At 62.1% G+C, this 55,480-nt stretch carries 55 protein-coding genes, 2 tRNA genes and 2 pseudogenes (2 of these 59 running past the window's edge); 25 read left to right on the top strand and 34 right to left on the bottom strand.

What is annotated here, in order from left to right; all coding sequences use genetic code 11:
- Window positions 1-310, top strand: the 3' end of a protein-coding gene (locus NVV77_RS21445) for a putative sulfate exporter family transporter (protein WP_295416729.1). It extends 695 nt beyond the left edge of the window; 310 of the gene's 1,005 nt are visible here — the last part of the coding sequence; the start codon falls outside the window, past its left edge; the stop codon is at window positions 308-310.
- 84 nt (window positions 311-394) lie between these two features.
- Here NVV77_RS21445 and NVV77_RS21440 read toward each other — a convergent pair.
- Window positions 395-469, bottom strand: a tRNA-Thr gene (locus NVV77_RS21440).
- 410 nt (window positions 470-879) lie between these two features.
- On the opposite strand from NVV77_RS21440, the gene murA reads away from it, so the two are divergent.
- Window positions 880-2,172 carry a UDP-N-acetylglucosamine 1-carboxyvinyltransferase gene (gene murA / locus NVV77_RS21435; RefSeq protein WP_295416726.1) on the top strand — a complete coding sequence of 431 codons (1,293 nt, stop codon included), beginning with the start codon at window positions 880-882 and terminating at the stop codon, window positions 2,170-2,172.
- 128 nt (window positions 2,173-2,300) lie between these two features.
- Here the strand turns inward: murA and NVV77_RS21430 are convergent, their stop codons facing one another.
- Genes NVV77_RS21430 through NVV77_RS21415 form a run of 4 tightly spaced genes read right to left on the bottom strand, consistent with a single transcriptional unit; the run spans window position 2,301 to window position 5,945 of the window.
- Window positions 2,301-3,437, bottom strand: coding sequence for an ABC transporter permease (locus NVV77_RS21430; RefSeq protein WP_295416724.1), 1,137 nt, complete (start codon window positions 3,435-3,437; stop codon window positions 2,301-2,303).
- The gene (locus NVV77_RS21425; RefSeq protein WP_295416721.1) at window positions 3,434-4,372 is read right to left on the bottom strand and encodes an ABC transporter ATP-binding protein; all 939 of its coding nucleotides are present in this window, start codon (window positions 4,370-4,372) and stop codon (window positions 3,434-3,436) included. Before NVV77_RS21425 ends, NVV77_RS21430 begins: the two co-directional genes overlap by 4 nt.
- Entirely contained in the window at window positions 4,369-5,304 is a 936-nt protein-coding gene (locus NVV77_RS21420) for an HlyD family efflux transporter periplasmic adaptor subunit (RefSeq protein ID WP_295416719.1), read from the bottom strand. The genes NVV77_RS21425 and NVV77_RS21420 overlap by 4 nt, the downstream gene beginning before the upstream one ends.
- Window positions 5,301-5,945 (bottom strand): TetR/AcrR family transcriptional regulator, encoded by a 645-nt coding sequence (locus NVV77_RS21415; RefSeq protein WP_295416717.1) that lies wholly within the window; start codon window positions 5,943-5,945, stop codon window positions 5,301-5,303. The genes NVV77_RS21420 and NVV77_RS21415 overlap by 4 nt, the downstream gene beginning before the upstream one ends.
- Before the next feature lie 299 nt (window positions 5,946-6,244).
- Between NVV77_RS21415 and NVV77_RS21410 the strand changes: the two genes are divergently transcribed.
- The 12 genes and pseudogenes from NVV77_RS21410 (at window position 6,245) to NVV77_RS21355 (ending at window position 15,405) form a co-directional block, all read left to right on the top strand.
- Entirely contained in the window at window positions 6,245-6,679 is a 435-nt protein-coding gene (locus NVV77_RS21410; RefSeq protein WP_295416715.1) for a DUF2948 family protein, read from the top strand.
- A gap of 232 nt (window positions 6,680-6,911) precedes the next feature.
- Window positions 6,912-8,204 (top strand): histidinol dehydrogenase, encoded by a 1,293-nt coding sequence (gene hisD / locus NVV77_RS21405; RefSeq protein ID WP_295416712.1) that lies wholly within the window; start codon window positions 6,912-6,914, stop codon window positions 8,202-8,204.
- 8 nt (window positions 8,205-8,212) lie between these two features.
- Window positions 8,213-8,686: pseudogene (locus NVV77_RS21400) on the top strand (UPF0262 family protein); the annotation flags it as partial.
- 6 nt (window positions 8,687-8,692) lie between these two features.
- On the top strand, window positions 8,693-9,172 hold the full coding sequence (locus tag NVV77_RS21395; RefSeq protein WP_295416913.1) for a hypothetical protein: 480 nt from the start codon (window positions 8,693-8,695) through the stop codon (window positions 9,170-9,172).
- Between the two features lie 75 nt (window positions 9,173-9,247).
- Entirely contained in the window at window positions 9,248-9,466 is a 219-nt protein-coding gene (gene infA, locus NVV77_RS21390) for a translation initiation factor IF-1 (protein WP_035082742.1), read from the top strand.
- 6 nt (window positions 9,467-9,472) lie between these two features.
- On the top strand, window positions 9,473-10,111 hold the full coding sequence (locus NVV77_RS21385; protein ID WP_056314141.1) for a Maf-like protein: 639 nt from the start codon (window positions 9,473-9,475) through the stop codon (window positions 10,109-10,111).
- Entirely contained in the window at window positions 10,111-10,278 is a 168-nt protein-coding gene (gene yacG / locus NVV77_RS21380; RefSeq protein WP_295416700.1) for a DNA gyrase inhibitor YacG, read from the top strand. Before NVV77_RS21385 ends, yacG begins: the two co-directional genes overlap by 1 nt.
- Before the next feature lie 136 nt (window positions 10,279-10,414).
- Window positions 10,415-10,490 (top strand) — tRNA-Phe (locus NVV77_RS21375).
- A 101-nt stretch (window positions 10,491-10,591) separates the two neighbouring features.
- Window positions 10,592-10,873 carry a YtcA family lipoprotein gene (locus NVV77_RS21370; protein ID WP_295416698.1) on the top strand — a complete coding sequence of 94 codons (282 nt, stop codon included), beginning with the start codon at window positions 10,592-10,594 and terminating at the stop codon, window positions 10,871-10,873.
- Window positions 10,873-11,916 carry a multidrug transporter subunit MdtN gene (gene mdtN / locus NVV77_RS21365; RefSeq protein ID WP_295416695.1) on the top strand — a complete coding sequence of 348 codons (1,044 nt, stop codon included), beginning with the start codon at window positions 10,873-10,875 and terminating at the stop codon, window positions 11,914-11,916. The genes NVV77_RS21370 and mdtN overlap by 1 nt, the downstream gene beginning before the upstream one ends.
- Window positions 11,897-13,885 (top strand): FUSC family protein, encoded by a 1,989-nt coding sequence (locus NVV77_RS21360; protein ID WP_295416693.1) that lies wholly within the window; start codon window positions 11,897-11,899, stop codon window positions 13,883-13,885. The genes mdtN and NVV77_RS21360 overlap by 20 nt, the downstream gene beginning before the upstream one ends.
- Window positions 13,885-15,405, top strand: a complete 1,521-nt coding sequence (locus NVV77_RS21355) for a TolC family protein (RefSeq protein ID WP_295416691.1) — start codon at window positions 13,885-13,887, stop codon at window positions 15,403-15,405. The genes NVV77_RS21360 and NVV77_RS21355 overlap by 1 nt, the downstream gene beginning before the upstream one ends.
- 34 nt (window positions 15,406-15,439) lie before the next feature.
- On the opposite strand, the gene sthA is transcribed toward NVV77_RS21355, so the two are convergent.
- Entirely contained in the window at window positions 15,440-16,909 is a 1,470-nt protein-coding gene (sthA, locus tag NVV77_RS21350; RefSeq protein ID WP_295416689.1) for a Si-specific NAD(P)(+) transhydrogenase, read from the bottom strand.
- A gap of 152 nt (window positions 16,910-17,061) precedes the next feature.
- Entirely contained in the window at window positions 17,062-17,889 is an 828-nt protein-coding gene (locus NVV77_RS21345) for a prephenate dehydratase (RefSeq protein WP_295416687.1), read from the bottom strand.
- A 257-nt stretch (window positions 17,890-18,146) separates the two neighbouring features.
- Here NVV77_RS21345 and NVV77_RS21340 point away from each other — a divergent pair, with 257 nt between their 5' ends.
- From NVV77_RS21340 to NVV77_RS21330, 3 genes are all read left to right on the top strand, one after another.
- Window positions 18,147-18,887 (top strand): cytochrome c family protein, encoded by a 741-nt coding sequence (locus NVV77_RS21340; RefSeq protein ID WP_295416684.1) that lies wholly within the window; start codon window positions 18,147-18,149, stop codon window positions 18,885-18,887.
- 75 nt (window positions 18,888-18,962) lie between these two features.
- Entirely contained in the window at window positions 18,963-19,901 is a 939-nt protein-coding gene (locus NVV77_RS21335; RefSeq protein WP_295416681.1) for a glyoxylate/hydroxypyruvate reductase A, read from the top strand.
- 73 nt (window positions 19,902-19,974) lie between these two features.
- Window positions 19,975-20,646, top strand: a complete 672-nt coding sequence (locus NVV77_RS21330; RefSeq protein ID WP_295416678.1) for a YqaA family protein — start codon at window positions 19,975-19,977, stop codon at window positions 20,644-20,646.
- Here NVV77_RS21330 and NVV77_RS21325 read toward each other — a convergent pair.
- Together NVV77_RS21325 and NVV77_RS21320 are read right to left on the bottom strand one after the other, a co-directional pair.
- Window positions 20,643-21,569, bottom strand: a complete 927-nt coding sequence (locus tag NVV77_RS21325; protein WP_295416675.1) for a bifunctional helix-turn-helix transcriptional regulator/GNAT family N-acetyltransferase — start codon at window positions 21,567-21,569, stop codon at window positions 20,643-20,645. The two genes, NVV77_RS21330 and NVV77_RS21325, sit on opposite strands and share 4 nt — an antisense overlap.
- 62 nt (window positions 21,570-21,631) lie before the next feature.
- Entirely contained in the window at window positions 21,632-22,981 is a 1,350-nt protein-coding gene (locus tag NVV77_RS21320) for a M17 family metallopeptidase (protein ID WP_295416673.1), read from the bottom strand.
- Between the two features lie 149 nt (window positions 22,982-23,130).
- Here NVV77_RS21320 and NVV77_RS21315 point away from each other — a divergent pair, with 149 nt between their 5' ends.
- The gene (locus NVV77_RS21315) at window positions 23,131-23,901 is read left to right on the top strand and encodes a tetratricopeptide repeat protein (protein ID WP_295416670.1); all 771 of its coding nucleotides are present in this window, start codon (window positions 23,131-23,133) and stop codon (window positions 23,899-23,901) included.
- A 1-nt stretch (window position 23,902) separates the two neighbouring features.
- Here NVV77_RS21315 and NVV77_RS21310 read toward each other — a convergent pair whose 3' ends face one another.
- The 10 genes from NVV77_RS21310 to NVV77_RS21265 all read right to left on the bottom strand — a co-directional run bounded on the left by NVV77_RS21310 (window position 23,903) and on the right by NVV77_RS21265 (window position 32,598).
- Window positions 23,903-24,079, bottom strand: coding sequence for a hypothetical protein (locus NVV77_RS21310; RefSeq protein WP_295416668.1), 177 nt, complete (start codon window positions 24,077-24,079; stop codon window positions 23,903-23,905).
- A 66-nt stretch (window positions 24,080-24,145) separates the two neighbouring features.
- Window positions 24,146-25,141, bottom strand: coding sequence for a type II secretion system F family protein (locus NVV77_RS21305; RefSeq protein WP_295416666.1), 996 nt, complete (start codon window positions 25,139-25,141; stop codon window positions 24,146-24,148).
- Window positions 25,142-25,159: 18 nt separating this feature from the next.
- Window positions 25,160-26,137, bottom strand: coding sequence for a type II secretion system F family protein (locus NVV77_RS21300; protein WP_295416662.1), 978 nt, complete (start codon window positions 26,135-26,137; stop codon window positions 25,160-25,162).
- A gap of 2 nt (window positions 26,138-26,139) precedes the next feature.
- A complete protein-coding gene (locus NVV77_RS21295) occupies window positions 26,140-27,639 on the bottom strand; it encodes a CpaF family protein (protein WP_295416660.1) in 1,500 nt (499 codons plus the stop codon).
- A gap of 41 nt (window positions 27,640-27,680) precedes the next feature.
- Window positions 27,681-28,958 carry an AAA family ATPase gene (locus tag NVV77_RS21290; RefSeq protein WP_295416657.1) on the bottom strand — a complete coding sequence of 426 codons (1,278 nt, stop codon included), beginning with the start codon at window positions 28,956-28,958 and terminating at the stop codon, window positions 27,681-27,683.
- Between the two features lie 27 nt (window positions 28,959-28,985).
- On the bottom strand, window positions 28,986-30,398 hold the full coding sequence (locus tag NVV77_RS21285; protein ID WP_295416655.1) for a type II and III secretion system protein family protein: 1,413 nt from the start codon (window positions 30,396-30,398) through the stop codon (window positions 28,986-28,988).
- A 13-nt stretch (window positions 30,399-30,411) separates the two neighbouring features.
- Window positions 30,412-31,350, bottom strand: a complete 939-nt coding sequence (cpaB, locus tag NVV77_RS21280; RefSeq protein ID WP_295416652.1) for a Flp pilus assembly protein CpaB — start codon at window positions 31,348-31,350, stop codon at window positions 30,412-30,414.
- 197 nt (window positions 31,351-31,547) lie between these two features.
- Window positions 31,548-32,051: a prepilin peptidase gene (locus NVV77_RS21275; protein WP_295416649.1), complete on the bottom strand. Its 504-nt coding sequence runs from the start codon at window positions 32,049-32,051 to the stop codon at window positions 31,548-31,550.
- A gap of 4 nt (window positions 32,052-32,055) precedes the next feature.
- Window positions 32,056-32,268 (bottom strand): Flp family type IVb pilin, encoded by a 213-nt coding sequence (locus tag NVV77_RS21270; RefSeq protein WP_295416910.1) that lies wholly within the window; start codon window positions 32,266-32,268, stop codon window positions 32,056-32,058.
- A 120-nt stretch (window positions 32,269-32,388) separates the two neighbouring features.
- A complete protein-coding gene (locus NVV77_RS21265) occupies window positions 32,389-32,598 on the bottom strand; it encodes a Flp family type IVb pilin (RefSeq protein WP_295416647.1) in 210 nt (69 codons plus the stop codon).
- Window positions 32,599-32,942: 344 nt separating this feature from the next.
- Between NVV77_RS21265 and NVV77_RS21260 the strand changes: the two genes are divergently transcribed.
- The 4 genes from NVV77_RS21260 (at window position 32,943) to NVV77_RS21245 (ending at window position 35,312) form a co-directional block, all read left to right on the top strand.
- Window positions 32,943-33,386, top strand: a complete 444-nt coding sequence (locus tag NVV77_RS21260) for a pilus assembly protein N-terminal domain-containing protein (protein WP_295416646.1) — start codon at window positions 32,943-32,945, stop codon at window positions 33,384-33,386.
- 174 nt (window positions 33,387-33,560) lie between these two features.
- Window positions 33,561-34,037: a TadE/TadG family type IV pilus assembly protein gene (locus NVV77_RS21255; RefSeq protein WP_295416643.1), complete on the top strand. Its 477-nt coding sequence runs from the start codon at window positions 33,561-33,563 to the stop codon at window positions 34,035-34,037.
- A gap of 44 nt (window positions 34,038-34,081) precedes the next feature.
- Complete coding sequence (locus NVV77_RS21250) at window positions 34,082-34,615, top strand: TadE/TadG family type IV pilus assembly protein (protein ID WP_295416640.1); 534 nt, start codon at window positions 34,082-34,084, stop codon at window positions 34,613-34,615.
- A 76-nt stretch (window positions 34,616-34,691) separates the two neighbouring features.
- Entirely contained in the window at window positions 34,692-35,312 is a 621-nt protein-coding gene (locus NVV77_RS21245) for an HAD family phosphatase (protein ID WP_295416638.1), read from the top strand.
- Between the two features lie 51 nt (window positions 35,313-35,363).
- Here NVV77_RS21245 and NVV77_RS21240 read toward each other — a convergent pair whose 3' ends face one another.
- From NVV77_RS21240 to NVV77_RS21175, 14 genes and pseudogenes are all read right to left on the bottom strand, one after another.
- Window positions 35,364-35,759: a VOC family protein gene (locus NVV77_RS21240; RefSeq protein WP_295416635.1), complete on the bottom strand. Its 396-nt coding sequence runs from the start codon at window positions 35,757-35,759 to the stop codon at window positions 35,364-35,366.
- Between the two features lie 67 nt (window positions 35,760-35,826).
- Window positions 35,827-36,459, bottom strand: a complete 633-nt coding sequence (gene upp, locus NVV77_RS21235) for a uracil phosphoribosyltransferase (RefSeq protein WP_295416907.1) — start codon at window positions 36,457-36,459, stop codon at window positions 35,827-35,829.
- An 83-nt stretch (window positions 36,460-36,542) separates the two neighbouring features.
- The gene (locus NVV77_RS21230; protein WP_295416632.1) at window positions 36,543-37,760 is read right to left on the bottom strand and encodes a phosphopentomutase; all 1,218 of its coding nucleotides are present in this window, start codon (window positions 37,758-37,760) and stop codon (window positions 36,543-36,545) included.
- A 4-nt stretch (window positions 37,761-37,764) separates the two neighbouring features.
- Complete coding sequence (gene deoA, locus NVV77_RS21225) at window positions 37,765-39,087, bottom strand: thymidine phosphorylase (RefSeq protein ID WP_295416629.1); 1,323 nt, start codon at window positions 39,085-39,087, stop codon at window positions 37,765-37,767.
- Between the two features lie 152 nt (window positions 39,088-39,239).
- Entirely contained in the window at window positions 39,240-41,606 is a 2,367-nt protein-coding gene (locus NVV77_RS21220; protein ID WP_295416626.1) for an aldehyde dehydrogenase family protein, read from the bottom strand.
- A 110-nt stretch (window positions 41,607-41,716) separates the two neighbouring features.
- Window positions 41,717-42,709 (bottom strand): deoxyribose-phosphate aldolase, encoded by a 993-nt coding sequence (gene deoC, locus NVV77_RS21215; RefSeq protein WP_295416624.1) that lies wholly within the window; start codon window positions 42,707-42,709, stop codon window positions 41,717-41,719.
- Window positions 42,706-43,500 carry a purine-nucleoside phosphorylase gene (locus NVV77_RS21210; protein WP_295416622.1) on the bottom strand — a complete coding sequence of 265 codons (795 nt, stop codon included), beginning with the start codon at window positions 43,498-43,500 and terminating at the stop codon, window positions 42,706-42,708. Before NVV77_RS21210 ends, deoC begins: the two co-directional genes overlap by 4 nt.
- Window positions 43,497-43,901, bottom strand: coding sequence for a cytidine deaminase (locus NVV77_RS21205; protein WP_295416904.1), 405 nt, complete (start codon window positions 43,899-43,901; stop codon window positions 43,497-43,499). Before NVV77_RS21205 ends, NVV77_RS21210 begins: the two co-directional genes overlap by 4 nt.
- A gap of 158 nt (window positions 43,902-44,059) precedes the next feature.
- Complete coding sequence (locus NVV77_RS21200; protein ID WP_295416619.1) at window positions 44,060-45,034, bottom strand: ABC transporter permease; 975 nt, start codon at window positions 45,032-45,034, stop codon at window positions 44,060-44,062.
- Window positions 45,034-46,122: an ABC transporter permease gene (locus NVV77_RS21195; protein WP_295416617.1), complete on the bottom strand. Its 1,089-nt coding sequence runs from the start codon at window positions 46,120-46,122 to the stop codon at window positions 45,034-45,036. The genes NVV77_RS21200 and NVV77_RS21195 overlap by 1 nt, the downstream gene beginning before the upstream one ends.
- Window positions 46,122-47,706 (bottom strand): annotated as a pseudogene (locus NVV77_RS21190) (ABC transporter ATP-binding protein). The gene NVV77_RS21195 and the pseudogene NVV77_RS21190 overlap by 1 nt, the downstream one beginning before the upstream one ends.
- Before the next feature lie 28 nt (window positions 47,707-47,734).
- Window positions 47,735-48,679, bottom strand: a complete 945-nt coding sequence (locus NVV77_RS21185; RefSeq protein ID WP_295416903.1) for a BMP family ABC transporter substrate-binding protein — start codon at window positions 48,677-48,679, stop codon at window positions 47,735-47,737.
- A 219-nt stretch (window positions 48,680-48,898) separates the two neighbouring features.
- Window positions 48,899-49,021: a hypothetical protein gene (locus NVV77_RS21180; protein ID WP_295416614.1), complete on the bottom strand. Its 123-nt coding sequence runs from the start codon at window positions 49,019-49,021 to the stop codon at window positions 48,899-48,901.
- A 103-nt stretch (window positions 49,022-49,124) separates the two neighbouring features.
- Window positions 49,125-49,580, bottom strand: a complete 456-nt coding sequence (locus NVV77_RS21175; RefSeq protein ID WP_295416611.1) for an SRPBCC domain-containing protein — start codon at window positions 49,578-49,580, stop codon at window positions 49,125-49,127.
- Window positions 49,581-49,848: 268 nt separating this feature from the next.
- Between NVV77_RS21175 and NVV77_RS21170 the strand changes: the two genes are divergently transcribed.
- The 3 genes from NVV77_RS21170 to NVV77_RS21160 all read left to right on the top strand — a co-directional run bounded on the left by NVV77_RS21170 (window position 49,849) and on the right by NVV77_RS21160 (window position 53,631).
- Window positions 49,849-51,066, top strand: coding sequence for a cell surface protein (locus NVV77_RS21170; RefSeq protein WP_295416608.1), 1,218 nt, complete (start codon window positions 49,849-49,851; stop codon window positions 51,064-51,066).
- Window positions 51,067-51,140: 74 nt separating this feature from the next.
- A complete protein-coding gene (locus NVV77_RS21165) occupies window positions 51,141-52,079 on the top strand; it encodes a DUF6384 family protein (protein ID WP_295416606.1) in 939 nt (312 codons plus the stop codon).
- A 4-nt stretch (window positions 52,080-52,083) separates the two neighbouring features.
- Window positions 52,084-53,631, top strand: coding sequence for a hypothetical protein (locus NVV77_RS21160; RefSeq protein WP_295416604.1), 1,548 nt, complete (start codon window positions 52,084-52,086; stop codon window positions 53,629-53,631).
- Between the two features lie 189 nt (window positions 53,632-53,820).
- On the opposite strand, the gene NVV77_RS21155 is transcribed toward NVV77_RS21160, so the two are convergent.
- Window positions 53,821-55,480, bottom strand: the final stretch of a protein-coding gene (locus tag NVV77_RS21155) for a peptidoglycan-binding protein (protein ID WP_295416601.1). Its footprint extends 1,859 nt past the window's final position; only the last 1,660 of its 3,519 coding nucleotides appear in the window; the start codon falls outside the window, past its right edge — the gene reads right to left on this strand; it ends in the stop codon at window positions 53,821-53,823.

Below are 55,480 nucleotides of genomic sequence, written 5' to 3'. Positions count from 1 at the left end.
ACTCGCCCTCGGCCTCATGCAAAAAAACCGGTCGCACAGCACGCTGCCGCTCGCGACACTCCTGCCCTGGTTCATCCTGGGCTTCCTCGCCATGATGGGCGCGAGATCGACCGGCGTCCTCCCCGACGCCATCCTGCCCACGCTACACCGCGCCTCGGCCACGCTGACCCTGATCTCGATGGCCGCTCTCGGCCTCTCGGTCGACCTACGCTCGGTCATCGCCTCAGGCGGCCGCGTGCTGGCCGCAGGGGCTCTTTCGATCGTAGCCCTCATCCTCCTCGCCACCGTAACCGCCCTGATCCTCGCCTAGGCGGGCGCTTCCAGCACAAGCCGGGACGACAGCAAGACGGAACAAGGCCGCAAGGCTGGACTTCGATGATTTTTCTGGGAGAACTGGTGCTGCCGGACAGGATTGAACTGTCGGCCTCTCCCTTACCAAGGGAGTGCTCTACCACTGAGCTACGGCAGCATCGTAAAGGGCGCCGGCAGGTTTCTGCGGCGACGGGCGCTCTACTGCCATAGGGATTCTCTCGACGCAAGCGCAAAAACCGCCTATCAACTCCTCCTGTGAATCACCGATAGCCAGGAAGGCGATGAGTAAGTCGAACGAAGCTACTGCCCGCGAGCAAAGATTAGCCGCAAAGCTTCGCGAGAACCTCAAACGTCGAAAGGATCAGGCCAGGGCTCGCGCTGCCCGGGATGATGCTCCGGCACCCGAAACGATCGCGGTCAAGAAACCGTAAATCATTTTCGGGCGTATTCAGGAACGTCACATATTCGCATGAGCGCGGCTGGTCTGGCTTACGTGGCAACGAAGACCTCGCCTACCTCCTCCACAGGTAGAAGGCCCAGATAGGGCCGGTTCAGAGGAACCATTTCATGGATCGTATTCGTTTGGTCGGCGGCAATCCGCTCAACGGGGATATCGTCATTTCGGGCGCCAAGAATGCCGCCCTGCCCCTGATGATCGCATCGCTGCTCACCGATGAGCCACTGGTGCTCACCAATGTTCCCCGTCTTGCCGACGTCAAGCAGCTCGAACGCATTCTCGAGAATCACGGCGTCGATATCGCCGTGCACGGTCGCCGTCGCGGCGAATCGGATGGTGTTGGCCAGCGCATGACCTTTCATGCCGCCGACATCGTCGACACCACCGCGCCCTATGACCTTGTCTCAAAGATGCGTGCCAGTTTCTGGGTCATCGGGCCGCTGCTGGCCCGTTGCCATGAGGCTCGCGTGTCCCTGCCCGGCGGTTGCGCCATCGGCACGCGCCCGGTCGATCTCTTTCTCTTTGGCCTCAAAGAACTCGGCGCCGAGATCGATATCGACGAGGGCTATGTGGTGGCCCGCGCGCCCAAGGGCGGTCTCATTGGCAATCGCATCGTGTTCCCAAAAGTTTCGGTGGGCGCGACGCACACGTTGCTGATGGCGGCGACCCTCGCCAAGGGCACGACCGTCATCGAGAATGCGGCGCAGGAACCGGAAATCACCAATGTCGCCGAATGCCTTGTCGCCATGGGCGCCAAGATTTCGGGCATTGGCACGCGCACGCTGACCATTGAAGGCGTCGAAAAGCTGCATGGCGCGAGCGTGGAAGTCATCCCCGACCGTATCGAGACCGGCACCTTTGCCATGGCTGCGGCCATGACCGGTGGCGATGTGCTGCTGCGCGGCGCGCGCGCCGAGCATCTGCAATCGGCACTCGATATTTTGGCCCGCACTGGCGTTGATCTGACCACGGAGGCCGATGGCATCCGCGTCAAGCGCAATGGCAATGGCATTCAGCCGGTCGATATCGAGACCCATCCTTTCCCGGGCTTCCCGACCGACTTGCAGGCCCAGTTCATGGCGCTGATGACCATGAGCCAGGGCACGAGCCATGTGCGCGAGACCATCTTTGAGAACCGCTACATGCATGTGGCCGAACTCGCCCGTTTCGGCGCCGACATCGCCGTCGACGGACAGGTAGCAACCATCCAGGGCAAGTCGCAGCTCAAGGGCGCGCAGGTGATGGCGACCGATCTTCGTGCGTCGGTGTCGCTGGTGATCGCCGGCCTCGCCGCCAAGGGCGAGACAATCGTCAACCGCATCTATCACCTCGACCGCGGCTTTGAGCGTCTCGAAGACAAGCTGTCGCGCTGCGGCGCAGAGATTGAACGGCTGGCTGGCTAGTGCGCGGCCCGAAGGGCAAAATCGCTCCGGTGGAGCGTTTCTAGCGCGCTAGGCCATGAGAGCTACGCTCGAATGGCGGGCGATCGTAAAAGCAAAAAGGCCCGGTGCTTGCGCCGGGCCTTTTTGTTTCAGTCGAGTGTCTGCCTGTAGCGCAGCATGGCGATCACCGTGATCACCAGCACGATCACACCGAGCGCGGTCAGCTCCGAAGTGACATCGAATGTGCCCGCGCCCTTCAGCATCACCTTGCGAATAAGCCGGATGAAATGCGTAGCCGGTACGCCGGTGCCGATGGCCTGAGCCCAGCCGGGCATGCCGGCAAAGGGGAACATGAAGCCCGAGAGCAGGATCGAGGGCAGGATGGTGAAAAAGCTCAACTGCATAGCCTGCATCTGGTTTTTCGCCACGGTGGAAATGAGAAATCCCAGCGCCAGATTGCCCAGGACAAACAGATTGAAGCCGAAGAAGAAGGCCGTGAACGTGCCGGTGAACGGGACCTGGAACACGGCAAAGGCGGCGACGAGGAAGACCGCAGTCTGCACATAGCCGACGAAAACATAGGGCAGGATTTTGCCCAGCATGACTTCCAGAGGTGTCACCGGGGTGGAGATCAGCATTTCCATCGTGCCGCGCTCGCGCTCCTTCACGATGGCGACGGCCGTGATCATCACCATGGTCATCGAGAGGATGATGGCAAGCAGACCCGGCACGATATTGGTCGAGGTCTTGCCCTCGGGATTGTATTGCCGGTGGACGATCACCTCGAAGGGCAGCAGCGCCCCGGCTGCGGGCGACAGTGGCCCCGTGAGCGTCTGAGCGATGGCGCCATTGACGATGCCGCTCATGGCTGCCGCAGCGCCGCTGACGGCCGAAGGGTCGGAAGCATCGGCGGCGATCAGAAGATTTGGCCGGAGACCGCGCACGACGTCGCGCTCGAAATCGGCTGGGATGACGACAACGAAATTCGCCTCGCCCCGGCGCAGCGCTTCCTCGCCGGCATCGGGGCCGCGGACCTGGCCGATGAAATCGAAATATCCAGACGTATCCATGCCCGCCAGCAGCGCACGGGTCAGCGGGCCGTCATCATTGACCTCGACCAGCGTCGGCAGGTGTCGCGGGTCGGCATTGATGGCGAAGCCGAAGAGCATGAGCTGGATGATGGGCAGGCCGATCATCATACCGAAGGTGACGCGGTCGCGCCGCATCTGGATGAACTCTTTCCAGAGCACGGCGACGAAGCGGCTCAATGAGAAGCGCAGGTTCATGCCGCGTCCCGCGAGAAATTATCCCGCGCCCCCGCCATGAGATAGATGAAGGCCTCTTCAAGCCCCGCCGGCACCTCGCTCCAGCGCTGTCTTTTGTCACTTTGGAATTTTTCCACCGTGACCGCCAAAGCCGCAGCGTCCGTGCCCGAGACATGGAGGGCCGAACCGAAGCGCGCCACCTGGTCGACGCCCGGCTGGTCCTTGAGCCGCTCTTCGAGCGCCACCAGTTCCGGCCCCTCGGCCCGCCAGGTGGTCAGTCCCACCATGGTCGGAATCTCAGTCGCTCGCCCGTCGATCAGCTTTTTGCCATAGGCGATATAGGTGATGAAATCGCACTGAATGGCTTCGTCCATATAGTGCGTCGACACCAGCACGGTGACGCCGGCCTTGGACAGCCGCCGGATCTCATCCCAGAAATCGCGCCGCGCCTTGGGATCGACGCCGGCCGTGGGCTCGTCGAGCAGCAGCAGTTTGGGATCGTGGATGAGACAGGCCGCCAGCGCCAGCCGTTGCTTCCAGCCACCCGAGAGCGTCCCGGCCAATTGCCCTGCCCTGTCGGCGAGCCCCAGATCAGCCAATGCGCCATCGACGCGGCTCTTCCGGTTCTTCACCCCATACATTCGCGCCACGAAATCAAGATTCTCGCGGATGGTGAGATCCTCATAGAGGCTGAACTTCTGGGTCATATAGCCCACCTCAGCCTTGATCTTCCCCGCCTCGCGCCGCACGTCGAAGCCGAGACACTGCCCCTCCCCCTCATCGGGCAGCAGCAGGCCGCAAAGCATGCGAATGGTTGTGGTCTTGCCCGAGCCATTGGGGCCCAGAAACCCATAGATGGCGCCCTTGGGCACGGCGATGTCGAAGTGATCGACCACGGTCTTGTCGCCAAAACGCTTGGTCAGCCCGCGCACATCGATGACGCGTTCCTCGCTCATGGCCGCACGGTGACCGGCTGGCCCGGCTGCAGCTTTGCCGCATCATCGAGCCGCGCTTCGACGAGATAAACAAGCCGGCTGCGCTCCTCGGTCGAATAGATCACCGGCGGCGTCGTCTGCGCCTCGCTCGCGATATGCACGACAGTCGCCGCCATATCGGCGCAGCCATCGCAGGTGACGGTCACCGCCTGCCCGACGGAAAGGCTCGACCGCGCCGTCTCCGGCACGAAGAACCGCGCCTCGAGCGCCTTGTCCGGCAGGATGGAGGCAATCGGCGTCCCCACGGCCGCCACTTCGCCCACCGCATAATAGAGTTTTTCAATGACACCCGCGGCCGGCGCATGCACTTGCCGTTCGGAGAGATTTATCCGCGCCCCTTGAGCATCGGCCTCTGCCGCGGCGAGATTGGCCTCCGCCGCCACCTGCTGGCCCGAGCGCGCCGGCAGTTCCGCCACCGCCAATTGCGCCTTCAATTGGCTCACCTGCGCCTCGGCCGAAGCCACCGCATTGCTGTCCACCTCGACCTTGGCCGCCGAAACCGTGCCCGCCTTTTCAAGCTGCTCGCTGCGCGTGAGATTGGTCCGCGCCAGCCCCAGATCCGCCTCGGCTTTGCTCAGCGAAGCGCGGATGACATCGAGTTCTTCGCTGCGGCTGCCGGTTTCAAGATTTTCGAGCGTCGCCCGCGCCGCCGCCACGCGCGCCTCGGCCGCCGACAGCAGCGCTTGTTGCTGGCTCTGGTCGAGCACCAGCAGGAGGTCGCCTTCGGTCACCGCCTGGCCTTCGGCCACCGCAATTTCCGTGATCCGCCCCGCGCTCACCGGCGCGACATAGACATAGTCGGCCTCAATATAGCCGGTGAAACCAGCGGGCCCGGCATCGTGCGCGAAGAAGGCGAGAACGGCCGCCAACAGACCGCCGAAAAAGTCGCTCATGGCGTCTCCTCTCCGCCCGCAGGCGAAATGCCGTGAAACAGAATATCGAGGTGATTTTCCACCAGCCGGTCGAGCGCCAGCCCCTCTTCAGGCCGCATGCCGAAAACTTCGCTCAGCGCCACATGGGCCACGATGGGCCCGACAATCGAGCGCACGGTCATTTCCGGATCGACCTTTCGCAACTGCCCCGAAGCGACGCCGCGCGCCACCAGCGCCGTCAGTGCCGGAATCACCTTGCCCAACACTTCGCGGCGATAGAGTTCGGCAATGGCGGGAAAATTCATGATCTCGCGCAGGATCAGCCGCGGTACCGCAAGATTATTGGGATCAGACAGCAGGTTTTGCAGCGTATGCACCAGCATGGCGATGGGCAGGCGCGGATCGCCTTCAAACTGGGCCATATCAGGCACCGCCCGTTCGGCAATCGGGGCCACCGCGCGCCGGACAATGCCCTCCATCAGCGCCTCCTTGGAGGGAAAGTAGAGATAGACCGTGCCCTTGGAGACGCCCGCGCGCCGCGCCACCTCGTCCACCTTGGTCGCGGCAAAGCCTTTCTCGGAGAACACAGCCAAAGCCGCATCCAGCATTTCATCCGGCCGCGCCTCGGCCCGCCGGCGGAATTTCTTGTCGGTGTTGTTCATGAGGATGAGTATAACTGACTGACTGGTCAGTTATCAAGTGACATTCGCTGACACTGCTTGAGCGCCGTCGAGGGGCATCAACCCGCCTCCCCTTTCCATCGTCACCACCGGGCTTGTCCCGGTGGTCCACGCGGAGGCGAGATGGATTGCCGGGACAAGCCCGGCAATGACGACGGATGGGAGAAGGCTGCGCCAAGACAGGTGGCGATGACGCTCCCCAATTGCCCCCGTCCCCTCAAGCTTGTAGATCAGCCCCTGCATGACCAAGTGTGGCAGAACCAATTTCGCGAGCTGACCCTATGACCGATCTCAAGCTACTGGCGCTTGATACTGAAGATCTCGCCGTGCTTTCCGCCCATGTGCAGGATGCCGTCGTGCGCACCGTCGACATGGGCTATGCCCGCGGCGACCGGCGCTTTGCCCTGTTGATGAACCGCTACGACTGGACCGAAGACAAGCCACGCAGCAAGGGCCTCCGCAAGCGCTCCGGGCTGCATTTCGACCGCGTCGAAAATGTCGCCTATGCCGGCTTCGATCCGGCCTCGCCCGAAGGCGTGCTCAACCTCCTGGCGCTGACCTTTACGCCGTCCCCCGATGGCGTTTCCGGCGTGGTGGAAATCACCTTTGCCGGCGGCGGCACGGTGCGGTTGACTGTGGAGGTGCTTGAGGCACGGCTGGCTGATCTTGGCGCCGCCTGGGCCGCGGCGGCAAAGCCGGCACATAAGCTCGATTGATTTCTAGAAAAGGCCCCCTCACCCGCCGGCTACGCCGTCGACCTCTCCCCCAAAGGGAGAGGTGAAGAAGGGCTCCCCGTCGCGGAGCGACACCTCTCCCTTGGGGGAGAGGTCGGCCCGCAGGGCCGGGTGAGGGGGCCTTCCAACACGCCCTGCCCCATTCCCCCTTGCGATCAAACTCCCCATCGGGATAGATCGCATCACTCCACTTCGCCGCTATCCCGGACCGCCAATGCCTCTACGCCTCGACAGCGCCGCTGATGATTTCGAGTCCCGCTTTGTCGAGCTGCTTGCCAGCAAGCGCGAAGCCTCCCAGGAAGTGGGCGATATCGTCGCCGGGATCATCGCCGATGTGCGCGCCCGTGGCGACGAAGCCGTGGCCGAGCTGACCAACAAGTTCGACAAGGCCGGCGTCACCCCGCAAACCCTGCGCTTTTCGGCCGAAGAAATCGCCGAAGCCGCTGCCCGCGTCACCCCAGATGTCCGCGAGGCGCTGCAGACCGCGCATGATCGCATCAAGTCGCATCACGAGCGGCAGATGCCCAAGGATGACATCTATACTGATGCCCTCGGCGTCACGCTCGGCTCGCGCTGGACCGCCATCGATGCCGTCGGCATTTATGTCCCCGGCGGCCTCGCCTCCTACCCCTCTTCGGTGCTGATGAATGCCGTGCCGGCCAAAGTCGCCGGCGTCTCGCGCATCGCCATGGTCGTGCCCACGCCCAATGGGCAACTGGCCTCGGCCATTCTCTGCGCCGCTCAAATTGCGGGCGTGACGGAAATCTACCGGGTCGGCGGCGCCCAGGCCGTAGCCGCCCTCGCCTATGGCACCAGTGCCATTGCTCGCGTCGACAAGATCATGGGCCCCGGCAACGCCTTCGTCGCGGCAGCCAAGCGGCAGGTGTTCGGACAGGTCGGCATCGACCTCATCGCCGGCCCATCGGAAGTGCTCGTCATTGCCGACCACTCGGCCAATCCCGCCTGGGTCGCCGCCGATCTCATCGCCCAGGCCGAACATGGCGGCGGCGCCCAGTCGATCCTCGTCACCACCGATGAAAAATTGGCCGATGCCGTAGAGGCCGAAGTCGACCGGCAGTTGAGCCTCCTCCCCAAGGAATCCATCGCTCGGGAAGGCTGGGACGAATTCGGCGCTGTCATCACCGTCGATTCGCTCGAAACCGCGACCAACCTCGCCAATCGTATCGCCTCCGAGCATGTGGAGCTGGCGATCGACGACCCGCAATCGCTTGTCCCGGCCATTCGCCACGCTGGCGCGATCTTTCTGGGCCACCACACGCCCGAAGCCATCGGCGACTATGTCGGCGGCTCCAACCACGTCTTGCCCACGGCCCGCTCGGCGCGCTTTGCTTCGGGCCTCGGCGTGCTCGATTTCGTCAAGCGCACTTCAATCTTGGGCTGCACGCCCTCATCGCTCTCGGCCCTCGCCGAAGCGGCGGTCACCATCGCCGAAGTCGAAGCGCTCGATGGCCACGGGCGCTCCATTTCGATTCGGCTCAACCGTTGAGCATTTCGATGGGCACAAGCGAGGCGGCATCCAGCACCAATCGTCTGGTCACCGTCACGCTCGACCCCAATACGATCACCTCGATCAATCCCGACGAGGTGCACGAATGGCGCATCGCCATTTATGACCTCCTCGAATCCAACAGCTTTCGTCCCGCCCGCGTTGCCGCCGAAGGCCCCTATGCGCTCCACGTCTCAATCATCGGCAATTCCATCGTGCTCGACGTGCGCCACCCCGAAACCTTCCAGCCGATCGCTGCGCATTACATTTCGCTGACCCCGTTTCGCCGACTGATCCGCGACTATTTTCGTATTCGCGATGCTTATTACGAGGCGATCCGCTCCGCCCAACCGTTCCAGATCGAAACCGTCGACATGGCGCGACGCGGCATGCACAACGAGGCGGCCGAGCTTTTGCGCACGCGGCTCAACAACAAGATCATCATCGATCTCAACACGGCGCGGCGCCTTTTCACCTTGATTTGCGCCGTGCAGCCCTATGCAAGCCGCATCGATGAAGCGACGAGCGAACTGCCCTCGGTGCTATTCGTCTGCTCGATGAATTCGGTGCGTTCGCCGATTGCCGCAGCCCTCGCCCGCCAATCCTTCCCCGGCCGCATCATCGCGCGCTCGGTTGGCGTCAATGGCGGCAAGGCCGATCAGTTCGTGCATGAGGTCATGGAAGAAATCGGCATTGATATGTCGATCCATACGCCCCATATTCTCGATGAGCTCGTTGCCAACCGCTTCGATCTCGTCATCACCCTGTCCGATGACGCCCCCGATGCAGTGGCCCGCAAGGGTCTCGAGGCCGGCGAAATCGAACAATGGACGGTGCCGGACCCTTCGCTCGTCGAAGGCAGCCGCGAGGTAGTTCTGTCGGCCTATCGCGAACTTCGCGACGGTCTCAGACGCCGCGTTCGCACTCGTTTGGAACCATTGGTTTCCGGTAGTTCACAAAGCCACTGATTTGCAGTAGGTTCCGCCCAAATTTGCGGCCGCCGCCGAGCAGTTTCGCTCGCGGGGGTCTTCCCAGGAGAAAGTATGGCCAAAGAAGAAGTGCTCGAATTCCCGGGCGTGGTCACCGAATTGCTTCCCAACGCGACCTTCCGGGTCAAGCTGGAAAACGAACACGAGATCATCGCTCACACCGCCGGCCGCATGCGCAAGAACCGTATCCGCGTTCTCGCCGGCGACAAGGTGCTGTGTGAAATGACTCCGTACGACCTGACCAAGGGTCGCATCACCTATCGTTTCAAGTAAAGCGTCATGGCCAGCCGTCCGGAACTGATCCTGGCCTCCGCCTCGCCGCGCCGGCTTGCACTGCTCAACCAGATCGGCATCGAGCCGGAGCATCTGGTTCCGGCCCATGTCGACGAGACGCCCGAAAAAGGCGAATTGCCGCGCAAGCTTGCCGGTCGCCTTGCCGAACTGAAAGCTCTCACCGCCCAGCACAAGGCCCGCGTCGCCGGTTTCGGCTCCGACGCTCTTGTCCTTGCTGCCGATACGGTGGTGGCCGTCGGTCGGCGCATCCTGCCCAAGGCCGAGACCATGGAAGAGGCATCCGATTGCCTCCGCCTGCTCTCGGGCCGCGCGCACCGCGTCTATACCGGCGTTACCCTCCTCACGCCCTCCGGCGCCAAGCGGCAGCGCATCGTTGAAACACGCCTGCGCTTCAAGCGCCTCTCTACCCGCGAAATGGAAGCCTATCTCGCCAGTGCCGAATGGCGCGACAAGGCGGGTGGCTATGCCATCCAGGGCATTGCCGGCTCGTTCGTCGTAAAACTCTCGGGCTCCTATTCCGGTGTCGTCGGCCTGCCGCTCCATGAAGTCACCCAACTTCTCGCCGGCGAAGGCTATCCCGTGCATTTCAACTGGCTCAATCAGTCGAGCCTGACGGGCGTCTGATGGACCCGCAAAAGAAATGCCCGATCTGCGGCAAGCCAGCGGTCGACAAGTTCAAGCCCTTCTGCTCAAAACGCTGTGCCGATGTCGATCTCAATCGCTGGCTCACCGGCTCCTATGTCATCCCCGCGCGGGATGACGAGCCGCCCGTCGAAAACGATGACGAATAGGCACTTTGGCCGGGCTCGCGGGTAACAGTCTGCTAACGAACTAGCCTCTTTATCCACATGACGTTTTCGCGCTTGCGCGCACAAAAACGATCTCCTATAAGGCCCGTGGCTCGCAGCCGATGGCTCGCGAAAAGATGCCCGAGTAGCTCAGTTGGTAGAGCAGCGGATTGAAAATCCGCGTGTCACTGGTTCGATTCCGGTCTCGGGCACCACTTCCCAATCTTCATTGTCTCTCAACGTTCTAGCCCTTCCGCTCTTGCCGGTTGCGTTTTCGCGCGGGTAAATCAGCAGGAACCAACGGGAGGCCACCCCGATGCTGCCACGCGCAATCCGCCCTGCCGCTGCCATCGCGGGCGCCCTGACTCTCGCCGGTTGCAGTGCCGCCGGCGGCCCTCCCTCCATTCCCATCTTCGGATCCTTTTTTCCCGCCTGGATCATCTGCGCCGTTGGCGGAATTGTCGTCGCCGTGATCATCCGCGCGCTGCTGATCGCCCTCAGGATCGACGAACATTTGCCAGCGCCACCATTGGTTTACCTGTGCCTTGCCATCAGCGGCGGCATCGGCTTCTGGATGATCTGGTCGGGAGTGGCGTGATGCGCGCGATCTTGGGAAAAGCCATTGGCTATGCTGTTTTCATCGGCACCGCGGTGATGATCTACCTCGCCTGGAGCGCCGGACTTGCCAGCCCGCGCTCGGACGTGGCGGAGATCGAAGCGCCGGTCATCCAGATTTCCTCGACCGTGCCAGGCCGGATCATTTCCATCGCCGTCACCAACAATGACGCGGTCAAAGCCGGTGACATTCTTTTCCAGATCGACCCCGAGCCCTACCGCCTGCGGCTCGAACAGGCACAGGCGGAACTGCGCGCCACCCAGTCGGAACTGGCGCAGGGCGAACGCAATATCGCCACCGAACAGTCCAATGCCGACGTGGCGCAAAAGCAGATCGAGCGCGCTCAGTTCAATGCCGACCTCGCGCGGCAAACCCTGGAACGGTTGGAGCCGCTGCTCGACCGGGGTTTTGTGACGGCGCAGCAGGTGGACCAGGCCCGCACGACCTATAACGACTCTCTCGTCAGCCTCGACCAGGCACTGCAGCAATCGCAGGGCGCGAGCCAGGTGATCGGTACGCTCGATACACGGCAGGCGCAGGTTGATACGGCGACCGCAACGGTGGCCCTGGCCCAGCGCGATCTCGACAATACCACCGTGCGGGCGCCGTTTGACGGCATCGTCACCGGCCTCACCATGCCGGCGGGACAATATGTCATCACCGGGCAGACGGTCTTTGCCATGATCGACACGTCCCAATGGGAGGCCGTCGCGTTTTTCCGCGAAACCGAACTACCCAATATTGCCGTGGGCGATGCGGCCGAAGTCTTCGTCATGGCCAATACGCGCGTGCCGGTGCGGGGCACCGTGTCCGCCATCGGCTGGGGCGTGCGCTCGGCCGATGCCGCCACCATTCTGGGCCTGCCGATCGTTTCGAACTCGCTCAACTGGGTGAAAGTGGCCAAACGCTTCCCGGTCTATGTGGAGCTGCACGAGCCACCGACTGACCTGATGCGCGTGGGGGCCTCCGCAGTCGTTGTGATTCAGGGCGCGGCGGACGCAGATGATGACGGCGACGCGCACTAGATACGGCCTTACCGCGCTGCTCCTTGACGAGCTGCGCCCCTATGAGGGCCGGCTGGGTGCCTCGCTGCGCATGGCGTTGTGCTGTGTGCTCGTTGTGGTTCTGGCGATGAGCCAGCAGGTGCCTGAGGCCGCGCTCTCCTGCTATCTCATCTTCTTTGCCAGCCGCGACAATGCGGCGAGCGGCATTCTGATCGCCATTGCCCTGATCATTGCCGCCTCGGTGGGGATCCTCCTGGGGCTCGTCTTCCTGCAATTTGCCGCTGACGAGCCGATGCTGCGGCTCGGCTTCATGGCCGCCTTCACTTTTGGCGGCATGTATTTTTCCGTGGCCACTCGCGCCGGTCCGATCGCGGCAACCGTGGGTTTTGTCTTCGCCTTCGTGATGACGCTCTACGATTTCGTGCCCATTCCCGAACTGCTGTCGCGCGGATTGAGCTGGATGTGGGTGGTGGTGTTCTTCCCCATGGCGGTGCTCATTCTGGTCAATGCGCTGATTGGCCCCAATCCTGCAACGCTCGTCAGAAAGTCGATCGGCAAGCGCTTGAGGGCCAGCGCGGCGCTGCTGAGGGGCGAGGCTGGCGCTGACGCAGAGGCGCGGGAACTGCTGGAAGAACCGGCGGGCGAACTCGCCTCCCCGGCGCGTCTCGGTGCGCTCTTTGGTTTCCATTCCAAGGCGGAAGCCCAGCGGTTGGGTGCCATGATGCCCGAGGTGCAGGCACTGCTGGTGGAGGCACTGGCGGCGGGAGAGGATCGGACACTGGCGCAGGGGCTGGATCGACTTGCCCGGACTATCGAAGAGCGGCGTGATTTTGAACCCGGCTGGCGTCTTTGGGCAGCGTCAGGGAGCACGGCACCCTTGGCGAAGCGGGTCGAGAATCTCGCTGACCTTTGGTCGGGTCGCGTCCCCCTGCCCGAGCCGGAAAAGGCAGCGGCGGAGCCGGCCGACACGTTCACCAACCCGGCCTATATGCAGTTTGCGCTCAAGACCATGCTGGCGGTGTTCATCACCTATGGCATCTACACGGCGCGCAACTGGTTCGAAATCCACACCGCCATGATCACCTGCTTCTATGTGGCGCTCGGAAGCACCGGGGAAACGCTGCACAAGGCCGCCCTGCGCATTGCCGGATGTCTCATCGGGGCGGCAATGGGCATTGCCAGCATCGTCTTCCTCATGCCGCACATGACCGATATCGGCCATTTGCTGCTGCTGGTGGCTGCGGGTAGCTTTGTCGCGGCCTGGGTCGCGAACGGGTCGAGCCTGGTCCAATATATGGGCTGGCAGATGGCCCTGGCCTTCTTCCTCTGCGTGCTGCAGGGTTTTGGTCCGGCCTTTGATATCGACGTGGCGACCAATCGCATCCTCGGCATTCTGATCGGCAATGTGGTGGTCACCGTGGTTTTCCTCTGGCTCTGGCCGCTCAGCGTCAGTGCAGGAACGGCGCTCCATCTCGGTCGTGCGGTGCAGGGGCTCGCCGATGCGCTGCGCCGGGCCGGCGGCAATCTTGCCGGCATCCTCCCCGAACTCGATGCGGCGCGGCGCCTGGCGCGCCTTTCCGCTTTCGAGGCCTCGCGGCTGCGCGTCCGCTCGCCGCTGCTGCCACATGCAAAAACCATCATGGCTGCGAGCGAGGAAGCAACATCGGGCATAGCCCGGCTACGCCTTCTTCGCGATCGTCCGCGCTACCTTTTTGGCGCGCCGCGCTGTGTGAAAGCAGCAACGCTTGCACAGGAAGCGTCCGCCGCCCGGTTTCTGGACGATGCCGCCTGGGCTATTCTGGCGCCCGAACCTGAGGCAATGACCATGCTCGACCAGTCGCTGTCCCGCTCATTCGATACTCTTGCGCGGCTTGAGCGTCAGCTTGCACATGCGCCGCGCCGGGCATCCTGGCGTCGAGATCTCGAAGCGACGGCCCGGTCCTATCGCGACCTGCTTGAGGGATTTTCCCGTACAGTTGGAGCGCTCTGATGCCAGGCGCTCAACTCATGACCCGCTTCGCCGCAGTGTTACTGGTCATTGTGCTGGCGGCCTGTTCCAGTTCTGCGCTCAATCTGGCCTCAAAAAGCGCAACGACACCCTATCGGGGCATGGCCGGGCAGCCGGCGGCTGATCCGGGCGTCGCCGACTATGGCGTCACGCCCGACCCCAATATGCCGATCGCGATTGCGGCGCCAAAGCTCGACCCCAATCACAGCTATAGCCTGCCCGAACTCATCAATATCGCGCAGCTCGCCAATCCGGCCACGCAAGCCGCCTGGCAGCGGGCGCGCGAGGCCGCGGCGGCGACGGGCATAGCCGAAGCCTCCTATCTGCCAATCATCACCGCGGACGTGCTGGCCGGCTACGCCGTAACCTCCAATACAGCGCCCGGGATCGATGGGCTGCTCATCACTGTCCCGAATGGCACGATCACCACATCTGGCGCACAGGCGGTGCCATCGCTGGCGGTCAAATGGCTGCTGTTCGATTTCGGTGCGCGGGACGCGGCGCTGGCAGGCGCCCAACAGCTCTCCTTTGCCGCCAATGTCGGGTTCAACGCGGCGCATCAAAAACTGATCTATGATGTCAGCAGCGCCTTCTTCCAGTTTAGCGCCGCACGGTCGCAGACGCGGATCGACCGTGAGGCGCTGAACAATGCCAAGGTGGTGCTGGAGGCCGCCGAGGCGCGGCTGGGCCAGGGCGTCGCGACCACGATGGAAGTGGCCCAGGCCAAGCAGCAGGTGGCCCAGGCCGAATTCGATCTGACCGGGGCCAGCGGTCGTGAGCGCAGCACCTATTCGATCCTGCTCGGCGCCATGGGTATTTCGCCCACGACATCGATCAAGGTGCAGGACCTCGCCGGAAAATCCCTGCCGCGACAGGTACCGACCAATCTCGACCAGTTGATCGTCGCTTCCCTGCAGCGCCGGCCTGATGTGCAGGCCTCGCTGGCGCAGATGAAGGCGAGCGAACAGGGTATTGCTGCAGCCCAGGCGGAGTTCCTGCCCAAGGTGGCGGTAACAGGCACGGTCAACCGCACCTTTGGCAGCTATTCGATCAGCGACAGCCGGTTCGGCTCGACGGCGACGCTGGATGTCAATCAGCCCAATGCCGCCGTTCTTCTGGGCGTCACCATGCCGATCTTCGACGGTGGCATGCGGGAGGCGCGCATGGATGCTGCCGTGTCGGCGGCGGCGGCCTCACAGCACGATTTTGCCCGGCTGCAGAGCGTTGCAGCGCAGGAAATCGTCGTCGCCTATGACGTGCTGAGGACGAGCCTGTCGGCCAATGCCGCAGCGGCGGAACTGGTGAACGCAGCGCAGACCAATTACGAAGCGGCGCTCGACTATTACAAGAACGGGCTCGGGACACTGGCCGATATCAGCGTGGCGCAAACCGGGTTGCTGAAGGCCCAATATGCGCAGGCGCAGGCCCGCAGCGACGCTTTTGTCGCCGCGGCGACCCCGGCCTTTGCCACCGGCAGCCTGACAAACGCGAACAGTCTCTAGGGTATTTGTTCTGTCGCGCTTTCAGGCGGAGGCCTCAGGCCCCCGCTTTGCCGGCCACCTTGCGGGGCGTCACTTCGATTTCGGGCTCTTCCATGACCTCGGCGATCGGCGTGGTGCGCGGCATGCGGTTCCAGGCGTCGAGCGCGGCGATCTTGTAGGCCTCGGCCAGGGTCGGATAGTTGAAGGCATTCTCGACAAAGTAGTCGAGCGTGCCGCCCAGGTTCAACACCGCCTGGCCGATATGGATCAGTTCGGTGGCGCCTTCCCCGACGATATGGACGCCCAGGAGCTTGCGGGTATCGAGCGCGAAGATCATCTTCATCATGCCCGACTGCAGGCCCATGATGTGGCCGCGCGAGGTTTCGCGGAAGCGGGCTATGCCGGCCTCGTATGGGATGTTCTGTGCCCGCACCTGCTGCTCGGTGAGACCGACCGTGGAAATTTCCGGCACGGCATAAATGCCATAGGGGAAGAATTCCGGCGCCGGCGGCATCGGGGCGCCACAGGCGTGCAGTGCGGCGATGCGGCCCTGCTCCATCGAGGTGGAGGCCAGCGATGGCCAGCCGATGACGTCGCCGGCCGCATAGATATTGCGCACTTCGGTCTGGAAGGTCACCGGATCGACTTTCAGCCGACCACGATCTACCGGCGTGATACCGGCATTTTCGAGACCCAGATTGGCGGTCGCGCCGGAGCGACCGGCCGCATAAAGCAGCATGTCCGTGCGGATGCGCCGACCATCGGCGAGGATCGACACAGCCCAACCCTGCTCGTCGATCTCGACCTTTTCGACCTTAGTGCCGAGCCGCAGGGTAACGCCGCGCTGGCGCAGATCGTGGGTGAATTCCTCAATGATTTCGCGATCGATGAAATCGAGAATGGTGTCCTTGGGCTCGACGATAGTGACGGGCACGTCGAGCGCGGAAAAGATCGTGGCATATTCAATGCCGATGACACCGGCACCCACCACCGTCAGGCTGCGCGGTACGCGCGGCTCGGAGACGAGGCTATCGCTGTCGAGCACGGAATGGTCGTTGAACGGGATATTGGCCGGGCGATAGGGCGCGGTGCCCACGGCGATCACGGCATGGTCGAAACCGAAACGCGTCTCATCGCCATCTGGAGCCACGACCGCGATGTGGTTCTGATCGATGAAACGGGCCATGCCGCCAAACGTGCGCACCCCATTACGGTTGAACTGGTGTTCGAGAACCTCGATCTCGTGGTTGAGCGTCATCCGCAGGCGAGCGCCGAGATCCTTGCCCTCGATGTCCTTTTTGACTCGATAGGAAAGACCGTAAAAGCCGCGCTCACGCCAACCGGAAAGGTTGAGCACCGTCTCGCGCAGGGTCTTTGAGGGAATGGTCCCTGTATGGACGGAAACGCCGCCCAGACGAAGGCGATTTTCCACCACCAATACCGATTTGCCCAGCTTGGCTGCCTGCACGGCGGCGCGGCGGCCGGCCGGCCCCGAACCGATGACGATGAGATCGAAATGTTCCAAAAAAGGCCCCTGGATCCGACGGCACAGACTAAGCCGCAGAGATGACAACACGATTGCACCGGATCACGCCAGCCCAGGGATGGGCTGGCAGATATGCGCAGGGGGCACACTAGCCCAGATGTGTTACCAATCGTTTTGGAGCCGAAGCGCGATCAGTTCTGGTCGGACGCCGGATAGACGCCCAGGATGCTGAACTGGTCGGTGAAGAATTTCAGCTCGTCGAAGGCATGCTGCACACCGACATCGTCCGGGTGGCCTTCGATATCGGCATAGAACTGCGTGGCCGTGAAGGCGCCGCCGACCATGTAGCTTTCTAGCTTGGTCATGTTGACGCCATTGGTGGCAAAGCCGCCCATGGCCTTGTAGAGCGCGGCCGGCACGTTGCGCACGCGGAAGATGAAAGTGGTCTTCACCTTGGCCTGTTGCGGCGCGAGCTTTTCCTTGGGCGAGAGCACGAGGAAGCGGGTCGTGTTGTGGTCGGCGTCCTCGATATTGCTGGCGAGCACGTTGAGACCATAGATCTCGCCGGCAAAGCGCGAGGCGATGGCGGCAACCGATTTGTCGGCCTTCTGGGCGATCTCGCGCGCCGAACCGGCGGTATCGACGGCATTGATGGTGCGGAAGCCGTTTTCGGAGATGAAGCGGCGGCACTGGCCGAGGGCAACGGAAAGCGACTGGACCGCCTTGATGTCTTCAAGCGTCGCGCCCGGCACGCCGAGCAGGTTCATTTCGACGCGCAGGTAGGTCTCGCCGATGATGAAGAGGCCGCTCTCGGGCAGCAGGTGGTGAATGTCGGTGATGCGCCCATAGAGCGAATTCTCGACCGGAACCACGGCAAAATCGGCCTTGCCGGACTGCACGGCATTGAGCGTTTCCTCAAAGGTCACGCAGCCCACGAACTCTTCGCCGGGAAACACATTGGCGGCCGCGGCATGGCTGAAGGCGCCGGGTTCACCTTGAAAGGCTATTTTCTTGCTCATGGGATGTCCGTTCATCTGGCCCTGCGGGCTTTAGTCCCGGCGACTATGGGTGTCAATCGGAGGTTGCCAAGGCTAAATTGGCATGACATTGGGGGAATTGTCGCATCTGGGGATTGCCCTGTTGCGCCTCACGAGGCGTAATACTATCTTCCGCGCGCGTCGGACCGGGCTTGTTGAGGCAGGCTTTCTCTTGAAAGCCGGTAGTTGAGTTCGGTTCGTTCAATGTCCACCCGGGGATGGACCGGCAGAGAGACCAAATGGATTCGTTTGAGCTAAACAAGATTATGGGCGCCGTCCTTGGCACACTGATGTTTGTCATGGGCGTGGGCTTCCTGGCTGAGGCCATCTACCACCCAATCGAAGACCGCGGCCCGGGCTATGCCCTGCCGGAGCCGGAAGTGGCTGAAGCCGGCGGCGGCGAAGAAGCTGCGCCCGAAGTGTCCCTCGGGGTACTCCTCGCCAGCGCCAGCGCCGAACGCGGCGCCGCGGCCGTGCGCAAGTGCCAGTCCTGCCACAATTTTGGTGAAGGCGAGCCCAACAAGCAGGGCCCGAACCTCTATCACATCGTGGGCGCCAGCGAAGCGCATGCGGATGGCTTTGCCTATTCCGACGCTCTGCTTGAGCACAAGGCTGCCGGTGATATCTGGACCTATGAGAACCTCAATGAGTTCCTGACCAATCCCAAGGCCTATGCCCCGGGCACCAAGATGACCTTTGCCGGTGTTCGTTCGCCGGAAGAGCGCGCCGACATCCTGGCCTATCTCCAGACCCTGTCGCCCGAGCCCGTACCCTTCCCGGCTGCCGAGGCCGCCCCGGCCGAATCACCGGCTGAAGGTGAAGCCGCTCCGGCAGCGGAAGGCGCCGAGCCTGCTGCGCCAGCTGCCGCAACCGAGACGCCGACGACCACCGAGACTGAAACCAATGTCGAGGGTACGCCGGCTGCCGGCGGCGAGGCCACCCAGGCTCCTGCCGCTGCGCCCGCGACCACCACGCACTGAGCCTGGTTCCGGTTTCGAGCCAAAAGCACAAGCCGCGCCGAAAGCGCGGCTTTTTTCTTGAGAAGGCCCACCACCATGATGCTTCTGCACGTGACCGATGTCGACGAGGCCAGCTGGGCCGAATCCTTCCGCAAGACCCTGGCGCCCTATCCGGTCGTGCGGCGCGGTGACGATTTCGATCCTGCCGATGTGCGCTATATCTTTGTCTGGAAGCCGCAGCCGGATGCTTTTGATGGCCTGACCGGGCTTGAGGTCATCCTGTCGCGCGGAGCGGGCGTCGATGCGCTCATGCAGCATCCGCGACTGCCTGACGTGCCGATCGTGCGCTTTGTCGACGAGGACCTCAGCCAGCGCATGAGCGACTATGTGGTCGCTCATGTCACCATGCATCACCGGCAATATACGCGCTTCCACCGGGACCAGCAGGCGCGCCGCTGGAGCCAGTACTATCCGCCCGCGGCCAGCGAAACCACGGTCGGCATCATGGGCATGGGCGTTTTGGGGCAGGACGCCGCGCGTCGCCTCGTGCCACTGGGGTTTTCGCTGCGTAGCTGGAGCCGTACGCCCAAGCGGGTCGAGGGCGTCGAGTGCTTTGCCGGTGACGAGGGGTTTGAGCCGTTCCTCGCCGGCACCGATATTCTGGTCAACCTGCTGCCGCTGACCCCGGACACGACCGGCATTCTCAACACCGACACCTTTTCCAAACTGCGGCGCGGCAGTTTTGAGGGTGGACCGGTGATCATCAATGCAGCGCGCGGCGGGCACCAGCGCGAGGCCGATATCGTCAAGGCGCTGAGCGACGGCACGCTGGGCGCGGCCAGCCTCGATGTCTTCGAGGTCGAACCCCTGCCGCAGAGCAGCCCCCTCTGGGATATCGAGAACTGCTATATCACCCCCCATATCGCCGCCATTTCTGACGAAAAGAGCGGCGTGCGCTACTTTACGAAGGTGGTTGAAGACCATCGGGCAGGCAGAGGCCTCATCAATGTTGTCGACCGGGCGCGCGGCTATTGACGGAAAGTTCACTGGCCCGCGTCGAAAAACACCCTAAACCTTGTCGCGCAAGCGATTTCGTCACGGGGACTGCATGACCGATACTGCACCGGCAGCCAAACTCAGCTTCTATGATCGCCTGAAGCTGGCCACAAAGCATCGCCTGGCCGAACCCATCCTGGCGCTGCTTTGCTTTCTCGAAGCCATGATCATCCCGGTATTTCCGGAGATCATGCTGGCGCCGATGATCATTGCAGACCGCATGCGGGCCTGGCGCCTTGCTGCGATCTGCACGGTAGCTTCGGTGACTGGCGGCCTTGCCGGCTACGCGATCGGCTACTTCCTCTTCGACAGCATCGGCAAGGGCATCATCGAATTCTATGGCGCCGCCAACGGCTTTGAATCGCTGCGCCAGAGTTTTAATGACAACGGCCCGCTGATGATCCTGATCGGCGCGCTCTCGCCCATTCCCTATAAGGTCATCACCATCACCTCGGGCGTCGCAGGGCTCGATATCTGGACCTTTGTCATTTATGGCATCATCGGGCGTGGCCTGCGCTATTTCGTTCCCTGTGGGCTTTTCTACTTCTTCGGGCCGCTGGCCGGCGAATTCATCGAGAAGCACAAGAAATGGGCCGGATGGGGCATGGTCGCCCTGGTCGTCGTCGGCTTCGCCATGGCGCCGCTGCTGTTTCCCAAGGGCGATGCCAGCATGGACCTGACGCCCAATCATGCCGAGATCGAAGACGTCTATCCCGAGGGCTAAAGCTCGAGCACCCAATATTGCCCGTTGAGATCAGCGCCGAAAGAGTGGTGCCGTTCTTCCTTGGCGAGGACAAAACCGGCCTTCTGATAGATCGAGCGGGCCGAGGCGAGACAATCCTGCGTCCAGAGCATGATGCGCTTGTAGCCTGACATTTTGGCGAAGGAGACGGCTTCAGTCACGAGCCGCCCGCCGACGCCGCGTCCGCGGAACATGGGCTCGACATAGAGCATGCGCAGCTGCGCGGTGCCTTCTTCTCCATCCTCGGCGGGCAGGACGAAAACCGAGCCCGCCACTTCACCCTCGATTTCAGCCACCCACAACTGCTTGGCCGGCGTGCTGGGTGCTGCCTCGAAGTCGGCATAGATACGGGTGATGAGTGTTTCGAACTCGCCGTTCCAGCCCTGCTCAAGATGGTAGAGCACAGCCTGGCGATGAATGAGCCAGCCAATCTCGCCGACGCGGGATGAACGGAGAACGAGTGTTGTCTCCTCTGGCTCGGCGAGTAGCGCTGAAATGCGGCGCATGGAGCCGACAAGGTCCCGCTGTTCGAACGCGGTCAGGGGATCGAGCAGGGTTTCTGCCGCCGTGGCGTCGCTCATGGCATTGAAGTGTTTTGCTACTTCGCGGCCCTCACGCGTCAGCGCCAGCGGCACCGAACGCCTGTCGCCAGCACGGGGCAGAACGGCGACGATATCCTGGCTTACCAGCTTGCCGATCAAGCGGCTCAACTGCGCCCGGTCCATACCGAGCGTCTCGGCCACCATGGCGGACGTGGTCGTGCCGGCCTTGTCGAGCTCATAAATCACCCGCGCTTCCGAGAGGGTGTGCAAGGTCTGATGCATGCCCTCTTCGAGAAGCCCAATGATCCGCGTGTAGAAGCGATTGAAGGCGCGCACTTGCGCAATGTCGGCTGGTTCGGCCATGACGAAACTCCTGAATGCTTGATTTAATCAAGCATTCAGTTGTCAAAGTCAACTATCTCAAACTAGGCGTCGAAACGCTTGCGGATAACCGAGAAAAGAGCGCGAATGCCCTGATCGGTGGCGCCGACCGGACGGCCCGGACGCGCCTCCGGAGCCCAGGCAAGTATGTCGAGATGCACCCAGGCTTTGGCCTTGCTGACGAAGCGACGCAGGAAGAGGGCGGCGATGACGGAGCCGGCATAGCCGCCCGCGCCGGTATTGTTCATGTCGGCGATTTTTGAAGACAGCTGCCCGTCATAGGGGGACCAGAGGGGCATATGCCAGAAGGGATCTTCCACCGAGAGACCGGCGGCGGTGATTTCGGCGGCCAAGGCATCATCAGTCGAATAAAGCGGCGGCAGTTCGGGGCCCAGCGCCACACGTGCGGCACCGGTCAACGTTGCCATGTCGACGATAAGTTCGGGGCTTTCCTCGTCGGCCAGCGCCAGGGCATCGGCGAGGATCAGGCGGCCTTCGGCATCGGTATTGCCGATCTCGACGGTGAGACCGCGGCGCGAATGGAGCACGTCGCCGGGCCGGAAAGCATTGCCGGAAATGGCGTTTTCGACGACGGGCAGCAGAACGCGCAGGCGCACGGGCAGTTTTGCGGAGACGATAGCGTGAGCAAGCCCCAGGATATTGGCGGCGCCGCCCATATCCTTCTTCATCATCAGCATGCCAGCGGCGGTCTTGATGTCGAGGCCGCCGGTATCGAAGGTGACGCCCTTGCCCACCAAGGTCACCTTGGGATGGTTTTCATCGCCCCAGCTGAGGTCGAGGAGACGCGGCGGCTGCGCGCTGGCGCGACCGACGGCGTGGATCATCGGAAAATTTTCGGCAAGGAGAGCGTCGCCGACGATGGCCTTGAACGTCATGCCGCGCTCTGAGGCGAAACGTTCGACTTCCTTATGCAGGTTGTCGGGGCCGAGATCGCTCGACGGCGTATTGACGAGGTCGCGCGCCAGCGTGGCGGCGGCGACGTGCCGATCAACTTCTGCGGCATCGGCCCCCTCTGGCAGGACGAGCGTCGGCACTGCCTTGACTTCGCGGTAGCGATCAAAGCGATAGGCACCGAGGCGGAAGGCGATAGCGGCGAGGGTTGGGTCACCGAGGTCGCCTTCGAGACGATACTCGGCTGCAGGCAGTGCCGTGGCGGCGAGCCCGGCGACAAATGCCGGACGGCCCTCTGCGGCACCGACGCCGAAGAGATAGCCCGCAAGACCATCGGCTTCGCCAGGCAGGGCCAGCAGCTTGCCCCGCTGACCGGAAAAGCCATTGGCTTCAGCCCAACCGCGCTGGCGCGCGGTCAGGTGACCACCATCGAGCCCTCCCTCACCGACGAAAATGACGGGGATCGGGGATGGGGTGGTCATGAGGCGGCTCCAGCTTGGCTTTGCCTCATAACTAGACCTCTGGCCGTGCTTCGGCAATCGACCAAAATCCCGACTTTAACCGGCTGTTAGGGTTAATGATTTATTGCTGAAGGCAATGAGGGGCATCTGTCCCAGGCAGGAGTTTAGCCTTGTTGCGTGTCGTTTCCATGAGCCGATCCCTGCGCTGCCTGCTTCTGGCCGGCGCGGCGGTGCTCAGCCTTTCGGCCTGCGCTTCCAATCGCGGGCAGCTTGGGGCGACCGACTATGCCGCTCTTCCCAATGAACAGCGCCAGCAGACGCTTGCGGAACTGACCGGCCGGTACAAGGCCAATCCGCGCGACCGCAATGTGGTCATTCACTATGCCGCGGCCCTAAGAGCCGCTGGCCAGCCGCAGCAGGCCGCCGCAGCACTGGAGCAGGCGATGGGCGCCTATCCCAATGATGTCGAGCTATCGGTCGCCTATGCCAAGGCGCTTGCCTCGATGGGCAGTTTCGAACAGTCGATCGCCGTGCTCGACCGCGCTATCCGCCCCGATGCGCCCGACTGGAATGCGCTTCTCGTCAAGGGCGCCTCACTCGACCAGATGGGACGGCACGGCGAGGCGCGCGTACTCTATGGCCAGGCGGCGACCATCGCGCCCGGAGAAGCAGCGATCGAGACCAATCTTGGTCTCTCCTATGCAATGACCAATGAGCTGCCCCTGGCCGAGCAGCACTTGCGGCGCGCCGTACAGATGCGCGGCGCATCGTCCCAGACCCGACAGAACCTGGCGCTCGTCGTGGGCCTTCAGGGACGCTTTGACGAATCCCGCGCGATCTATGCGGCGGAACTGCCGCCCGAGCAGGCCGAGGCCAACATGGCCTATGTGCGCGCCTTGCTCACGCAGCAGAACCGCTGGGACATGATCGACAAGGGCTGACCTACCAACTGGGATCGTCGAGATCGCCGGGTTCAGGCGGCAGCTGATGATGGAACGTCCAGATTGCGGCGCCTAGACCCACAAAATTGCTCAGGACGAAGATAGCCTCGATGCCCCATGCCGGCAGCGCGAAGCCGATGCCGCGTTCGAGCCAGACGCTGCCCGGAAGCAAGACCACAAGCAGTCCCCCCGTGGTGAATAGCCAGGCCCCGTAAGGCTTGCGCCACGGATACTTTGCCCACACCTAGCCGCCGCCCATCATACCGTTGCTCATCACCTTGAGGATGGCGGGCGCCATGATGACGATGAACAGCACCGGCAGGAAGAACAGGATCAGCGGCACAGTCAGCTTGGGCGGCAGGGCGGCAGCTTTCTTTTCCGCTTCCATCATGCGCGCCTCGCGGCCTTCCTCGGCCATGACGCGCAACGCCTGACCGACGGAGGTGCCGTAGCGATCGGCCTGGATCAGGGCCGTCATCACCGCCTTGACGTTGTCGAGGCCAGTGCGGCGACCGAGATTTTCGTAGGCACGGGTGCGGTCTTCGAGGAAAGACAATTCCGCCGTCGTCAGCGTCAGCTCTTCTGCCAGTTCCGCACTTTGCTGGCCGATCTCTTTGCCGACACGCTTGAGGGCGTGTTCCATGGACATGCCCGATTCCACGCAGAGCAGCAGCAGATCAAGGCAATCGGACCAAGAGCGGCGAATGGATGCCTGACGCTTCTGCGTCGCGTTCCTGAGCATCAGGACCGGGAAGTAGGACCCGATGAGCCCGGCGCCGAGGGCGTAGACGAGATTGAGAAAGACCGGACGATCGCCCGGAATGAGGAAAACCAAATAGACCGCGGCGATGGCAAAGACGACGAAAGGTGTCGCGAAGCGCTGGAACAGGAATGTGGTCAAATGCCCCTGGCCGCGATAGCCGGCCATGGCCAGCTTTTCGACGGTGGTATCGTCCTGAAAGGCCTTCTTGAGATCGAAGCGGTCGACCGCCCGCTTCATATAGGTCTTGGTTTCCGTGCCGCGGCGGATCGAACTGCGCCCGTCGGTGGGGGCGCCACCGCGCAGACGCGACATTTCCTCGGCCCGCATGCGATCGCGCTCGACCGCGACCCGCTTGATGCGGACGCGCATGTCCTGCTTGACGATCATCGAAGAGCCGAAGGTGAAGACCACGGCTGCCGCAGAAATCGCCGCCAGGAGCGCGATGAGAAATTCGCGCGACGTGAGCATCTCGACCATGTGAAAGGCTCCCCCTGGTTAGATTTCGAACTGAATCATGCGGTTCATGACGAAGGCGCCCATGCACATCATCAGGGCAGCGACACCGAGCCAGATATTGCCGATGGGCGTCGAGATCAGCGGCGAGAGATATTCGGGCGAGATCACCGACACCATGATGGAGACGAAAACAGGCAGAGAGCCGATGATGCCGGCGGAGGCCTTGGCTTCCGAGGACATGGCGGCGACCTTCTGTTTCATCTTCTTGCGGTTGCGCAACACGCGAGCGAGATTGCCGAGGGCCTCGGAAAGATTGCCACCCGCCTGCTGCTGCACGGAAATGACCACGACGAAGAAATTGACTTCGGGTAGCGGCACACGATCGAGCAGAATCTGTACGGACTCGGTCATGGAAAAGCCGAAGGACTGCTGATCGAGCACGCGTCCGAATTCGGATTTCACCGGTTCCTTGGTGTCCTTGGCAACGACACGCATGGAATCGTTGAGCGGCAGGCCGGTCTTGACGCCGCGCACGATGGCTTCGACGGCATTGGGCAGCTCGTCGAGGAACTGGTTCTGGTATTTCTTGCGCCGCCGTTTGACGTAAAAGCGCGGCAGCAGATAGGCGCCGGCCACAGCGAAGATGGCGGCAAAATAGTAGGGCACCTGGGTGATGAGCAGGACCACGAAGAGGCCGGCACCGAAAATGCAGCTATTGCGGATGAAGGCGCCGGGCGAAATCGTCATGCCCGCCTGAAAGATGAGGTCCGGCAGGGTCACGCGCTTTTTGGCGTTGAGCTCGTCGGTCTGGGCCTTGAGCGCCTGCTGAACGGTCTTGCGGCGCGCGTCGCGCGTCCGGTTGACATCGAGTTCCCGACGGGTCGTGCGTATGTCGCCCTGATAGGCCTTGAGGCGCTTATCGGCGCGGCTATTGCCCAGGGCCGAGGGGACCAGAGCAAAGCCAGCGGCTCCAACGGCGATGATAGCCAGAACTGCGAGCAGGATGGCGATGAGCATGCCTAGCGCCCCATCAGCTCGTGCTGTTCGGTATTGGCCTTTTCCAACGCTTCGACCAGGTTGGCCTCTTCGTTGAAATAGCGCGCCCGTTCGGTGAAATTGGGCTTGGTGATGCCGGTCGAGCGGTGCTTGCCGAGCAGCATGCCATTGGCATCTTCGCCCATGATGTCATAGACGAAGACATCTTGGGTGACGATGACATCGCCTTCCATGCCCAACACTTCAGAAATGTGGGTGATGCGACGCGAACCATCGCGCAAGCGCGCAGCTTGCACGATGACGTCGATGGAAGAGACGATCATTTCACGAATGGTGCGGCTCGGCAGGGAATAGCCGCCCATGGTGATCATGGATTCAAGGCGGGACAGAGCTTCGCGCGGGCTGTTGGCATGCAGCGTACCCATGGAGCCGTCGTGGCCCGTGTTCATCGCCTGGAGAAGGTCGAAACTCTCCGGGCCGCGGACTTCGCCGACGATGATGCGCTCGGGACGCATACGCAGACAGTTCTTGATGAGATCGCGCATGGTGATCTCGCCTTCGCCTTCAAGGTTCGGCGGGCGAGTTTCAAGACGCACCACATGAGGCTGCTGAAGCTGAAGTTCGGCGGAGTCTTCGCAGGTGATGACGCGCTCGTCCTTCTCGATGAAGGCGGTGAGGCAGTTGAGCAGTGTCGTCTTGCCCGAGCCGGTACCGCCCGAGATCAGCACATTGGCGCGGACGCGGCCGAGAATGCGCAGCACTTCGGCGCCTTCGGGCGAAATGGAGCCGTATTTGACCAGCTGCGCGAGGGTCAGCTTGTCCTTCTTGAACTTACGGATGGTGAGCGCAGCGCCATCGATGGCGAGCGGCGGGGCGATGACGTTGACGCGCGAACCGTCGGGAAGGCGGGCGTCGCAGATGGGCGAGCCTTCATCGACGCGGCGGCCGACCTGGGACACGATGCGCTGGCAGACATTCATCAGGTGCGCATCGTCGCGGAAGCGCACATTGGTCAGGCGCACCTTGCCGCCGACTTCGATGTAGCACTTCTGCGAACCGTTCACCATGATATCGGCGATGTCGTCGCGGGCCAGAAGCGGCTCGAGCGGGCCATATCCGAGGACGTCATTGCAGATGTCCTCGAGCAGGTCTTCCTGCTCGGAAATCGACATGACGATCGATTTGAGCGCGATGATTTCCCCGACGATGTCGCGGATTTCCTCGCGCGCCGACTGCTGCTCCATCGTCGCCAACTGGCTGAGATCGATGGAGTCGATCAGGGCGTTGAAAATGGCCGACTTGGTCTGGAAATATTCCTTGTCGCGCTGCGCATCGACGGGATTGCGCACATCGAGCACTTCGTCGGTGGTGCGCTGGCGCGCGGCCATACCGTCACCGTCGGAGGCCCGACGCTGAGTCGGTTGCACTTGTGCAGGCTCGGGCCGGGCCGGGCTCGGAATCGGTCGCGCGACTTCGCCCACGCCTGGCGTATTGCCGCCGAATGTCGTCCGCTTACCAAACATGCTCGCCTCGTTCGTCTTCCTTGCTTGCCTCTAGAAGCGGATCACGCCCGCTTCTTGAGGAAGGACGGCAGTTTCATCAGCCCCGCCGACTTGCCTGCGCCATGCGCCGGTTGGCGCCCGGTCACCTGCATGCCGATATTGCGGTAGACCTCGTTGACCTTGTTGTTGGCCGAAACCTCCGCAACCATCTGCCCGTTATTCGCTGCCGTACCGAAGAGCGCGGCGTCAAAGCCGATCTGGCCGATGAGATTGCACTCCACCGACGAAGCGAATTCGGCCGCGCCGATTTCGGGTCGCCGGGCAATGCCCTGCCGATTGATCACGAGGCTCGGAGCCTTCTCTGTCGGGCGCAGAGCCTTGATCGTGTCCGACAGGTTCTTGGCGTTGCGCAGATTGGCGAGATCGGGCTCGGCCACGATCACCACCTCATCGATGGTCGAAAGCGTGTGCCGCACCCAGGCATTCCAGGCATGCGGAATGTCGAGGATGATCACCGGCACTGACTTCTGGCAGATCTCGACGATCTGCTCGAATTCGCGCTCTTCAAAATCCCAGGTCCGATCCAGCATGGCCGGAGCCGTGAGGAGATTGATGTGATTGGCCGCCTTGCTCATCAGGCGATCAAGCATGGTCTGGTCGACCTTCTGATTAGCCAGAAGCGCGTCGGCCACGCCGTGCGGCGGGTCCTGATTGAAATTGAGACCAGCCGTGCCAAAGGCGAGGTCCATATCGATGATCAGGCAGTCCTGGCGCAGAACCGTGGCGATGGCCCAGGCGACATTGTGAGCGACCGTCGAGCCCCCTGCCCCGCCCTTGGCGGAAACAAAACCGATGGTCCGGCCGATGGGCGCCGCACCCTCGCCGGCAAAAAGCTCGGTAATGGCGGTGACGATGATCTGCGCCGTGGACGGCAGCACGATATATTCGGAAATGCCCGAGCGGATCAGCTCGCGATAGAGCAGCACGTCATTGACGTGACCGAGCACGATGACGCGCGTCGTCGCGTCGCAAACTTCGGCGAGACGCTGCAGCGCTCCCGGGATTTCCTCGGGCGGCAGCGCAGTCTCGACGATGATGAGGTTGGGCGTTGGATTGGTCTTGTAGGTTTCGACCGCGCCATCAATGCCGCCATTATGCGTTGTCAGCGCCACCTTGGACATGCGGCGATCATGGACCGCGCTTTCGACAAGTTGTGCGGTCTGGGAATGCTCGCAAAAGGCCTGGATGGTGACGCGTGGCACGAGGCGCGCGCCGGGCGCGATCTCCGCCGCCGGTTCTTCCTGCTTTGCCGGTTCATCCGAGGTCAGGAAACTCTTCATTGCACTACTCCTTGCACCATCGAACGCTCAGTCGAGCACGAAGCCGACAGACCCGCTAAACCCACCACGCATGCCGCCGCTGCCGGCCACGCCATATTGGTTTTCGAGCTTGCCGAGGAAGATCGCTTCTGCATCGCTCGCCGGGGTCGAATAATCGGTCGGCACGGCGATGCTGCCGGCGGGGACGGGATTGACGAGATAGGGCGTGACGAGAATGACCAGTTCGGTCTCTTCGGTCTGGAAGTCGCGTGACCGGAAGAGAGCGCCAAGGATCGGGATATCGCCGAGCCCGGGGAACTGGTTGATCTTCTGGGACGACCGCTCCTCAAGAAGCCCGCCAATAGCCAACGTCATGCCGCTCGGCACCTCAATGGAAGTATTGGCCTGTCGCTTCGTGATCGACATATCTGCCTGAGGCTCAGAAACGGACGTATCCACCTTGAGAGTGATGTTCCCATTAGATCGTACGGTCGGGGTGAAAGATAACTCCACGCCATAGGGCTTAAAGATGGTGGTCGGTCTGCGCGTACCATCACCGTCAACTTCGTAGGTTTGATAGGGCAATTCGCCACCGGCCAAGAACTTCGCTGACTCTCCCGAAAGTGCAGTCAAGTTGGGCTGAGCCAAGACACGCAGCGCCCCTCGTCCCTCCAGGGCGCTTATCGCGCTGGAGATGCTATTCCCATTGACCGCAAAGGAGGCTTTCACGCTTTCGGTAGGCATATTGCTTGTCGGAAGCGCGCTGGCGAATTGCAGAACATTCGCGACACCGACATTGAATACTGCGCCGAAATTGATGCCGAACTGCTTGGCCACATTGCGCTTCACTTCCGAGACGGTGACCTGCAGCATGACCTGCTGGGCGCCCGCCACGTCGATAATGTTGGCGACGTTTTCGGGAGAACCGGCAAATTGGACAGCGACCTGCTCGGCCCGCTGCTTATCGTCTGTGGAAAGCACCGTTCCGGTGAGCACGACGCGATTGGTACTATCGCCGAGGGTGACCGATTCAACCAGAATCCTAGAGCCCGGAATGACGCGCGCCAGCGCCTCTTCAAGCGCATTGCCGACCTGAGAGGGCTCCTGAATGACGCGCAGGTCAAGCACCTGGATGGTGCGACCGGCGTCGTCGATGAAGAAGATATTGGTATTGCCGCCGCCGATGCCCTGCACGATGGCACGAGTGCGAGTGCGCATGATGGCCGCGGCGACGCTGGGCTGGGAAACCACGACTTCGGCCACCCCAGCGGGCAAGTCGATGATGATCGACTTGTTGAGCTCGATATCGAGATTGCGCTGGGCGCCATAGGCGGTCGAGGCCACCGTGATCTGTGACTGGGCATGGGCTGGCAGGGCCAAACCGAGTGTAGACAACGATAGCGTGCCAGCAAGGGCCAGCAAGCGGAGAGGGTGAAGTGCGGTCTGCATCATTGTTGTCATTCTGCTCTCCCGCCTATTGCGGCATCAGCTGCGGTTCGACCGCTTCGACCTGAATTTCAGTTTCGTCTTCGGAGTAGCCCTCGTCGGAGGCAAACTCCCCGACCGGCGAGAACTCGGTGCCGGGTGCAGCCTGGGCCACCGCGCCGGCCATGACGCTTTGCTCCTTGCCGAAGCGAATGACGCGAACGGCCTGACTAGTGCTGGCGGGACGCTGCGCATCTGCGCCCTTGCCGAAATCGGTGATGGAACGAAGCGTCAGGCTCAGCTGACCGCGCATCGAAGCGTTGATCAGCGTTTCTGCCTGTCCCGGCGTTAGTTCGAGCGTTGCCACGGTGCTCTTGTCGAAGGTTTCCGGTGTCGGGCTATCGTTTTCTGCCTTTTCGTCGCCGCCGCTGACGCCCATTTCGCCAAGGCGCTTGCCGATCGCCAGCACGCGCACATTGGACAACACCACTTCGGACTGCTGGCCCGTTGGGGTCGAGGTGGTCAAGAGCACGTCGACGTGATCATTCGGCACGACGAAGCCGCCGGCACTCGACACGGCGTTGACCCCAACAGCCACACCACGCATGCCGGAGGCCAGCACGGCGGAGAGATAGCCTTGGTCGGATCGCACCAGCTTTTGTTCGCGGATCGGTTCGCCGGGGAAAAACTCGAAGCGGGCAACGGCGCCGGTGAGTTCGGCAGGCGCGTCGGGCATGGCCGCGACGGTGACATATTCCGGGCGCACGGCGCCTTCGGGCCAATCCTGCCATTCCAACGTATCGGGCTTGAGCCGCTCGCCCATGCCGATCGGTGCCTTGGCGACCAGAACCTGCGTCTTCTGCTCTTGCACGACCTGCGTAACGACTTCCGTGGATGGCGCTGGCGCCCGCGTGCGCACAACCAGAAACGCGGCAAGTCCGCCTGCGACCAGGGCCACTACCACCAGGATTATGCGTGCTGGTCTCATGACCCACTCCGGTTACACCGGGCGCTCGCGCCCAATTCCACGGGTGAACTATGAAAGCAAAGGGTCAAGGTTTGGTTAATCGAGCGCTAAGGCTTGCGGTTAACAGATTATGAATACTTGCGATTTGCGGATGCGACGACAAAAAAGAAGGCTCCGGCGACCAACACAGGAGCCTCGATATTTCGCCGAAAGACGGATCAGGCCGCGAGGCGCTCGAAAATGGCGGAGTTCGAATAGACCGTGATGCCAGCGACGGCCAGGGCAATACCATAGGGAATGCCGGACCTCTTGTTGTGCAGCCGCGCAACCCAGCCGAAGCGGGCAAGAGCGGGATTGAGCGGGATACCGCGCACAACCAGGATCAGGATGGTCAGCACGCCGCCGAAGAGAGCCGCATAGGCGAGGTAAGGCAATGTCATCCCAAAGCCCAGCCAAAGCGTCGTCGCCGCAGCGAGCTTGGCGTCGCCGCCGCCGATGAGGCGCAGCGCAAAGAGGCCGAAGGCGACTGCCAGCACGATGAGCGCGCAGAGCACATGCATGGCAAATTGCTGCAACGGCAGATTGATCGCTATGGCGACAATGAAGAAGCCGACCGTGAGGAGCAGGACCAACTTGTTGGAAATGCGCATAGTGAAGAGATCAGACGACGCTGCGATCGCCATCGCAACGGGGAAGAAGAAAAGGGCAATAGTGCTCATCATTGGGTCACTCTTCGTCCGGCATCGGGGAGCCTTCGAGGGCGGGCTGGATATACCTCTGAATTTCCTCGTAAATACCGGTCATGCTTCCATTAAGAGCACCTATTGCCCCGATAATCACGATGGAAAGCAGAGAACCGATTAGGGCGTACTCGATTGCAGTTGCCCCACCTTCGTCAGCGGCGAAGCGCTTCAACTTTGTCAGCGCAATTTTCATCATGGCCACCCAGGCTATCCGGGCCAAATATTAGGGGGCAATTGTTAAGCAATAGAAAAAAGAAGGCCCCCAATGGAGGCCTTCCCGATCAGATCACGATAACACTGCTATGCAGCGAGGCGCTTAGCCGCCAGCAGGGGGGGCCTGATTGGCAGCGGCACAAGCTTCCGCGTCACCCAAACATGTACTGATGTCGTTGAACACGCTGGTGAGCGAGCCGCCCAGCGCGGCGACGGCACCGATGATCACAACAGAGATAAGAGCGGCGATGAGGCCGTATTCGATTGCAGTGGCGCCGGATTCGTCCTGCGCGAAACGTGCGAAAATGTTCATGTCCCAGGCTCCTTTTTTACACGTCCTCGAGTGACGCCTCACGGCCAGTCACACAGCGAAGATGGGTTCAGACTAGCCAGCACTGATTGCGAATACGTTAATCGAAGTATTTCCAACCATGCGATTTCTTCTAAAAAAATCTATGCTTTTCAACGAATTAACGAGATCGATTGCATTCGACAGAACGCATTCACTCCACACCTCGCACGGCGTTGTTTTGAATTACCGTTCAACAACTTGAGTGCACTTTCCTCTATTCTTATCCACATCAAAACCCCCTCGTTTGCCAAGTGTTTACCATTCCGCGCGATCCTTGGATTCGAGTTTCCGTGCGGGTGGGTCCAATGTTTCGCCTTTCTTTCCTTACAGGCCTTGGCCTCGTCCTTCTCGGCGCCGCCACGGCAGTGGCCCAGGACAGTGCCCCCATCGATGTGAAGGTGAACATGGCCCGCGTGCTGCGCATCAGCGCCCCCGCTGCCACTGTGATCGTCGGAAATCCGGGCATTGCCGATGTCACCATCCAGGACCCGCAGACCCTGATCCTGACCGGCAAGAGCTATGGCCAGACCAATCTCATCGTGCTCGACAGCCTTGGCGAACCCATTGCCGACACGCTTATCGAGGTCGTTCAGATGCAGGCTGGCGTAACGACGGTCTATCAGGGGCAAATGCGAACTACGCTTGCCTGCGCGCCCGTCTGTCAGCCGACCGTCATGATGGGCGATGACAATGGCTTCACCAGCCAGGCGCTGGCGTCGTCGCAACTGGTTCAGTCGGCCACCAATTAGAGCAAGGTTTGCTTAACCAGCCGCTGCATTTGTATCGGCATACTAACGAAGCCTTAGCGTTGAAACGTCAAGTTCCCAGGCCATAAGGAAGGCAACCAGCTTTCCCCGGACAGGAACGAGGCATGTCACGCTGGCGGCTCAAATCCCCTGGCGCGCGATACGCGCGGGGCGACGATGATCGAATTTGCCATTCTGGCGCCGATCTTCTTCGCCATTCTGACGGCCATCCTCGAAACCTCCCTGCAGTTTTTTGCCGCCCAGGTGATGGAAAGCAGCGTCTATGACGCCAGCCGCAGCATTCGCGTCGGTCAGGCCCAGCAGGATCGCTGGACAGTTGACACTTACAAGAAAACCGTTTGCGACCGGCTTTATGGCCTGTTCGGCGATTGTGCCGACATGCATGTCACCGTGCGACAGATCGACGATTTCCAATCGGCTGACTATTCCATCCCGCTCGACCTTACCTGCGAAAAAGATTGCGACTGGACGGATCCGGAAGTCTGGACCCCCGGCGGGTCATCAAGTGTGGTCCTCGTGCAGGTTCACTACCGCTACCCTTCCCTCCTGCAGTTCCCCTACTCTCCCAACAGGCTTCCGGATGGACGGGCGCTCCTGAGCGCTGCCACCGTTTTCCGAAACGAGCCCTTTTGATGCGCCCGGCTGGAAAAGGTTTCCTCGACACACTGCGAGCATTTTTGCGACGGGAGACTGGCGTAGCGGCAGTCGAATTCGCACTGGTCGTGCCACTCATGCTCAGCGTCTATCTCGGCTGTACGGAGGCGGCCGCCCTGCTGACCGCCGATCGCAAGGTGCAATCTGTAGCTGGTGCACTGGGCGACCTCGTCGCCCGCGCCAACAAGACACTTCCTCGGGCCCAGTTGGACGACTATTTCGATGCTGCGGCCAGCATCATGGCGCCCTATGACGTGTCAAAGCTCGTTCAAACGGTAACGGCCGTTTCCGTTTCCGATCAAGGTGAAGCCACGATTGCCTGGTCGGCCCACTTCGAAAACAACGTGCTGTCGATCGAGGTGCCCGACGCTTCCGAAGACGCGCCGTATGCCCTGCCTGAGGAAATGATCGCCATCGCCACTGGTCAGACCGTGATCGCCGCGGAAACGCGCTATAGCTACCGCCCTCTCCTGGGCGTAGTCTTCAAGAACGAGCTCGACCTGCATCGCTCGGCGCTGTTCATGCCGCGCTTTGGCGGCACCATTACGGTGAACTAGCGCCCCCCACCAAAGCTTGCCGCCCTGCCACGGCCGTGCCACAAGCGAAGCTCCTTTCTCCGACCCCATCACGAGCATGAACGACACCATCATCCCTGTCTTCGACCTGGGCGGCGTTTTCGTCGACTGGAACCCGATGTACCTGTTCCGCAAGCTCTTCGAGAGTGAAGAGGACGCGCTCTGGTTCCACCAGAACATTTGCACCGGCGACTGGAACCTCGAATTCGACGCCGGCGAAATCTATGCCGAGGGCGTTGCCAAGCTGATTACGCGCTTCCCGAAGTACTGGCGCGAAATCCAGGCTTTTGATCTGCGCTGGAAGGAAACGCTCGGCGATTTCATCCACGGTACGGTGGACATCCACAACGAGCTGATCGAGCAGGATATTCCGACCTTTGCCATCACCAACTTCTCCTGGGAGAAGTGGGTGAGCTGCCTCGGCGAATGGCCCTTCCTCGAAAAGTTCGACGGCGTCATCGTTTCGGGCCTTGAGGGCCTGGTAAAGCCCGATCCGCGCATCTATCGCGTCTTCTGCGAACGCTACGGCTTTGCGCCCGATAGCTGTGTCTTCATCGATGACAACGAGCCCAATATCGTCGCCGCCCGCAAGTTCGGCATGCATGGCATCCATTTCAAGGAGCCGGCACAGTTGCGCGCCGAACTGATTGCCCTCGGCCTGCCGCTCAAGGCAAAATGAAAAAAGAACCCCGGAGCGATCCGGGGTTTTTCATTTGGGACTGCGGAACGGCTACTGGAAGCGGCCGCCCTTCTGGATGACTTCAATCTTGTAGCCGTCTGGGTCCGTGGCAAAGAAGAAGCGCGCCACCGGCACATTGCCGTTCTTGAAATCCACGATCTTGCCGACGGCGAAACCCTCGGCGGTGAAGCGGTCATACTCGGCCTGGAGGTTGTCGACGACAACCGCGAGGTGCCCATAGCCATCGCCGAGATTGTAGGGCTCGGTGCGGCCATGATTGATGGTCAGTTCAAGCTCGAAGCCATCGAGTTCTTGGGCCAGGTAGACTAGGGTGAAGTCGGCAAATTCGATGCGATTGACGATTTCGAGCCCGAAGGTGCGGCGATAGAAGTCAACGGAGCGGTCTTCATCGATGACGCGGATCATCGAATGGGCGAGCTTGGCCATATTTTGATCTCTTGGTTTGGGCTGGGCGAGCAACGAGAGAGCCCCGCGCCTTTCGCGCGCGGGACTGCTACTTGGTGCCGTACATGCGATCGCCGGCATCGCCAAGACCGGGAATGATGTAGCCCTTCTCGTTGAGATGGCTGTCGATCGATGCGGTGTAGATGGGCACATCGGGATGCGCGGCCGAGAAGTTCTTGATGCCTTCGGGCGCCGCCAGGAGGCACAGGAAGCGGATATTGTTGGCGCCGCGCTCCTTGAGCTTTTCCATTGCGGCGGTTGCAGAATTGCCCGTCGCCAGCATGGGGTCGACCACGATGATCAGGCGGTCTTCGAGATTGGACGGCGCCTTGAAATAGTATTCGACCGGCTCAAGCGTCTCGTGGTCGCGATAGATGCCGATATGGGCGACGCGCGCGGCTGGGACGAGGTCGAGCATGCCATCGAGGAGACCATTGCCGGCGCGCAGGATCGAGGCGAAGACCAGCTTCTTGCCCTTGATCGCCGGCGAGTCCATCGCCGACATCGGCGTCTCGATCGGGATCATTTCCAGTTCCAGATCGCGCGTGACTTCGTAGCACATCAGGTGAGCGATTTCGCGCAGGAGCCGCCGGAAGCCGGCGATGGAGGTCTCCTTGTTGCGCATGATCGTCAGCTTGTGCTGGATCAGCGGGTGATCGATGACCGTGACATTGCCAACCATCTTGCTCATATCGATCACCTTTGTTTTTTCGCCGCGTTTCCGAACCGCAAAACCGGCTGCCACTTTTTGCTGGAAACGCTCAATTACAGGAAAGATTTGCCGTGGCGGCCGGGCGCGAGGCCGAGCCAAGCGGCTATGCTTTCGCCAATATCTGCGAAGGTTGGGCGAATGCCAATCTCCCCCTTGGGCAGGGCTGGGGAAAAGACCAGGATCGGCACCTGTTCGCGGGTATGATCGGTGCCCGGCCAGGTTGGATCATTGCCGTGATCGGCCGTCAGGATGAGCAGATCGTCATGGCGCATTTTTGCGATCAGTTCGGGCAGGCGCGAGTCGAAGAGTTCGAGCGCAGCGGCATAGCCGGGCACGTCGCGGCGATGGCCATATTCAGAGTCGAAATCGACGAAATTGGTCATGATGAAAGCGCGGTCCGCAGCCATTTCCATGGCTTCGAGCGTCTTGTCGAAGAGCTGCGGAATGCCGGTGCCTTTCAGCTTATGGGTTACGCCGGAGCCGGCATAGATGTCCGAGATTTTGCCGATCGCGTAGACCTGATTTCCAGCCGCTTCGTTGCGATCGAGCAGGGTCGGTTCGGGTGGCGAGATCGCGAAATCGCGGCGATTGCCAGTGCGCTTGAAGGTTTCGGCGGTTTCACCAATGAAGGGGCGGGCAATGACGCGACCGATATTGAGCGGCGCGGTCAGTTCGAAGGCGATCTTGCAGATCTCGTAGAGCCGCTCGAGCCCGAAATGGCTTTCGTGCGCAGCGATCTGGAAGACAGAGTCGATGGATGTGTAGCAAATCGGCTTGCCAGTGCGGATGTGCTCTTCGCCCAGCTCGGCGATAACAGTCGTGCCAGAGGCGTGCTTGTCGCCCAAAATGCCCGGCAGATTGGCGCGGCGGATGAACTCTTCGATGAGCTCGGGCGGAAAGGTTGGCTCCGTCTGCGGAAAGTAGCCCCAGTCGAAGGGGACGGGAACACCGGCAATTTCCCAGTGACCCGAAGGCGTGTCCTTGCCCTTGGAAACCTCGCGACCGACACCGAAACGGCCGCCCTTGGGCGTGTCGGAAAGGCCGGGTGGCAGAACGCCGGTCGATAGTTTGATGGCAGCCCCAAGGCCCATCGCATCCATATTCGGAACATGGAGCGGACCGGAGCGCAGGCCTGGGCGATCAGCCTTTCCCGCCGCCGCCCATTCGGCGATGTGGCCGGCAGTGTTGGAGCCGACATCGCCATAGGCGGCAGCATCGGGCGCACCGCCGATACCGACGCTGTCGAGAAGGCAGACAATGGCGCGGGGCATAGATTTACTCCGTTGGGGCGATGCGGTCAGCGATGAGCGGGAATTCTGGCGTGGCCGCACCAAAGCGATAGACGGCACGTAGACGCGCTTCCGCATCGATTGCCGAAGCCTCGTCGCGCGCGTGGATGCGGGCGATGGGTGTCTGGCTGTCTACCTTGGCGCCGAGGCCGAGGAGGCGATCGAAACCGACACGATGATCGATCCTGTCGGTTGGTGTCGTGCGGCCGCCGCCAAGGGCCACAACCGCCATGCCGACGCCGCGCGTGTTGATTTCGGCCACAGTCCCCTGCCCTTCGGCAAAGACATCACGGATGATCGGGGCCGGGGTGAGATAACCATCCATGCGCTCGGCGAAGTCGAAGGGTCCACCGAGGACTGTTACCATTTTGGAGAACTGTTCGAGCGCCTGGCCGCTATCGAGTGCTTGCTCGACCTTGGACCGCGCCGCGCCAATGTCTTGGGCGGCGCCCGTCATCAGGACGACCTCGGCGCAGAGGGCCAGGGTAACTTCCTTGAGGCGGATGTCCTGATGCGCGCCGGTGAGAAAATCGACTGCGTTGCGGATTTCGAGGCCATTGCCCGCGGCGCTGGCAAGCGGCTCGTTCATGTCGGTGATCAGGGCGCCGGTTTTGAGGCCTGCGCCATTGGCGACGCTGACGAGGCTTTTGGCCAGATCGCGTGACGCCTCAAGCGTCGGCATGAAGGCGCCGGAACCGGTTTTCACGTCGAGGATCAGCGCGCCGAGGCCGGCAGCGAGCTTTTTCGAGAGGATCGAGGCGGTGATCAGCGAAATGGATTCGACCGTGCCCGTGACGTCGCGAATGGCGTAGAGCGTCTTGTCGGCTGGAGCGAGGTCGGCGGTCTGGCCGATAATGGCGCAGCCGGCCTCTCTTACCGCAGCGCGAAACAGAGCATTGTCCGGCTGGGTCTGGTAGCCGGGGATGGAATCGAACTTGTCGAGCGTGCCGCCCGTATGGCCGAGGCCACGGCCGGAAATCATCGGCACGTAAATGCCGAGGGCAGCGAGTATCGGCGCGAGCATTAGCGAGACATTGTCGCCGACGCCGCCGGTTGAGTGCTTGTCGGCCACCGGGCCATCGAGGTCGGACCAATCGAGCACGGTGCCGCTATCGCGCATGGCGAGGGTGAGCGCCACGCGCTCATCCATGCTCATGTCCTGAAAATAGACTGCCATGGCGAAGGCGGCGGCCTGCGCGTGAGACACGGTGCCTTCGGCGAAGCCGGCGATGAAGCGGGCGATATCTTCCTTGGGAAGCTTTTCGCCATTGCGCTTCCTGAGGATCACTTCCTGGGGGAGAAAGACCATTTTTCCGGCCCTTTGCGATTTGCGCGCTTGTTGCTCCACCCCTCCCCACCGCCTAACGCGGGACAGGTGTTGCTTCGAGTTTCAGCTCGATTTGTCTACGGGGCTCCGGCCGGCACGCTCGCTATCCGAGACGTGCCGGCCGATTGAACGGATTAGGCCCCGTAGGGAATCCAGACGTTCTTCACCTGCGTTGCCTTGCCGAGGAAATAGTCCCCGGCAAAACGTGGATCAGCGAGGTCATAGTAGAGACCGCGGCTGGTCCAGGTTTGCTTGAGATTGCCGACCGAGGCCTTTTCGACCATGGCGGAGCCGTCGGCGGGACCGGCGAACCAGAGGCCGTCGACGCCATCATGCTCGGCCAAAGTCTTGGCAAGACTGATGCTTTCGCCGGTGACGATGTTGACGACGCCCGAGGGCATGTCGGAGGTTTCGAGCACCTGGTAGAAGTCGGTCATCGAGAGCGGCGAGCGGTCGGAGGGGACCAGCACCACTGTATTGCCCATGGCGAGAGCCGGAGCGATGAGGGCCACGGAGCCGAGCAGCGGGCGCGAGGGGGGCGCGACGACACCGATCACACCAAGCGGTTCGACCATGGCGGCGGCGACGGCGCGCATGGGCGGATTGTGGACGGCGCCATCGTATTTGTCGGCCCAGCCGGCAAAGGCGAAGAGACGTTCGACGGATTGGTCGACTTCCTTGGTACCATCTTCGCCCGTTTGTGCCTTGATGCGCGCGGCGAACTCATCGCGACGGTAGTCCAGATTTTCGGCAAGGAAATAAAGCACTTGCGCGCGGGAGTGGGCCGCAGCCGTGCCCCAGCCGAGGGCTGCGCGGGCTGCTTCGACGGCGTTGCGGATATCCTTGCGATTGCCATCGCCGACTTCGCCGACAAGATCGCCCTTGGCGCCGTGGACCGGGCGATTGTAACCGCTATCCGGGCGTGCCTGCTTGCCGCCGATATACATCTTGGCCGTCTGGTCGAGATGGCCGGCGTCGAGCGGGTTCGCGGCTTTGGCCGGGACCGACTTGGCGGCGGGAGCGGGCTTTAAGTCCTTCTCCCACTTGGGTTTCAGGTAAGCCCCCATCCCTTCGCGGCCACCTTCGCGGCCGTAGCCGGATTCCTTGTAGCCACCGAAACCGACAGCGGCGTCGAACTGGTTGGTGCCGTTGATCCAGATGACGCCGGCTTTCAGTTTTGGTGCGATGTCGAGGGCGAGGTTGATGTTCTCGCTCCAGAGCGTCGCGGCGAGGCCGTAGCGGGTGTTGTTGGCGAGAGCCACCGCTTCCTCGGGCGTGCGGAAGCTCATGGCGACGAGGACCGGGCCAAAAATCTCTTCTGCCACAAGGGTGTTAGCGGGCGAGACATTGGTCACGAGGGCTGGCTTCAGGAAGCAGCCATTGGCAGGAACAGCGCCATCGGGCTCATAGACCACGGCGCCTTCGGCGACGCCCTTTTTCATCAGGTCGCGGATGCGCTCGACCTGGACCGGGGCGACCAGCGCGCCGATATCGACTGATTTATCAAGGGGATCGCCGACGCGGAGGTTGGCCATGCGCTTCTTCACCTTGGCGATGAAGCGCTCTTCGATCGATTCCTGAACGAGGAGGCGCGAGCCGGCGCAGCAGACCTGGCCTTGGTTGAACCAGATGGCTTCCACCAGGCCTTCAACGGCGCTGTCGAGATCGGCGTCCTCGAAGACGATATAGGGAGACTTGCCGCCCAGTTCGAGCGAGAGGCCCTTGCCCGATCCGGCGGTCGCAGCGCGGATGATCTTGCCGACTTCGGTCGAACCGGTGAAGGCGATTTTGTCGACGTCAGAATGGTTTACCAACGCCGCGCCGGTATCTCCTTCGCCTGTCACGATGTTGACGACGCCCTTGGGGAGACCGACGCGTTCGCAGATGTCAGCGAAAAGCAGCGCGGTGAGCGAGGTGAATTCGGCGGGTTTGAGGACGACCGTATTGCCGGCCGCGAGGGCCGGGGCGATCTTCCAGGCCAGCATCAGGAGCGGGAAATTCCAGGGGATGATCTGGCCGCAGACACCGTAGGGGGCGTGGTCGGGGAATTCGCGTTCGAGGTGCGTGGCCCAGCCGGCGTGGTGGTAAAAATGCCGTGCTACCAAGGGGATATCGGCATCGCGGCTTTCGCGGATGGGTTTGCCGTTGTCCATGGTTTCGAGCACGGCGAAAAGGCGGCTGTGCTTCTGGATCATCCGGGCGATGGAATAGAGAAATTTCCCACGCTCATAACCACTTAGCCCACTCCAGAGCGGGAAGGCAGCGCGGGCGGCTTTGACGGCCAAATCGACATCGGCAGAGGTGCCGTCGGTGATTTCGGCGAGTTTCTCGCCATTGGCCGGATTGGTCGAGGCAAAGGCCTTGCCGGGCTCGGTCCAAGTGCCGTTGATGAAGTGGCCGAACTTGCGATTTTTCCTGTCGAGCCAAGCATTTGCCTGGTCCGGCGTTTCGGGTGCGGGGCCGTATTCGAGGGTTTCGAAGATTTGCGCGATCTTGTTCATCTATAGCTCCCGTGCGGGTGGCTGGGCCGGGCCCTGCGAGCATAGCTCTCCGGGCGTTCTTCGTTCAAAACAGTCCACCGGACTGTTTTGTGGGCTATGCCCAACACTCATCACACCATCGGCTGACGGTAATCTGCAGCGTAGTGGCCGGTTAGCCCGTGCTCTAGCTGGCGCTCTATATCGGTTAGCAGACTGCTAGCACCGAAGCGGAAGAGATGAGGATTGAGGTAACGCGTACCCAGCTCCTCCTTCATCAGCGCCATATATTTTAGCGCATCACCCGCTGTGGCGATGCCGCCGGCAGGTTTGTAGCCGATTTCGATGCCGGTCTCTTCGCCGAACCAGCGGATCATGCGGATCATGGTCAGCGAGGTGACGAGATTGGCGTTGACCTTTTCCTTGCCGGTGGAGGTCTTGATGAAATCGGCACCGGCCAGCATGCAGACGAGCGAGGCCTTGGCGATGTTGGTCTGGGTGGCGAGTTCGCCGGTGCCGAGGATCGTCTTGATGTGGGCGTCGCCGCAGGCCTTACGGAAAGCGCGGACCTGATCGTAAAGCGCCTGCCAGTCGCCGCGCAGGACCATGCCGCGCTCGATGACGATGTCGATTTCCTTGGCGCCATCTTTTACCGAAGCTTCGATCTCAGCAATCTTGGTTTCGACGGGGGCGAGGCCGTGCGGGAAGGCGGTCGAAACGGCGGCGACGGGGATGCCGGTGCCTTCCAATGCATCAACGGCGGTTTTGACGAAGGTGTGGTAGACGCAGACGGCGCCGGGGAGGATGCGGAGGTCCTGCACGCCGAGCTTTTCGACGATGTCACTGCGCAGGGGATTGCGGGCCTTGGCGCAGAGGCGCTCGACGCGGCCGGCGGTGTCGTCGGCATTGAGTGTCGTCAGGTCGATCAGGGTGATGGCTTTGAGGAGCCAGGCGAGCTGGTAGTCCTTCTTGACCGTGCGGCGGGCGCCAATGGAGCCGGCGCGGCGCTCGAGGGCCGAGCGGTTCATGCGGACGCGTTCGACCCAATCGAGGTCGAGCGGATAGCCGGGATTGCGCTTGTGCGCGGGCTCGTGGCTCTGCGTGCTGTCGACGACTTTGAGACTCATAGCTCCTCCACCAGGGCGGGGATCAGCTTTTGCAGCTTTGCCGCCCCTTGCACCGCCATGGTTTTGGTATGTTCATGGCTGATGTTTTCGCTCGAAAGACCTGCGCCCATATTGGTGATGGACGAGCAGGCCCAGACTTTCATACCCAGGAAGCGACCAAGGATCACTTCCGGGACCGTTGACATGCCGACCGCGTTGGCACCGAGGCGGATGGCCATCTGGATTTCGGCCGGCGTTTCGAAACTCGGGCCCGAGTACCAGAAGTATACGCCTTCTCCGAGCGCAATGCCCAGACGCTCCGCCGCGGCTTTCGCCTTGGCACGGTAGTCGGGGTTGTAGCAGTCGACCATGTTGACAAAACGACGGTCGGTCGGCTCGCCAATCAGGGGATTGAGGCCGTTGTAATTGATGTGGTCGGAGATCAGCATCAGGTCGCCGGGGGCGAAGCGCTGGTCGAGCGAACCGGCCGAATTGGTCAGCAGCAGGGTTTGCGCGCCAAGCTCGGCCATGGTTTCGAGCGCCGGGCGCATGGCGGCGGGATTGCCATGCTCATAATAGTGCTCGCGGCCGGTGAGGATGGCGATGCGCTTGCCGCCCATGATGCCGAGGACGAGATCGCGGCCATGGCCGGAAACGCCCGCACCGGGAAAATCCTTCAGCTCGGAATAGGGAATGGTCACCCGGTCTTCGAGCGTATCGGCAATGGCTGAAAGGCCGGAGCCGAGGACCAGCGCGGCGGAGATGGGGTCTTTGCCGGCGATCTTCTGGATGGTTTTGGCGGCTTTGGTCATTTGCCTAAAAACTCCGGACCGAAACTGTGGGGCAGCAATTGCCCAAGTGTCTGCACCAGCGGTTCGCCATCGACGCCGTGGGAGATGACTTCCACATCGAGATCGGCAAATTCGCGGATGCGCTGGCGGCAGCCGCCGCAGGGGGTGACGGGAGAGAGGCCAGGACCGGTGACGTAGATGCGCTTGATGCGTTTGGCGCCGCCAGCGATCATCGCGGCGATGGCCGAGGTTTCGGCGCAATTGCCCTGCGGGTAGGCGGCGTTTTCGATATTGCAGCCGGAATAGATCTTGCCGTCATCGGCGAGAATGGCGGCGCCGACGTGGAAGTTGGAATAGGGCGCATAGGCTTTTGCGCGAATGGCTTCGGCGGCCGCGAACAGGGCCTCGTCGGTGTCTGTGATTGCCATAACTCTTACGTCCGATAGACCTTCATACAAAACCACCGGCCATCATCCCGGCGCAGGCCGGGATCCATCTTGAGATCTCAGGATGGGCCCCGGCCTTCGCCGGGGTGACAATCGTGGGTGGGGCGGTGAAGTGCCCATATGGTTCGAAGGAACTAGCGCTCCTTGGTATAGGGAATGCCCGAAGCCTTTGGCGCCACGGCGCGGCCGATGAAGCCGGCGAGCAGGATCACCGTCAGGATATAGGGCAGAGCCTGGATGGCCTGGACCGGGACTTCGCCGATGATGGGGAAGACCTGGCCCTGAATGCGGAACTGGACCGCATCGAGGAAGCCGAACATCAGACAGACCAGCAAGGCTGGGCCCGGGCGCCATTTGGCAAAGATCAGCGCGGCAAGCGCGATATAGCCGCGGCCAGCGGACATGTTGTTGTTGAACCCGGCCGACTGAGCGATCGAGAGATAAGCGCCGCCGATGCCGACGAGGACGGCGGTGATGATCAGGGCCTGATAGCGGAGGCGCGTGACCGAAATGCCGGCCGTGTCGATGGCCTTGGGATTTTCGCCGACGGCGCGCAGGCGGAGGCCGAAGCGGGTGCGGAACAGGACCCAGGCCGTCACCGGCACGGCGATGAAGGCGACATAGGTGATGATATTGTGGCCCGAAATCAGCTCGTAATAGATCTGGCCGAGGATCGGGACTTCGCGCAGCTGTTCAGCAAAGGGCAGTGTGATGGGGTTGAAACGCTGGTCGCCGGACAGCTGGGGCGTGTAGCCGCCGCGCTTGAACCAGGACTGGCCGAGGAAGGTCGTCAGACCAGCGGCGAGGAAGTTGAGCGCCACGCCGGAAATGGTCTGATTGCCTTTGAAATTGATCGAGGCAAGGCCATGGATGCCCGAGAACATCAGGGCCGCGCCGATGCCGGCGAGTAGACCGAGCCAGGCTGAACCGGTGACGGCGGAAGTGGCGGCGGCGGCAAAGGCGCCAGCCAGCAGCTTGCCTTCAAGACCGATATCGACAATGCCGGCGCGCTCGGAATAGAGACCGGCGAGACAGGCCAGGATCAGCGGCACCGCCAGGCGGACGGTGGAGTCGAGGATGAGGGTGATGTCGACGAAATACTGTTCCATCACTTGGCTCCCGTCGGTGCGTCAGACCGGACAAGCAACCGCGCCAAGGGCGCGCGCAGCATGTCGCCCATGGCGCCGGTAAAGAGGATGACGAGGGCCTGAATGGTGACGATCATTTCGCGGGTGATGCCGGGCATCTGGAAGGCCAATTCCTGACCGCCCTGGTAGAGGATGCCGAAGAGCAAGGCCGAGAGGCCGACCCCGACCGGGTGACCACGGCCCATGAAGGCCACGGCGATACCGACGAAACCGGCACCATTGACGAAGTTGAGAATGAGACGGCCCTGGACGCCGCCGACATTGTTGACCGCAACCATGGCGGCGAGAACGCCGGACATGGCCATAACGATCATGATCATCTTCTGGTTGGAAATGCCGGCATAATTGGCGGCGACCGGGTTTTTACCCAGCGCGCGGACGGCATAGCCGAACTTGGTGCGCCAGATCAGCCAGTAGATGAAAACCAGCGCGGCAATCGCCAGGAAGAAGGTCAGGTTGACCGGCGAATTCTTGAAGAGCTCGATGAAGGTGCGCAGTTGCGGCACGCGGGTAATGGCTTCGAGCGGGGCGCTTTCGTCGGAATTGACGCCTTCGGGTTTCAGCACGCGCGAGATGAGAAAGCCCATCATCGAGGCGGCGATGAAATTGAAGAGGATGGTGGTGATGACCACGTGGCTGCCGCGCTTGGCTTGCAGATAGCCGGGAACGAAGGCCCAGAGCGCACCGAAGGCGCCGCCGCAGATGATCATCAGCGGGAAGACGATGGCCCAATGCGTGCCATTGAGCGCCAGGCCAATGAGGATGACGCCGAGGCCGCCGACATAGGCCTGGCCTTCGGGGCCGATATTGAAGAGGCCCGCGTGATAGGCCAGCGACACGGCGAGCCCGGCAAAGATGAAGTCGGTCGTATAGTAGAGCGTGTAACCGAAGCCCGAACCATAACCGAAGGCGCCATAAAGCATGATGCCCACGGCCTGCAGCGGGTTCTGGCCGACGGCGAGAACGATGAGGCCGCCGACGATGAAGGCCAGCACGACATTGAGCAGTGGCAGGAGGACGACGTCGGCCCAGCGAGGCAATGCGGTCATCAGTTGGTTTCCTTGCCCGAAGAAGCGTGCGAGCCGGTCATGAGCAGCCCAAGTTCGGTTTCGTCTGCCGTGGCCGGGTCGGCTTCGCCCACGATGTGGCCGTCGAAAATCACGAGGATACGATCGGCGAGCGAGCGGATTTCATCGAGTTCCACCGAGACGAGCAGGATGGCCTTGCCGGCATCGCGCATCTTGATGATCTGGTTGTGGATGAATTCGATGGCGCCGATATCGACGCCGCGCGTCGGCTGGCCGACGATGAGCACGTCTGGATTGCGCTCCATTTCGCGCGCCAGAACGATCTTCTGCTGATTGCCGCCGGAGAAATTGGCTGTCTTCAGGTCCAGATTGGGCGGGCGGATGTCGAATTTCTTGATGTATTCTTCGGCCGTCGCGCGGGCCATGGCGATATCGAGGCCGGGGCCGGTGCCGTAGGAATGCTGGTAGCCGAGGATGGAGTTTTCCCACTCGGAGAAGGTGGTCACCAAACCCATGCGCAGGCGGTCTTCGGGGACGTGAGCAAGGCCGGCGGCGCGGGCGCGGGCAGCGCCATCATCGCCTTCAAGGCTGAGCACTTCGCCATTGAGGCGGATGGTGCCCAGGAGCTGATCGCGCATTCCGGCGATGGATTCGAGCAGTTCGGATTGGCCATTGCCGGCCACGCCGGCAATGCCGACGATTTCGCCGGCGCGGACCTGGAAGCTCACACCCTTGACGCGGGGCACCTTGAAATCGTCGGTGACGACGAGGTTTTCGACATCGAGCAACACCTTGCCGGGGCTGGCGGGGCCTTTTTCGACGCGCAGGAGCACGCGGCGGCCGACCATGAGCTCGGCCAATGCGCCGGGCGAGGTGTCCTTGGTGGTCAGGGTTTTGACCATGGCACCCTGGCGCATGACCGAGACTTCATCGGTGATGGCCATGATCTCGCGCAGCTTGTGCGTGATCAGGATGATGGTTTTGCCTTCGTCGCGCAGTTTGCCGAGGATGCGGAAGAGGTGATCGGCCTCGTCGGGTGTCAGAACGCCGGTGGGCTCGTCGAGAATGAGGGTTTCGGCGCCGCGATAGAGCGCTTTCAGAATTTCGACGCGCTGCTGCTGGCCGACAGAGAGGTTCTCGATGATGGCGTCGGGATCGACTTCGAGGCCGTAGTCTCGCGCAAGAGCCTTGAGCTGAGTGCGCGCCTTGGAGAGCGTGGGGGGCAAGCAGGGCGGAATCCTCTGCGCCGAGCACCACGTTTTCAAGCACGGTGAAATTATCGACCAGCATGAAGTGCTGGTGGACCATGCCGATGCCGAGGGCGAGGGCGTGGCGGGAATCGGTGATGTGCTGCACCGCGCCATTGACGCGGATTTCGCCGCTGTCGGCGGTGTAGAAGCCGTAAAGGATCGACATCAGGGTCGATTTGCCGGCGCCGTTTTCGCCGACAATGCCATGCACCGTGCCGCGGCGCACCGCGAGGTGGATGTCACGATTGGCGTGGACCGGGCCGAAATGCTTGTTGATGCCGACAAGCTCGATAGCGAGCGGGGCAGCAGCGGTCCCTTCGGACCGCTGCGCATTTGCCGGGTGAAGACTTGTCATGGGCTAAGTCCTCCCCTTCTTCGTTCGTTTAGAGAGACGGGCACGCCTTGTCGGTGCGGAAATCGTGCACGGTCACAGCGCCCGAGATGATGTCGGCAGTGGCCTTTTCGACCGCGGCCTTCATGTCGGCAGTGATGAGCGAGGCATTGTTGTCGTCGAAGGCAGCGCCAACGCCATCTTCAGCCAGACCCAGTACGATCACGCCGGGAGCCCAGGTGCCATCGGCAACGCCCTTCATGGCGTTGTAGGTGGCGACGTCAACGCGCTTGAGCATCGAGGTCAGGACCGAGCCGGGGTGCAGGTGGTTCTGGTTGCTATCAACGCCGATCGAGAACTTGCCGGCGTCAGCGGCAGCCTGGAGCACACCGGCGCCAGCGCCACCGGCAACCTGGAACACCACGTCGACGCCCTGATCGAGCTGCGACTTGGCAACTTCAGTGGCCTTGCCGGGGTCGTTGAAGGCTTCAAAGCCGGTGCCGACATAGGTTTCGAGCACTTCGATATCCGGGTTCACGGACTTGGCGCCCTGGGCATAGCCGCAGGCAAAGGCTTCGAGGAGGTCGAAGTTGAAGGCCGGAACGACGCCGATCTTGCCCGACTGCGACTGCATGGCAGCCAGGATACCGACGAGGTAGGAGCCTTCGTGCTCCTTGAAGACCACGGACTGTACGTTGGGCAGGTCAACGACGGTGTCGATGATGGTGAACTTGGTATCGGGGAATTCCGGAGCCACGACCTTCAGAGCGGTTTCCCACGAGAAGCCGGGCAGCACGATCGGGTTGTTGCCGCGCGAAGCGAACTGGCGGATGGCCTGCTCGCGCATGGCGTCGCCCGAGATTTCGAGATCCTGATAGGCGCCACCTTCGGACTTGAAGAGCTCGGCGCCGGTATAGGCGGCTTCGTTGAAGGATTTGTCGAACTTGCCGCCGCCGTCATAGACGAGAGCGGCGTCAGCGAAGGCTGCACCAGCCATCAGTGCGCTCAGAGCAACGCCGCCGGCAATAGCCTTGGTGAGGATCGAGAATTTCATTGATTAGTCTCCCTGTCTCGCAGCGGACGCAAGAAATGCACCCTCGTTTATCCGCATGCGCTGAAGGGCGATAAAATCGTGCAATCACGCCCTTCGCAAGGGGGACGATGTCAAATTTTTCCGATTGGTCAAAAATTGGCGTTAATTTGCTCGCCCGCCCGCTTACCAGCGGGCGAGAATGGCGGAGAACAGGGCGCCCAGATCGACATCGGCATAGAGCACGGCAAGGATGGCGGCGAAGGCGATGAGGTAGAGCGCGAGGCTGTCGCGGGACGAGCTGGACATGTGCGATTTGAGACAAATTGTAATGAAGGACAACCTGTCTCTACATCGGAGGCAGCGGCGGGATTAAGGCCGGTTCGGGGCGGATTGGGATAGGGTTAACCGATTATGAAGGCTGCAGGTTTTCGCGCGGCAAGGGTATGACCTCGACGCCCGCGGCGATGCCGAAACGCTCGAAAAAGCCATCGATGATGCGCTGGGCGGAATTGCCGATGATGGCCTTGCCCATTTTCATGATCTGGCCCGAGGCGCCGCCATTGGCGGTGAAGGTGAGGATGGTCTCGGAGCCTTCATCGGCCAGCGATACGTCGGCGCTGCCTTCGGCAAGGCCGAGCAAGCCGCCCTTGCCGCGACCGGACAGGGTATAGCTGACGGCCGGGACAATATTGGAAAGGATCAGCTCGCCTTTGAAGGTGGGCTGCATGACGCCGAGATTAACCTTGATCTCGAGATCGAGCGTCTCAGCGCCGGACCAGGCGATGAGATGGCAGCCGGGAATGGCGGCTTTCAGCATTTCGGGATCGTTGAGCGCGTCCCAGATGCGGGCGCGCGGGGCACTCATTTTATAGCGTCCACCGAACTCCATCAGATCTGCTCGGCGATGTCGCAGGACGACACGCTGGCGATGTCGCAAAGGCGGCATAATGCGCGGGCAAGACTGTTCTTATCCATGGTGACGAACCCTACTCTTTACGTGCGGCTTTTTCGCACCAATATGGACTAAATAGTTGCTGGGATGGGGGGATGCAATTGTCAGCGGAGCCCTCACGCGCAATCTAGGGCTAAGGCACAAGCCGGCCCGCGAGCCAAACTATGCCAGGGAGCAGATGATGACCGACCAAGTGACGACCGCCCCGCAGACCAGCGCGCCGGCCATTGCCGAAAAGCCGCTGCAGTACCTGGACAAGGCGGTCAACGCCATCCGTGACCTCGGCATCTGGCCCGAACAGCAGGGCGAGCAGCCGATCACCGGACTGCTGAGCCAGATCACCGAATTGGACGAGACCCGCGTCATCCTGATCGGCCGTACGCTGAGCCAGGCGAGCGCCTTCAACGAAGTGGTGCGCGAGCAGGTCGCCGCCATGAAAATCGGCGAACGCTACGAAGACATCACCAAGGGCTTTGACTCGATCCGCGACGATGCCAAGGGCATGGTCGACCAGCTCCAGGACAACAAGCTCGACATGATCGAGCGCGTTTCCAATGTGTGGATGAAGGTGAGCCGCGGCGATATCGCCACGCGCTTCAACAAGATCCGCGACACGTATCTGGAAGTGACCAAGGACACTAAGGACCAGATCGACCGCGAGCAGACGATTCTGGAAGCCTATCGCGATTTCCGCGGCGCGCTGAAACAGTCCGAAGTGATGGCGCTTGAAGTGCTGCAGACGGCGGAAAAGCGCCTTGGCGACCAGAAGAACATCCTGCAGAAGGCCGCCGATGAACTGGCCGCCTATGCCGGCGATGTGCCGGCCGATCGCGCCCGTCTCGAAATGGCGCGCGACGAAAAGCTGCGCGACATGCAGAACGAGGAAAAGCGCTACCAGATCGCCAAGGACCTCTCGGACAACCTGACCATTTCCTACAATACCTCGGAAGTGGTGATGGCGCGCCTGATGCAAACGACCAATGCCAAGGAACGCGTCTATCAGCAGTCGATCTCGTTCTTCTCGACCAATGAAACCGTTCTTACGGCCCTCTCGGCGTCGTTCACCGGCATGTTTGGCCTGCATGAATCGACCCAGACGCTGAATGCGATGAAGGAAGGCATGTCCAAGAGCTTGGAAACGCTCTCGGAGATCGGCGACAAGGTGCAGGAAGAGGCCGTCAAGGCCGGCTATGGCCCGACCGTGCGCGCCGATGCCGTCAAGAAGCTCGTCGACTCTGTCGTGAACTTCCAGGAAAAGAGCCGCACCATCATCAACGAGATGCGTGTTGCCTCGACCAAGAACTCGGCCGAAATCCGCGATGCGGTGGAAGACGGCAAGCGGCGCCTGGCGACACTCGCTACCGAGGGCAATGCCCTGCTGCTCGAAACCAAGAACTGAACCTTTGAAATGCCGCGTCTCCGGATGACACATCCGGGGGCGCACCAACCGAGCGGCGGGAAGTAGACCTGAGGATGAGCGACGCGACAGCCAAACCGGCTGCCCCACTCGATGAAGTCATGCTGGCCATGGATGTGGTGGACACGCTCCGCCATCGCCAGGACCTGGTGACGCGCGAACTCGATGGCACGGCGCGCGAGGGCCAGCTGATCGAGCGCCTGCGCGAAATCTACCGGCAGCAGGGCATCGAGGTTCCCGACCACATTCTCAAGGAAGGCGTCGAAGCGCTGGCCGAGAGCCGTTTTGCTTATGACCCGCCGGCACCGGGCCTCAATACGAGCCTGGCGCGCCTCTATGTAAGTCGCAAGACCTGGGGCCGCCCGGTGCTGCTGGCGCTGGGGGCCCTGTTGGTCGTGGGCGTGGGTTATTTTGGCATCTACCAGCCCTTCCAGGCTGGACAGGCGCATCAGCAGCAGATCGAGCTGACCGAGGGTCTGCCGGCGCAGATGGACGCGCTCTACACCACCATTTTCGAAGAGACCAAGGTGCAGCAGGCCGTTGTGCAGGCCGACGCCCTGGTCAGCCGGGGCAAGGCCTTTGCCGCCGAGGGCAACCGGTCCGGCGCCGAGGGCATTGTCGAAGACCTGACCGGGCTGCGCGACAAGCTGCGGCAGGAATATGTGGTGCGCGTCGTCAACCGCGCCGACGAGCAGTCCGGCTTCTGGACTTTTCCCGAGATCAATACCGATGCCACGAACTATTATCTCGTGGTCGAGGCGATCGATCCGGACGGCCGGGCTTTGAGCCTGCCTATCCTCAACGAGGAAACCGGCGAGACCAAAGTCGTGTCGCAATGGGGCCAGCGCGTGCCGGAATCGGTCTACAACGCCGTGGCCAATGACAAGCGCGACGATGGCATCATCCAGGCCAATGAAGTGGGCCGCAAATCGGACGGCTTCCTCGATGTCGAATTTCAGATGCCGGTGCTGAACGGCGCCGTGACCGAATGGTGATGGCATGAGCATAGGCGGTCCACAGGCCCTCGCCTCCCTCGAAGAAGCAATGAGCGATATCCGCCGCGAGGAAGACGAAATCTCCCGCCGGCTGGCGCGCTCGACCGAAATCGTCGCCAAGATCAAGGAAAGCGAAGCGGAGCTGTTTCGCCAGCTGGCGCAGCTGCGTCTCGATCCGGCCATTCAATCCGAACTCGACGGGCGTATCTCCAGCGCCGAGAGCAAGGCGCGTGAATCGCTGAAGTCGCATGGCAAGGCCGTCGACAAGGCGCAAAAGACCATAGAGGAACTGGAAGCGGCGCGGGCCTCGCTGGTCGAGCGGCGGCGCAATGCCGTTGCGGACCTCGCAGAAAAGCAAAAGGCGCTCGACGCGCTGCTCAAGCAGGTTTCGACCCAGCTTGAGACCGACCCGGCCTATGCCGAAAAGCGGGCTGCGGCGCAGGCGCTTGACGAAGTGGCCGACCAGTCGATGGAAAAGACCCGGCTCGCCGAAACGGACCGGGAAGAGAAGGGCAAGCCTTATCGCGACGACCCGCTCTTCATGTATCTGTGGGACAGCGGCTACGGCACATCGGCCTACAAGGCCAACAACCTCATTCGCTATCTCGATGGGCTCGTGGCAGGCCTTGTCGGCTTCCTCAAGGCCCGGCCCAACTATGCCATGCTCAACGATATTCCGCTGCGCCTGCGCGAACATGCCGAGCGGCAGGAAGCCAATGCGCAGGCTGCAGTAGCCGGGCTTGCAACGCTCGCCAACACGGCCGCGGATGCTGCGGGCGGGCGGCCACTGCGCGACGCCAAAAGCAAGGCCGAAGCCGATGTGCAGGCCATCGATGCCGCCATCGTCGAGGCCGAGGACAAGCGCAACGAGGCAGGCGAAGCCCTGCAATCGCTGACGAGCGGAAGCGATCCGGCCTTGGCTTCGGCGGCTGCGGCCCTTGCCGCGGCCTTGGGCCAGGAAGATATCCAGACCCTTCTCGCCGAGGCGCGCCGCACCCGCACCGGGCAGGACGATACGATCGTCGCGCAGATCGATGAATCGCGCACTCGCATGCGCGAGGAAGAAGAGGAAAGCCGGGACCTGCGCGAGCGCAGCAAGACGCTGGCCGCGCGGCGGCGGGAACTCGAAGACATCCAGTGGGAATTCAAGAAGCAGCGCTTTGACGATCCGCGCTCGAGCTTCAGGGAAGAAAAGCTCGTCGGGGACTTGCTCAACGATTTCCTGCGCGGCGGCATTTCGGCGGCGAGCTATTGGGACCAGTGGCGGAAAAGCCAGAACTGGGCACCGGGCAATGAATGGGGCGCGGGAAGCGCACCGCCGCGCCGCAATAGCGGCGGCCAATCCTCGCCCTGGGGTGACCAGGGCGGGTTCCACTGGCCGGACAATAGCATTGGCGGATCATCGAGCGGCGGGAAATCCAAGCCGTCGAGCGGTGGATTTGGTGGCGCCTGGGGTGGCGGCGGCAATAGCGGCGGCGGCTTTTCGCGGCCGCGGACGGGTGATGCCGGTACGCGGAAACATTCGGGCTTTAAGACCGGCGGCGGGTTTTAGGGTTTTTGGCCTCGCTATTGCTATTGCGAGGACACCCCTACCCCTCGTTCCCTCCCCACAAGGGGGAGGGAGGCGCTTGACCGATGAGCCGTTTGCAATTTTCGCCGTGGAGCGAGGGGCCCTTCATAAGTGAAGTGTCCTCGGGTCAAGCCCGAGGATGACGTTCGGTGGTTGAGGCGGATGAGCGCCTCAGACCGGCTGGCTGCCAAGCACCGCGAGGAGGCGCGGATTGATCTTGCCGCTTTCGCTCATGCCCGTGCCGCGCTCAAAAGTGCGGATGGCTTCGGCCGTTTTGGGACCGGCGACGCCATCGGGTGTGCCGACGTCAAAGCCGAGGCGGTTGAGCGCCTGCTGTACGCGGGAAACGACTTCCTTGTTGGCAATCGCTTCGCCGGGGTCAAAATCAGCCGCCCAGGTGCCGATCGGGGCAAAATTCACGTCGAGGGCAATGGGTTCGCTGGCCCAGGTCTCAACTTCGCCGCCAATGCGGCTGACGGCGTCGGCCGAGAGGGATTTGGCGATGTCGTCGCGAGCCTTGCCGGCATCGGCATCGCCTGACTTGGCGGCAAGCGAGAACCACTTGTAGGACTGCTCGAAATCCTGTTCGACGCCGAGGCCGCGGGCATAAAGCATGCCGAGGTTGAACTGGCTATCGACCATGCCGAGGGTGGCTGCCTGAGTGAACCATTGGGCCGCTTCTTCGAACTGCTGCTCGCCCAATTGGCCGCTGGCATAGAGCGCGGCAAGATTATGCATGCCCATGCGATTGCCCGCTTCAGCGGCGCGCTGGTACCACAGGCGGGCCATTTCGAGGTCTTTTTCGACACCCGTGCCGGCCTCGTAGAGATTGCCGAGGCGATACTGCGCCGGCACAAAGCCCTGGGCGGCCGAGCGCTCGTACCACTTGGCGGCTTCTTCGGGGCTGGCTTCGACGGCGCGGCCTTCGGTGTAGATGGCGGCGATTTCGAACTGGGCCTTGGCATCGCCATCGGCAGCGGCCTGGCGCAGCGGCAGGGGGCCGAGAGTTTCGGGCGGCAGTTCGAACTGTTCGGGCGCGGCAGCGGCGATGGAACCAGTCGTGGGGACGGCTTCATCGGTTAGTGTTTCGATGGCGGCCCTGGCGGGGCCGGTGCTGGCCACGAGGGCGGGCGGCATCGGCGTTTCGGTGGCGCGGGCAAAGCTCATGCGCTCGCCCGGATTGATCGAGCCGACCGATGTTGCATCGAGCATGTCGATAACGCGCGGCGCCACCAGTTCGGACACTTCGGCGGCCGGGGTCGGATCGACGGGAATGGCGCTCGGCGCGATCGAGGAGGTTTGCGCGGGGGCAGCGGCGGGCGCCGCGCGCATACGCTGTATGACGAGATTGAGCGTCAGCATGGACACCGCGACCACTGCGGCGGCAAGCAGCAGCGTGCGGCGGTTGCGCACGAGGAAGTTCGGACGGGCTTCGGCGGCCTCTTCGCCATCGACGAGGACAGGGGCCTCCGGCGCCGGCTTGCGGGGGCGGCGCTTTTCAGCCTTGGGCTCGGGCGCGGCGACCGGCGCGGTCTCTTCGAGCGCAGCCTTGGGCTGTGGGCGAACGCGCGCCAGGGCACGGCCGATCAGCGAATTGCCGCTGGCGGGCTCAGAAACCTGCTGCTCCTGCCGGGCGCGCTGGGCGCGGCGCGCGGCGGCAACGAAGGTGCTGGTATTGGAGATAGGGGCTTCGACGGCGGGCGCAGAGGCTTCGGCACGCGCGGCCGGGAAGGGCTCGCGGTCGAACTGGGCAAAGCTCGACTGCGGGCGCGGCGGACGATCGACCTTTTCAGGATCGAAGGCCGGCTGCACTTCGGCCTGTGCCGGGCGG

The organism is Devosia sp. (genome assembly GCF_024707125.1).
In the GTDB taxonomy this organism is placed as follows: domain Bacteria; phylum Pseudomonadota; class Alphaproteobacteria; order Rhizobiales; family Devosiaceae; genus Devosia.
The sequence above is the reverse complement of the archived record's forward strand: the minus strand, read 5'-3'. Positions and strand labels throughout refer to the sequence as shown.

Excerpts from the sequence above, each read along its gene's own strand:
- murA (WP_295416726.1), top strand. The coding sequence starts at position 880 with ATGGATCGTATTCGTTTGGTCGGCGGCAATCCGCTCAACGGGGATATC.
- NVV77_RS21430 (WP_295416724.1), bottom strand. The coding sequence starts at position 3,437 with ATGAACCTGCGCTTCTCATTGAGCCGCTTCGTCGCCGTGCTCTGGAAA.
- NVV77_RS21425 (WP_295416721.1), bottom strand. The coding sequence starts at position 4,372 with ATGAGCGAGGAACGCGTCATCGATGTGCGCGGGCTGACCAAGCGTTTT.
- NVV77_RS21420 (WP_295416719.1), bottom strand. The coding sequence starts at position 5,304 with ATGAGCGACTTTTTCGGCGGTCTGTTGGCGGCCGTTCTCGCCTTCTTC.
- NVV77_RS21415 (WP_295416717.1), bottom strand. The coding sequence starts at position 5,945 with ATGAACAACACCGACAAGAAATTCCGCCGGCGGGCCGAGGCGCGGCCG.
- NVV77_RS21410 (WP_295416715.1), top strand. The coding sequence starts at position 6,245 with ATGACCGATCTCAAGCTACTGGCGCTTGATACTGAAGATCTCGCCGTG.
- hisD (WP_295416712.1), top strand. The coding sequence starts at position 6,912 with ATGCCTCTACGCCTCGACAGCGCCGCTGATGATTTCGAGTCCCGCTTT.
- infA (WP_035082742.1), top strand. The coding sequence starts at position 9,248 with ATGGCCAAAGAAGAAGTGCTCGAATTCCCGGGCGTGGTCACCGAATTG.
- NVV77_RS21385 (WP_056314141.1), top strand. The coding sequence starts at position 9,473 with ATGGCCAGCCGTCCGGAACTGATCCTGGCCTCCGCCTCGCCGCGCCGG.
- yacG (WP_295416700.1), top strand. The coding sequence starts at position 10,111 with ATGGACCCGCAAAAGAAATGCCCGATCTGCGGCAAGCCAGCGGTCGAC.
- NVV77_RS21370 (WP_295416698.1), top strand. The coding sequence starts at position 10,592 with ATGCTGCCACGCGCAATCCGCCCTGCCGCTGCCATCGCGGGCGCCCTG.
- mdtN (WP_295416695.1), top strand. The coding sequence starts at position 10,873 with ATGCGCGCGATCTTGGGAAAAGCCATTGGCTATGCTGTTTTCATCGGC.
- NVV77_RS21360 (WP_295416693.1), top strand. The coding sequence starts at position 11,897 with ATGACGGCGACGCGCACTAGATACGGCCTTACCGCGCTGCTCCTTGAC.
- NVV77_RS21355 (WP_295416691.1), top strand. The coding sequence starts at position 13,885 with ATGCCAGGCGCTCAACTCATGACCCGCTTCGCCGCAGTGTTACTGGTC.
- NVV77_RS21345 (WP_295416687.1), bottom strand. The coding sequence starts at position 17,889 with ATGAGCAAGAAAATAGCCTTTCAAGGTGAACCCGGCGCCTTCAGCCAT.
- NVV77_RS21340 (WP_295416684.1), top strand. The coding sequence starts at position 18,147 with ATGGATTCGTTTGAGCTAAACAAGATTATGGGCGCCGTCCTTGGCACA.
- NVV77_RS21335 (WP_295416681.1), top strand. The coding sequence starts at position 18,963 with ATGATGCTTCTGCACGTGACCGATGTCGACGAGGCCAGCTGGGCCGAA.
- NVV77_RS21330 (WP_295416678.1), top strand. The coding sequence starts at position 19,975 with ATGACCGATACTGCACCGGCAGCCAAACTCAGCTTCTATGATCGCCTG.
- NVV77_RS21325 (WP_295416675.1), bottom strand. The coding sequence starts at position 21,569 with ATGGCCGAACCAGCCGACATTGCGCAAGTGCGCGCCTTCAATCGCTTC.
- NVV77_RS21320 (WP_295416673.1), bottom strand. The coding sequence starts at position 22,981 with ATGACCACCCCATCCCCGATCCCCGTCATTTTCGTCGGTGAGGGAGGG.
- NVV77_RS21305 (WP_295416666.1), bottom strand. The coding sequence starts at position 25,141 with ATGGTCGAGATGCTCACGTCGCGCGAATTTCTCATCGCGCTCCTGGCG.
- NVV77_RS21300 (WP_295416662.1), bottom strand. The coding sequence starts at position 26,137 with ATGCTCATCGCCATCCTGCTCGCAGTTCTGGCTATCATCGCCGTTGGA.
- NVV77_RS21295 (WP_295416660.1), bottom strand. The coding sequence starts at position 27,639 with ATGTTTGGTAAGCGGACGACATTCGGCGGCAATACGCCAGGCGTGGGC.
- NVV77_RS21290 (WP_295416657.1), bottom strand. The coding sequence starts at position 28,958 with ATGAAGAGTTTCCTGACCTCGGATGAACCGGCAAAGCAGGAAGAACCG.
- NVV77_RS21285 (WP_295416655.1), bottom strand. The coding sequence starts at position 30,398 with ATGACAACAATGATGCAGACCGCACTTCACCCTCTCCGCTTGCTGGCC.
- cpaB (WP_295416652.1), bottom strand. The coding sequence starts at position 31,350 with ATGAGACCAGCACGCATAATCCTGGTGGTAGTGGCCCTGGTCGCAGGC.
- NVV77_RS21275 (WP_295416649.1), bottom strand. The coding sequence starts at position 32,051 with ATGATGAGCACTATTGCCCTTTTCTTCTTCCCCGTTGCGATGGCGATC.
- NVV77_RS21270 (WP_295416910.1), bottom strand. The coding sequence starts at position 32,268 with ATGATGAAAATTGCGCTGACAAAGTTGAAGCGCTTCGCCGCTGACGAA.
- NVV77_RS21265 (WP_295416647.1), bottom strand. The coding sequence starts at position 32,598 with ATGAACATTTTCGCACGTTTCGCGCAGGACGAATCCGGCGCCACTGCA.
- NVV77_RS21260 (WP_295416646.1), top strand. The coding sequence starts at position 32,943 with ATGTTTCGCCTTTCTTTCCTTACAGGCCTTGGCCTCGTCCTTCTCGGC.
- NVV77_RS21255 (WP_295416643.1), top strand. The coding sequence starts at position 33,561 with ATGATCGAATTTGCCATTCTGGCGCCGATCTTCTTCGCCATTCTGACG.
- NVV77_RS21245 (WP_295416638.1), top strand. The coding sequence starts at position 34,692 with ATGAACGACACCATCATCCCTGTCTTCGACCTGGGCGGCGTTTTCGTC.
- NVV77_RS21240 (WP_295416635.1), bottom strand. The coding sequence starts at position 35,759 with ATGGCCAAGCTCGCCCATTCGATGATCCGCGTCATCGATGAAGACCGC.
- upp (WP_295416907.1), bottom strand. The coding sequence starts at position 36,459 with ATGGTTGGCAATGTCACGGTCATCGATCACCCGCTGATCCAGCACAAG.
- NVV77_RS21230 (WP_295416632.1), bottom strand. The coding sequence starts at position 37,760 with ATGCCCCGCGCCATTGTCTGCCTTCTCGACAGCGTCGGTATCGGCGGT.
- deoA (WP_295416629.1), bottom strand. The coding sequence starts at position 39,087 with ATGGTCTTTCTCCCCCAGGAAGTGATCCTCAGGAAGCGCAATGGCGAA.
- NVV77_RS21220 (WP_295416626.1), bottom strand. The coding sequence starts at position 41,606 with ATGAACAAGATCGCGCAAATCTTCGAAACCCTCGAATACGGCCCCGCA.
- deoC (WP_295416624.1), bottom strand. The coding sequence starts at position 42,709 with ATGAGTCTCAAAGTCGTCGACAGCACGCAGAGCCACGAGCCCGCGCAC.
- NVV77_RS21210 (WP_295416622.1), bottom strand. The coding sequence starts at position 43,500 with ATGACCAAAGCCGCCAAAACCATCCAGAAGATCGCCGGCAAAGACCCC.
- NVV77_RS21200 (WP_295416619.1), bottom strand. The coding sequence starts at position 45,034 with ATGGAACAGTATTTCGTCGACATCACCCTCATCCTCGACTCCACCGTC.
- NVV77_RS21195 (WP_295416617.1), bottom strand. The coding sequence starts at position 46,122 with ATGACCGCATTGCCTCGCTGGGCCGACGTCGTCCTCCTGCCACTGCTC.
- NVV77_RS21185 (WP_295416903.1), bottom strand. The coding sequence starts at position 48,679 with ATGGCTGGTGCAGCCTTCGCTGACGCCGCTCTCGTCTATGACGGCGGC.
- NVV77_RS21180 (WP_295416614.1), bottom strand. The coding sequence starts at position 49,021 with ATGTCCAGCTCGTCCCGCGACAGCCTCGCGCTCTACCTCATCGCCTTC.
- NVV77_RS21175 (WP_295416611.1), bottom strand. The coding sequence starts at position 49,580 with ATGAGTGCCCCGCGCGCCCGCATCTGGGACGCGCTCAACGATCCCGAA.
- NVV77_RS21170 (WP_295416608.1), top strand. The coding sequence starts at position 49,849 with ATGACCGACCAAGTGACGACCGCCCCGCAGACCAGCGCGCCGGCCATT.
- NVV77_RS21165 (WP_295416606.1), top strand. The coding sequence starts at position 51,141 with ATGAGCGACGCGACAGCCAAACCGGCTGCCCCACTCGATGAAGTCATG.
- NVV77_RS21160 (WP_295416604.1), top strand. The coding sequence starts at position 52,084 with ATGAGCATAGGCGGTCCACAGGCCCTCGCCTCCCTCGAAGAAGCAATG.